Annotated in this window: 59 protein-coding genes, 1 tRNA gene and 1 riboswitch (1 of these 61 running past the window's edge); of the genes, 29 read left to right on the top strand and 31 right to left on the bottom strand. The window is 52.7% G+C overall.

Going from position 1 to position 54,923, the window contains the following annotated elements:
* The 3 genes from ACTG3Z_RS00300 to folE2 all read right to left on the bottom strand — a co-directional run.
* Positions 1–1,097, bottom strand: partial view of a TrkH family potassium uptake protein gene (locus tag ACTG3Z_RS00300; protein ID WP_439140670.1) — the 5' portion only. It extends 352 nt beyond the left edge of the window; the window shows 1,097 of its 1,449 coding nt (coding positions 1–1,097); its start codon is at positions 1,095–1,097; the stop codon falls past the left edge of the window.
* An 89-nt stretch (positions 1,098–1,186) separates the two neighbouring features.
* Positions 1,187–1,414 carry a DUF1127 domain-containing protein gene (locus ACTG3Z_RS00295; protein WP_439140669.1) on the bottom strand — a complete coding sequence of 76 codons (228 nt, stop codon included), beginning with the start codon at positions 1,412–1,414 and terminating at the stop codon, positions 1,187–1,189.
* Between the two features lie 124 nt (positions 1,415–1,538).
* Positions 1,539–2,630, bottom strand: a complete 1,092-nt coding sequence (gene folE2 / locus ACTG3Z_RS00290; protein WP_439140668.1) for a GTP cyclohydrolase FolE2 — start codon at positions 2,628–2,630, stop codon at positions 1,539–1,541.
* Between the two features lie 175 nt (positions 2,631–2,805).
* On the opposite strand from folE2, the gene ACTG3Z_RS00285 reads away from it, so the two are divergent.
* Positions 2,806–3,594, top strand: a complete 789-nt coding sequence (locus ACTG3Z_RS00285) for a HalD/BesD family halogenase (RefSeq protein WP_439140667.1) — start codon at positions 2,806–2,808, stop codon at positions 3,592–3,594.
* 44 nt (positions 3,595–3,638) lie between these two features.
* On the opposite strand, the gene metZ is transcribed toward ACTG3Z_RS00285, so the two are convergent.
* The 4 genes from metZ to ftsY form a co-directional block, all read right to left on the bottom strand.
* On the bottom strand, positions 3,639–4,820 hold the full coding sequence (gene metZ / locus ACTG3Z_RS00280; RefSeq protein WP_439140666.1) for an O-succinylhomoserine sulfhydrylase: 1,182 nt from the start codon (positions 4,818–4,820) through the stop codon (positions 3,639–3,641).
* Between the two features lie 62 nt (positions 4,821–4,882).
* Positions 4,883–4,959: riboswitch (SAM riboswitch) on the bottom strand.
* A gap of 21 nt (positions 4,960–4,980) precedes the next feature.
* The gene (locus tag ACTG3Z_RS00275; protein ID WP_439140665.1) at positions 4,981–5,589 is read right to left on the bottom strand and encodes an inner membrane-spanning protein YciB; all 609 of its coding nucleotides are present in this window, start codon (positions 5,587–5,589) and stop codon (positions 4,981–4,983) included.
* A gap of 21 nt (positions 5,590–5,610) precedes the next feature.
* Positions 5,611–6,519 carry an EamA family transporter gene (locus tag ACTG3Z_RS00270; RefSeq protein ID WP_439140664.1) on the bottom strand — a complete coding sequence of 303 codons (909 nt, stop codon included), beginning with the start codon at positions 6,517–6,519 and terminating at the stop codon, positions 5,611–5,613.
* 73 nt (positions 6,520–6,592) lie between these two features.
* Positions 6,593–7,792, bottom strand: coding sequence for a signal recognition particle-docking protein FtsY (gene ftsY / locus ACTG3Z_RS00265; RefSeq protein ID WP_439140663.1), 1,200 nt, complete (start codon positions 7,790–7,792; stop codon positions 6,593–6,595).
* 120 nt (positions 7,793–7,912) lie between these two features.
* Between ftsY and ACTG3Z_RS00260 the strand changes: the two genes are divergently transcribed.
* Positions 7,913–8,308, top strand: a complete 396-nt coding sequence (locus ACTG3Z_RS00260) for a hypothetical protein (RefSeq protein WP_439140662.1) — start codon at positions 7,913–7,915, stop codon at positions 8,306–8,308.
* A 325-nt stretch (positions 8,309–8,633) separates the two neighbouring features.
* Here ACTG3Z_RS00260 and xseA read toward each other — a convergent pair whose 3' ends face one another.
* Complete coding sequence (xseA, locus tag ACTG3Z_RS00255) at positions 8,634–10,184, bottom strand: exodeoxyribonuclease VII large subunit (RefSeq protein WP_439140661.1); 1,551 nt, start codon at positions 10,182–10,184, stop codon at positions 8,634–8,636.
* Between the two features lie 81 nt (positions 10,185–10,265).
* On the opposite strand from xseA, the gene purD reads away from it, so the two are divergent.
* Entirely contained in the window at positions 10,266–11,528 is a 1,263-nt protein-coding gene (gene purD, locus ACTG3Z_RS00250; RefSeq protein ID WP_439140660.1) for a phosphoribosylamine--glycine ligase, read from the top strand.
* Position 11,529: 1 nt separating this feature from the next.
* On the opposite strand, the gene ACTG3Z_RS00245 is transcribed toward purD, so the two are convergent.
* Positions 11,530–12,222 (bottom strand): FG-GAP repeat domain-containing protein, encoded by a 693-nt coding sequence (locus tag ACTG3Z_RS00245; RefSeq protein ID WP_439140659.1) that lies wholly within the window; start codon positions 12,220–12,222, stop codon positions 11,530–11,532.
* Positions 12,222–12,545, bottom strand: coding sequence for a 2Fe-2S iron-sulfur cluster-binding protein (locus ACTG3Z_RS00240; RefSeq protein WP_273510288.1), 324 nt, complete (start codon positions 12,543–12,545; stop codon positions 12,222–12,224). Before ACTG3Z_RS00240 ends, ACTG3Z_RS00245 begins: the two co-directional genes overlap by 1 nt.
* 196 nt (positions 12,546–12,741) lie before the next feature.
* On the opposite strand from ACTG3Z_RS00240, the gene ACTG3Z_RS00235 reads away from it, so the two are divergent.
* Positions 12,742–13,317, top strand: coding sequence for a peptidoglycan-binding domain-containing protein (locus tag ACTG3Z_RS00235; protein ID WP_439140658.1), 576 nt, complete (start codon positions 12,742–12,744; stop codon positions 13,315–13,317).
* 51 nt (positions 13,318–13,368) lie between these two features.
* On the opposite strand, the gene ACTG3Z_RS00230 is transcribed toward ACTG3Z_RS00235, so the two are convergent.
* From ACTG3Z_RS00230 to rpiA, 6 genes are all read right to left on the bottom strand, one after another.
* A complete protein-coding gene (locus tag ACTG3Z_RS00230; protein WP_439140657.1) occupies positions 13,369–14,856 on the bottom strand; it encodes a Do family serine endopeptidase in 1,488 nt (495 codons plus the stop codon).
* Between the two features lie 172 nt (positions 14,857–15,028).
* Positions 15,029–15,229 carry a DUF2065 domain-containing protein gene (locus ACTG3Z_RS00225; RefSeq protein ID WP_439140656.1) on the bottom strand — a complete coding sequence of 67 codons (201 nt, stop codon included), beginning with the start codon at positions 15,227–15,229 and terminating at the stop codon, positions 15,029–15,031.
* A gap of 4 nt (positions 15,230–15,233) precedes the next feature.
* Positions 15,234–16,106: a protease modulator HflC gene (gene hflC / locus ACTG3Z_RS00220; RefSeq protein ID WP_375266161.1), complete on the bottom strand. Its 873-nt coding sequence runs from the start codon at positions 16,104–16,106 to the stop codon at positions 15,234–15,236.
* Positions 16,106–17,254: an FtsH protease activity modulator HflK gene (hflK, locus tag ACTG3Z_RS00215; RefSeq protein ID WP_439140655.1), complete on the bottom strand. Its 1,149-nt coding sequence runs from the start codon at positions 17,252–17,254 to the stop codon at positions 16,106–16,108. Before hflK ends, hflC begins: the two co-directional genes overlap by 1 nt.
* Positions 17,255–17,326: 72 nt before the next feature.
* On the bottom strand, positions 17,327–18,685 hold the full coding sequence (gene gor / locus ACTG3Z_RS00210) for a glutathione-disulfide reductase (protein ID WP_439140654.1): 1,359 nt from the start codon (positions 18,683–18,685) through the stop codon (positions 17,327–17,329).
* A 31-nt stretch (positions 18,686–18,716) separates the two neighbouring features.
* On the bottom strand, positions 18,717–19,505 hold the full coding sequence (gene rpiA / locus ACTG3Z_RS00205; protein WP_439140653.1) for a ribose-5-phosphate isomerase RpiA: 789 nt from the start codon (positions 19,503–19,505) through the stop codon (positions 18,717–18,719).
* Between the two features lie 115 nt (positions 19,506–19,620).
* Here rpiA and ACTG3Z_RS00200 point away from each other — a divergent pair, with 115 nt between their 5' ends.
* From ACTG3Z_RS00200 to ACTG3Z_RS00190, 3 genes are all read left to right on the top strand, one after another.
* Entirely contained in the window at positions 19,621–20,325 is a 705-nt protein-coding gene (locus ACTG3Z_RS00200; RefSeq protein WP_439140652.1) for a glutathione S-transferase family protein, read from the top strand.
* Positions 20,325–21,698, top strand: a complete 1,374-nt coding sequence (locus ACTG3Z_RS00195; RefSeq protein ID WP_439140651.1) for an L-serine ammonia-lyase — start codon at positions 20,325–20,327, stop codon at positions 21,696–21,698. Before ACTG3Z_RS00200 ends, ACTG3Z_RS00195 begins: the two co-directional genes overlap by 1 nt.
* A gap of 66 nt (positions 21,699–21,764) precedes the next feature.
* The gene (locus ACTG3Z_RS00190; RefSeq protein WP_439140650.1) at positions 21,765–22,673 is read left to right on the top strand and encodes a DMT family transporter; all 909 of its coding nucleotides are present in this window, start codon (positions 21,765–21,767) and stop codon (positions 22,671–22,673) included.
* Here ACTG3Z_RS00190 and ACTG3Z_RS00185 read toward each other — a convergent pair.
* Positions 22,627–23,313, bottom strand: coding sequence for a thiamine diphosphokinase (locus ACTG3Z_RS00185; protein WP_439140649.1), 687 nt, complete (start codon positions 23,311–23,313; stop codon positions 22,627–22,629). The two genes, ACTG3Z_RS00190 and ACTG3Z_RS00185, sit on opposite strands and share 47 nt — an antisense overlap.
* 136 nt (positions 23,314–23,449) lie before the next feature.
* On the opposite strand from ACTG3Z_RS00185, the gene ACTG3Z_RS00180 reads away from it, so the two are divergent.
* A complete protein-coding gene (locus ACTG3Z_RS00180; RefSeq protein ID WP_439140648.1) occupies positions 23,450–25,807 on the top strand; it encodes a hypothetical protein in 2,358 nt (785 codons plus the stop codon).
* Between the two features lie 69 nt (positions 25,808–25,876).
* Here ACTG3Z_RS00180 and ACTG3Z_RS00175 read toward each other — a convergent pair whose 3' ends face one another.
* A complete protein-coding gene (locus ACTG3Z_RS00175; protein WP_439140647.1) occupies positions 25,877–26,116 on the bottom strand; it encodes a DUF2842 domain-containing protein in 240 nt (79 codons plus the stop codon).
* Positions 26,116–27,411 carry an adenylosuccinate synthase gene (locus tag ACTG3Z_RS00170; protein ID WP_439140646.1) on the bottom strand — a complete coding sequence of 432 codons (1,296 nt, stop codon included), beginning with the start codon at positions 27,409–27,411 and terminating at the stop codon, positions 26,116–26,118. The genes ACTG3Z_RS00175 and ACTG3Z_RS00170 overlap by 1 nt, the downstream gene beginning before the upstream one ends.
* Before the next feature lie 211 nt (positions 27,412–27,622).
* On the opposite strand from ACTG3Z_RS00170, the gene ACTG3Z_RS00165 reads away from it, so the two are divergent.
* The 10 genes from ACTG3Z_RS00165 (at position 27,623) to ACTG3Z_RS00120 (ending at position 34,425) form a co-directional block, all read left to right on the top strand.
* A complete protein-coding gene (locus tag ACTG3Z_RS00165) occupies positions 27,623–28,021 on the top strand; it encodes a DUF6524 family protein (protein ID WP_439140645.1) in 399 nt (132 codons plus the stop codon).
* Positions 28,014–28,496 carry an OsmC family protein gene (locus tag ACTG3Z_RS00160; protein WP_439140644.1) on the top strand — a complete coding sequence of 161 codons (483 nt, stop codon included), beginning with the start codon at positions 28,014–28,016 and terminating at the stop codon, positions 28,494–28,496. The genes ACTG3Z_RS00165 and ACTG3Z_RS00160 overlap by 8 nt, the downstream gene beginning before the upstream one ends.
* Before the next feature lie 63 nt (positions 28,497–28,559).
* Positions 28,560–28,931, top strand: coding sequence for a preprotein translocase subunit SecG (gene secG, locus ACTG3Z_RS00155; RefSeq protein ID WP_375266147.1), 372 nt, complete (start codon positions 28,560–28,562; stop codon positions 28,929–28,931).
* Positions 28,932–29,135: 204 nt separating this feature from the next.
* The gene (locus tag ACTG3Z_RS00150) at positions 29,136–30,779 is read left to right on the top strand and encodes a CTP synthase (protein WP_439140642.1); all 1,644 of its coding nucleotides are present in this window, start codon (positions 29,136–29,138) and stop codon (positions 30,777–30,779) included.
* A 153-nt stretch (positions 30,780–30,932) separates the two neighbouring features.
* Positions 30,933–31,511 (top strand): hypothetical protein, encoded by a 579-nt coding sequence (locus ACTG3Z_RS00145; protein WP_439140641.1) that lies wholly within the window; start codon positions 30,933–30,935, stop codon positions 31,509–31,511.
* Between the two features lie 29 nt (positions 31,512–31,540).
* Positions 31,541–31,837: a DUF1330 domain-containing protein gene (locus ACTG3Z_RS00140; RefSeq protein WP_439140640.1), complete on the top strand. Its 297-nt coding sequence runs from the start codon at positions 31,541–31,543 to the stop codon at positions 31,835–31,837.
* On the top strand, positions 31,834–32,319 hold the full coding sequence (locus ACTG3Z_RS00135; RefSeq protein ID WP_439140639.1) for a TerB family tellurite resistance protein: 486 nt from the start codon (positions 31,834–31,836) through the stop codon (positions 32,317–32,319). The genes ACTG3Z_RS00140 and ACTG3Z_RS00135 overlap by 4 nt, the downstream gene beginning before the upstream one ends.
* A 24-nt stretch (positions 32,320–32,343) precedes the next feature.
* A complete protein-coding gene (locus ACTG3Z_RS00130; RefSeq protein ID WP_439140638.1) occupies positions 32,344–32,787 on the top strand; it encodes a TerB family tellurite resistance protein in 444 nt (147 codons plus the stop codon).
* A 97-nt stretch (positions 32,788–32,884) separates the two neighbouring features.
* Positions 32,885–33,655 carry an ABC transporter ATP-binding protein gene (locus tag ACTG3Z_RS00125; RefSeq protein WP_439140637.1) on the top strand — a complete coding sequence of 257 codons (771 nt, stop codon included), beginning with the start codon at positions 32,885–32,887 and terminating at the stop codon, positions 33,653–33,655.
* 44 nt (positions 33,656–33,699) lie between these two features.
* Positions 33,700–34,425 carry a transporter substrate-binding domain-containing protein gene (locus tag ACTG3Z_RS00120; protein WP_439140636.1) on the top strand — a complete coding sequence of 242 codons (726 nt, stop codon included), beginning with the start codon at positions 33,700–33,702 and terminating at the stop codon, positions 34,423–34,425.
* 61 nt (positions 34,426–34,486) lie between these two features.
* Here ACTG3Z_RS00120 and ACTG3Z_RS00115 read toward each other — a convergent pair whose 3' ends face one another.
* Entirely contained in the window at positions 34,487–35,563 is a 1,077-nt protein-coding gene (locus tag ACTG3Z_RS00115; RefSeq protein WP_439140635.1) for an NAD(P)/FAD-dependent oxidoreductase, read from the bottom strand.
* A 106-nt stretch (positions 35,564–35,669) separates the two neighbouring features.
* Between ACTG3Z_RS00115 and ACTG3Z_RS00110 the strand changes: the two genes are divergently transcribed.
* The 7 genes from ACTG3Z_RS00110 to ACTG3Z_RS00080 all read left to right on the top strand — a co-directional run bounded on the left by ACTG3Z_RS00110 (position 35,670) and on the right by ACTG3Z_RS00080 (position 43,365).
* Complete coding sequence (locus tag ACTG3Z_RS00110) at positions 35,670–36,551, top strand: ABC transporter permease (RefSeq protein ID WP_439140634.1); 882 nt, start codon at positions 35,670–35,672, stop codon at positions 36,549–36,551.
* Positions 36,551–37,360: an ABC transporter permease gene (locus ACTG3Z_RS00105; protein WP_439140633.1), complete on the top strand. Its 810-nt coding sequence runs from the start codon at positions 36,551–36,553 to the stop codon at positions 37,358–37,360. The genes ACTG3Z_RS00110 and ACTG3Z_RS00105 overlap by 1 nt, the downstream gene beginning before the upstream one ends.
* Positions 37,361–37,371: 11 nt before the next feature.
* Complete coding sequence (locus ACTG3Z_RS00100) at positions 37,372–38,706, top strand: glutamine synthetase family protein (protein WP_439140632.1); 1,335 nt, start codon at positions 37,372–37,374, stop codon at positions 38,704–38,706.
* 26 nt (positions 38,707–38,732) lie between these two features.
* Positions 38,733–39,416, top strand: a complete 684-nt coding sequence (locus ACTG3Z_RS00095) for a type 1 glutamine amidotransferase (RefSeq protein ID WP_439140631.1) — start codon at positions 38,733–38,735, stop codon at positions 39,414–39,416.
* Positions 39,413–40,771 (top strand): glutamine synthetase family protein, encoded by a 1,359-nt coding sequence (locus tag ACTG3Z_RS00090; protein WP_375266589.1) that lies wholly within the window; start codon positions 39,413–39,415, stop codon positions 40,769–40,771. The genes ACTG3Z_RS00095 and ACTG3Z_RS00090 overlap by 4 nt, the downstream gene beginning before the upstream one ends.
* Positions 40,768–42,072 (top strand): NAD(P)/FAD-dependent oxidoreductase, encoded by a 1,305-nt coding sequence (locus ACTG3Z_RS00085; RefSeq protein WP_439140630.1) that lies wholly within the window; start codon positions 40,768–40,770, stop codon positions 42,070–42,072. The genes ACTG3Z_RS00090 and ACTG3Z_RS00085 overlap by 4 nt, the downstream gene beginning before the upstream one ends.
* Before the next feature lie 99 nt (positions 42,073–42,171).
* Complete coding sequence (locus ACTG3Z_RS00080) at positions 42,172–43,365, top strand: DegT/DnrJ/EryC1/StrS family aminotransferase (RefSeq protein ID WP_439140629.1); 1,194 nt, start codon at positions 42,172–42,174, stop codon at positions 43,363–43,365.
* Positions 43,366–43,372: 7 nt separating this feature from the next.
* Here the strand turns inward: ACTG3Z_RS00080 and phaR are convergent, their stop codons facing one another.
* The 3 genes from phaR to ACTG3Z_RS00065 form a co-directional block, all read right to left on the bottom strand.
* Positions 43,373–43,936 carry a polyhydroxyalkanoate synthesis repressor PhaR gene (gene phaR, locus ACTG3Z_RS00075; RefSeq protein WP_439140628.1) on the bottom strand — a complete coding sequence of 188 codons (564 nt, stop codon included), beginning with the start codon at positions 43,934–43,936 and terminating at the stop codon, positions 43,373–43,375.
* A 161-nt stretch (positions 43,937–44,097) separates the two neighbouring features.
* On the bottom strand, positions 44,098–44,541 hold the full coding sequence (locus tag ACTG3Z_RS00070; RefSeq protein WP_375266586.1) for a phasin, PhaP: 444 nt from the start codon (positions 44,539–44,541) through the stop codon (positions 44,098–44,100).
* 129 nt (positions 44,542–44,670) lie between these two features.
* Positions 44,671–46,464 carry a PHA/PHB synthase family protein gene (locus ACTG3Z_RS00065; protein ID WP_439140627.1) on the bottom strand — a complete coding sequence of 598 codons (1,794 nt, stop codon included), beginning with the start codon at positions 46,462–46,464 and terminating at the stop codon, positions 44,671–44,673.
* A gap of 130 nt (positions 46,465–46,594) precedes the next feature.
* Between ACTG3Z_RS00065 and phaZ the strand changes: the two genes are divergently transcribed.
* A complete protein-coding gene (phaZ, locus tag ACTG3Z_RS00060) occupies positions 46,595–47,878 on the top strand; it encodes a polyhydroxyalkanoate depolymerase (RefSeq protein ID WP_439140626.1) in 1,284 nt (427 codons plus the stop codon).
* A gap of 56 nt (positions 47,879–47,934) precedes the next feature.
* Here the strand turns inward: phaZ and ACTG3Z_RS00055 are convergent, their stop codons facing one another.
* The 3 genes from ACTG3Z_RS00055 to ACTG3Z_RS00045 all read right to left on the bottom strand — a co-directional run bounded on the left by ACTG3Z_RS00055 (position 47,935) and on the right by ACTG3Z_RS00045 (position 51,034).
* The gene (locus ACTG3Z_RS00055; RefSeq protein WP_439140625.1) at positions 47,935–48,891 is read right to left on the bottom strand and encodes a Gfo/Idh/MocA family protein; all 957 of its coding nucleotides are present in this window, start codon (positions 48,889–48,891) and stop codon (positions 47,935–47,937) included.
* 59 nt (positions 48,892–48,950) lie between these two features.
* Complete coding sequence (gene rpoH / locus ACTG3Z_RS00050) at positions 48,951–49,847, bottom strand: RNA polymerase sigma factor RpoH (RefSeq protein WP_439140624.1); 897 nt, start codon at positions 49,845–49,847, stop codon at positions 48,951–48,953.
* Positions 49,848–50,008: 161 nt separating this feature from the next.
* Positions 50,009–51,034 (bottom strand): RluA family pseudouridine synthase, encoded by a 1,026-nt coding sequence (locus tag ACTG3Z_RS00045; protein ID WP_439140623.1) that lies wholly within the window; start codon positions 51,032–51,034, stop codon positions 50,009–50,011.
* Between ACTG3Z_RS00045 and ACTG3Z_RS00040 the strand changes: the two genes are divergently transcribed.
* Positions 51,033–51,335: a DUF6476 family protein gene (locus ACTG3Z_RS00040; RefSeq protein ID WP_439140622.1), complete on the top strand. Its 303-nt coding sequence runs from the start codon at positions 51,033–51,035 to the stop codon at positions 51,333–51,335. The genes ACTG3Z_RS00045 and ACTG3Z_RS00040 overlap by 2 nt on opposite strands.
* Positions 51,336–51,484: 149 nt before the next feature.
* Positions 51,485–51,739 carry a hypothetical protein gene (locus ACTG3Z_RS00035; protein WP_439140621.1) on the top strand — a complete coding sequence of 85 codons (255 nt, stop codon included), beginning with the start codon at positions 51,485–51,487 and terminating at the stop codon, positions 51,737–51,739.
* Here the strand turns inward: ACTG3Z_RS00035 and ACTG3Z_RS00030 are convergent.
* The 3 genes from ACTG3Z_RS00030 to ACTG3Z_RS00020 all read right to left on the bottom strand — a co-directional run bounded on the left by ACTG3Z_RS00030 (position 51,736) and on the right by ACTG3Z_RS00020 (position 53,542).
* Positions 51,736–52,764 (bottom strand): LacI family DNA-binding transcriptional regulator, encoded by a 1,029-nt coding sequence (locus ACTG3Z_RS00030; protein WP_439140620.1) that lies wholly within the window; start codon positions 52,762–52,764, stop codon positions 51,736–51,738. The two genes, ACTG3Z_RS00035 and ACTG3Z_RS00030, sit on opposite strands and share 4 nt — an antisense overlap.
* Positions 52,765–52,844: 80 nt before the next feature.
* A tRNA-His gene (locus tag ACTG3Z_RS00025) sits at positions 52,845–52,921 on the bottom strand.
* Positions 52,922–52,975: 54 nt separating this feature from the next.
* Positions 52,976–53,542 (bottom strand): GNAT family N-acetyltransferase, encoded by a 567-nt coding sequence (locus tag ACTG3Z_RS00020; RefSeq protein ID WP_439140619.1) that lies wholly within the window; start codon positions 53,540–53,542, stop codon positions 52,976–52,978.
* Between ACTG3Z_RS00020 and ACTG3Z_RS00015 the strand changes: the two genes are divergently transcribed.
* Entirely contained in the window at positions 53,541–53,732 is a 192-nt protein-coding gene (locus ACTG3Z_RS00015; protein ID WP_375266576.1) for a DUF6324 family protein, read from the top strand. The two genes, ACTG3Z_RS00020 and ACTG3Z_RS00015, sit on opposite strands and share 2 nt — an antisense overlap.
* Positions 53,733–53,741: 9 nt before the next feature.
* Here ACTG3Z_RS00015 and ACTG3Z_RS00010 read toward each other — a convergent pair whose 3' ends face one another.
* Entirely contained in the window at positions 53,742–53,927 is a 186-nt protein-coding gene (locus ACTG3Z_RS00010; RefSeq protein ID WP_439140618.1) for a hypothetical protein, read from the bottom strand.
* A gap of 17 nt (positions 53,928–53,944) precedes the next feature.
* Positions 53,945–54,400: an MmcB family DNA repair protein gene (locus ACTG3Z_RS00005; protein WP_439140617.1), complete on the bottom strand. Its 456-nt coding sequence runs from the start codon at positions 54,398–54,400 to the stop codon at positions 53,945–53,947.
* Between the last annotated feature and the right edge of the window lie 523 nt (positions 54,401–54,923).

The following is a 54,923-nucleotide window of genomic DNA, read 5'->3' as shown; positions in this document are numbered from 1 at the left end:
ATTTGAGTGCTGATGGACGCGAACAAAAGCTGGTAGCGAAAGATCTTGACCGAGCAAGCAGTCGATCCGGCACACCCCCCGATAAGGCCGGCAAAGAAGAAAAGCGAGACAAGGAAAGAGCCCCACAGCATGTAATCCGCGCTCGCGTAGCCAGTGCCTGACACAATAGAAATGATGTTGAACAAGGCCCGCCGGAAAGCCGGTTCAAATGCACGATCTTGCGCCAAAGCGAGAACTGCCGCACAGATAATGACAAGCGCTGCAATCGTGATCAGAAACCCACGCACTTGGGCATCGCGAATGACTGCAAGATTATTGCCGTTCAACAGCTGCACGTAGCGTACAAATGGCAAAGCCGCGAGCACCATAAAAAAGGATGCGGCATATTCAATCGACCCCGAAAAAACGCCGAAAGACGCGTCATAATTTGCAAAACCGCCCGTGGCGACAGTCGTCATTGAATGTACTGTCGCATCAAATGCATTCATGCCAAGCAGCATGTAAGTCAGCGCACAAATCAACGTAATGCCAACATAGATATATGAAATCTGCGACGCGATAGCTGTCGCTCTTGGCAGGATTTTACCCATGGTATCAAAGCCTTCCGCGCGGAAGATCTGCATACCACCAACGCGCAACTCAGGCAAAAACACCATCGCGACAACAATGATACCCACGCCACCAATCCACTGCATAAGACCACGCCATAGCAAAAGGCCTTTGGGCAGTTCGTCTAATCCAGAAATGACGGTTGAACCAGTTGTCGTCAGCCCAGACATGGCCTCGAAAAACGCATCGACAAAGCGCAGCTCTGTGTCACCGAACATGAATGGCAACGCGCCAAAAAGCGGTAGCGCAAGCCAAACGCCTGTTGTCAGCAAAAAGGTCTGCTGGATGTTAAGACCTTCTTTGACGCCATTGGAGCAGGCCAAAGCCACCAAGCCGCCCACAAGAGAGGTGATCAATGCACTTTGTAAGAAAGCAGGCCAGTGCCCGCGTGCTTCGGCAAGGTCTACGAGCAATGGTAAGAGCATCGTCATACCAAGCATCATGACCAACAGGCCGATCACATATCCAACGGGGCGTAGGTCCAACATAGATCGCAGGCTTGGCCGAGGCCCCCTGCCCTGTCAAGCATCCGCGCGCGTATTCAGCGCGCAGACTGCTTTTGTGTGGTGTGGATGTATTAGATCATAATACCGCGGAAAACGTGACGCGGGATGTCTTCGCGGCGCAGGCCTTTGGCAGCCAGCTGCGCGTCGCTCATATCCATGTAGTATTGTAGCTCAGCCGTTCGTGCACGGGCGTGGCCCAACTCTACAAGAACATCCCAGATCGCAGTACCGATGCGCTTTAGGAAAGATGCGGAAGAAGAATTAGATGCGCTTGTTGCGCCGAAATCGAGAACTGCCATGTGAAACCTCACTACATGAATTACTGTTGTGAGTAATGTAGGCCCCTAGCTAAGTCATTGGTAGGGCAGTAACTTTGTTTATTCTGCATTGCAGCATTGCGCTGATTGCATTGCTCTCGCCACGTTAACCAACGTGATAAAGGGTGCTGAACAACTTGGGGTCGATGCTGGTCGCGGCAAAGCTTGGCCCTTCGGTCAGGATGCTGACAGCGTCATGACTGTGCAAGCTTTCTTGATGTGATGCGACCACACGGAAATCACCAATCCGCTCATCTTTGAGTAGTTGTTCACAGAAAAGACGCGCAGCATCCTCGACGAAGATGGGGTTAGCCGCGTTGAGTTCTGCAAAGGCTTGCTCATCCTCGCGCTTGACCATGACTTGTGTTTCAGTTGGCACAGCTTTGCGACAATGATCAATCAAATCCTCAAACCAGAGAATGGATTTACCGATCAATTCAACTGACACACGCGCCACAGAACGTTGCGAATGTGGCGTTGCCAACTGCCCACGGGTGCTGCGTGCGTGTTCGCTCAACTCTAAAGAGCAAGGACACGTTGAAGAATACACATAATCCACATGCATGAACTTCTGCCGCACCCCGTTCTTTTCCGTCATTTCCATCGAAATATCGTAGTATTGGTAGCCAGACAGCCCGGACCGCAGGCTCTCAATCTTCACAGGGAAGGAAAAGCGCATCTGCAGCCGTGCATCGAAGCTCTCAAGATCAGACTTGTAGTCATCCAGCGCCGCCTCAATCACGCCAAAGCTAAACGTTTCCTCTGCGCGTCGATAAAAGGTGCGCATGATGCGCGACATGTTGATCCCTTTTTTATCCGCTTCCAGACTGACCGTACCTGTTACAGAGGTCTCAAGTGTCAGATCACCGCCATGCTTGGTATGAAACCGGATGGGCAAGCGAAAATTCGAAATGCCCACATGCTGGATGAGCTGCTTTGACCCTCGAATAAGCGAGCTTGGTCCGTTCTGCAGATCTGGCAAGGTCGCCTTGTAAGCAGAATCAACGACGAAGTTTTCAGGATAGTCGTTAATAAGATCGGGATATTCGTTGCTGCCAATCAAGGTCCGTAATTTGGGATCTAGCGCATTGAGCTCTTGCGGGTTTGCGCCGCGCGCCCAGTTTATCAGGGCTGAAAACGCAGCTTGGGCCTCTTCGTGCGTGGCGATTTCATCTGCGACTGGCGTTTGAATATTCATTCCCGCCTCTCCCGAAAGCAATAACTCCGCCCATTATAATGGATTGTTTTCATAAGTTTCCATATTTTTCAGACACGCTTCGGTGCAAACGCGAAGTGAAGAGCGTCAAAAGTGACTTCCAAAGAATAAACAGGCTGTTACACAAAGGGGAATGTGCTTGTTAGAAAGAACCGTGATGAAGACGATACTTGATCTTGAGACATACCCGCTGGATCAGCCGGAAAGCCCTGAATATTCTGCCTTGGTCGCGCGGTGCCGCGACGAGCTGGCCCAAAACGGAATGTTCAATCTGGTCGGCTTTATGAAGACCGACGCGATTCAACAGACTTTGGATTATGCGTTGCCCAAGTTTGAAACAGAAGCTTTTCGTCACGAGCGCGCGCACAATATCTATTTCAAAAAGACGATCCCCGATGTCGCAGATAATTCCGCGCTGTATAACGAATTTTCCACGTCAAACCTGACACTTTGCGGCGATCAGGTCGAACCGACAGCAGTGACGAAGCTTTATGAGTGGCAACCATTTGTTAACTTCCTTGCTACGGTCATGGAACGCCCTGCTTTGTATCCGATGGATGACCCATTGGCGCGTTTGAACGTCATGGCCTATTTTGAAGGGCAAGGATTGAACTGGCACTTTGATCGCTCTGAATTCACCACGACATTGCTTTTGCAAGCACCCGAGACAGGAAGCACATTTCAATTTCGTACCGATTTGCGCAGCGCAGATGATCCCAATTACGAAGGCGTTGAGAAGCTTGTTCTTGGTCAGGACCCATTGGTGCAGTCGCTCGATGCGAGTGCGGGAACGCTCAATGTGTTTCGCGGTGTCAATACGCCACACTGTGTGACCCCTGCGCATGGACCGCGCCCCCGTGTTGTTACCGTGCTTACTTATTACGAAAACCCGGGCGCGCGGTTTAGCGACGAAGAAAAACTCGGCTTTTACGGGCGCACCGAATGATACCGCGCACCCGTTACCGCTGAGATATCACAAACCGATCCGGGTCAGGCGTGGGTGAGCGCCTGAAGTATGTCGTTGATCAAATCGTCAGGGTCTTCAATCCCAAGGCTCAGGCGCACAAGACCTGGCGTGATCCCCAGCATCTCTTTCTGATCCTGAGGAAGGCGCTGATGGGTCGTTGCAGCTGGGGGTGTCGCAATTGTTTTTGCATCTCCCAGATTGTTCGAAATCACAGCAATTTTCAGCGCATTCAACACACGAAACGCGGCCTCTTTGCCACCCTTCACATCAAACGCAAGCATTGTACCGCCATTGCCCATTTGTGACATGACCAACGCGTGTTGTGGATGGCTGTCGTGACCTGGGTAAATCAAGCGCTCCAGCTTTTCATGCCCTGCAAGCGCATCCGCCAATTTCGCTGCCGTGTCGCTTTGCGCGCGCACACGCAGGTCCATCGTTTCCAAGCCCTTTAGCATGATCCATGCCGTAAACGGGCTCATCGCGCCGCCTGTGTGCTTCATATAGGCTTCAACCTTGCCGCGGATCAGCTCCTGTGGACCAAGGATAATACCGCCAAGCGCACGACCCTGACCGTCGATATGTTTGGTCGCTGAATACACAACAATATCAACGCCCTGCTCTACCGCATTGGAATAAACCGGAGTGGCGAAAACATTATCTGCAATCACAAGCGCCCCAACAGCGTGGGCCATCTTGCTGACGGATTTAATATCGACAACTTCAAGCGCCGGATTTGAAATCGTTTCAAAGAACACGAGCTTTGTGTCTTCTCGAATTGCCGCGTTCCAAGCGTCAAGATCACGCCCATCGACCAACGTCACTTCAACGCCCATGCGCGGCAGGATTTCATCAAGGATATAGAGACAAGAGCCAAACAACGCCCGCGAACTGACGACGTGGTCGCCAGCGCTGAGGAACGCCATCAAAGCGCCGTTGACGGCCGCCATGCCAGATGCCGTTGCAAACCCAGCTTCACAGCCCTCGATAGCCGCCATGCGTTCTTCGAACATTGCGACCGTAGGGTTGCCGTAGCGCGCATAGATATATTCGTCAGGCTCTGCTTTGATGAAGCGTGCTTCGGCTTGTTCAGCGGTGTCGTAGACAAACCCTTGTGTCAGAAAGATTGCTTCGCTCACCTCATTCCATTGACTACGTTTGGTCCCGCTGTGCACCAGTTTCGTGCGCGTATTCCACTCTTCGCTCATGTCGTTCTCCTAGCGTGGAAGCATTGCTCCACGAAAAAACCCCGATGCGGTCAAGCAAACGGGGTTCCCGAGCATTGACCTTTTAGCGGCATATTTAACGTGGCCCACAATCCGGTATCAAATCGCCACATGGTTTATTTACGCCCGCCGCTGCGCAGCGTCAACGTGGATCGTTTTCGAGATCCATATATTTCTGCAAAGCAGCGAACTGCGCCCAAAGAAACCCGAACAAAAGGATCGGAAAACCAAAGGTCTCAATCTTGACCCACGCGTCTGTGGACATGGTCCGCCAAATGATCTCGTTACCGATGGCAATTGCGCCAAACATCATGGCCAAACGACGCGTCAGGATCATCCATCCTTCATGCGCCATGGGCAACGCGTCCGACAAGACAAAGGCCAGATAGCTTTTGCCTTGTATCAAACCAATCCCAAGGATCACCGCGAAGAAGCCATACACCAGCGTGGTTTTCATCTTGAAAAAGCGCTCGTCGTTGAAATACGCGGTGAGGCCACCAAAGAAGATCACCATGAAAGCTGTGAAAATCTGCATCCGGCTAAGCTTGCCCGTTAGGTACCAAAGGATCCCCATCGCGATCAGCAGCACAGGCACAAAAGCCACCGTCGCCATGATGAAGCCGGAGTATTCCGTGCCCGCAATCGTGTATGTGTTGTCGCGCATGCGCAAATACATCAGGAAAAACACCAACGTGGGGCCAAGTTCCAAAACCTGCTTCAAGATCGGATTGACGTCTTTTTCCTGTGCCATTCTGGCCCCCTTTTTCGGCGTTCAGCCTGCAAATTCCACGATCACCGCGCCAAGCGCAATAAGTGACATCAGCGCGATGCGCTTTGGGCCAACAGTTTCTTTTAAAACCAGCCAACCGATAAGCGCCGCGAAGACAGTAGATGTTTCGCGCAAAATGGCCGCTTCGCCCACCTTGTCAAGGCGCGTCGCCAGCATAATCGAGCCAAATGACGCAAATGCGATGAATGCTCCCGCTATTCCGCGTAACGCAAGTGGCGGCAATGCGGGTGGGTTTACCATTCGCCGGTAACGCAAGTAGGCGATTGGAGGGATTGCGATGCCATCGATAAAGAAGAACCATGAAAGGAAGGTAAAGGGATCTTGCGTCGCGCGAATGCCATAGGCGTCGTAAGTCGTATAAAGCGCCACGAAAAGCCCCGTCGCAAACGCAAGCCAAAGCGCGGGCAGAAGTGTCGCGCGGTCTTTGATGAGATACATATAGTTGTAAAACGCGAGGCCGAAGATCCCGCCGAGTAAGATGAATACGCCAAACCACTGCCCGAGCGTAAAGGTTTCGCCGAAAATAAGATACGCGCCGAACACCGTAAACAACGGTCCAGTTCCGCGTACGACGGGATAAACAACTGTGTAGGCACCTTTGGTATAGGCAAAAGCTTGCAGCAATTTATACCCAAGGTGGATCAGAAAAGCGCCCGCAAAGATTGGCCACATATGTGCTTCCGGCCAAGGCACAACAAAGAGTGCGAAGGGCATCGCGATAAGCCCGTAACTGGCGTCAATTGCACCTCGCGAGAGCCAAGGATCATGGCGGCCTTTTTGCAGAGCACCAAACACGGCATGCAGGAACGCAGCCATAATCGCGAGAATTAGAGCGACATCATGGCCTTGTGGCGTACCTTCGAGCGAAATCAGCCAGTCTGAGAGGGTCATGAAAAGGACGGTGGGGGCCAGCCCCCGACACGCTGCGCGCGTCCCCCCCGGAGTTTATCAAGAAAAATGAAGCTCAAAGAGTGCGGCCCGTGAGGGCGTTGGCAAAGTCCTCTGGATCAAACGCATCAAGGTCGTCAATTTGCTCACCCACCCCGATGGCATGGATTGGCAGGCCAAATTTATCAGCGAGCGCGACCAGAACACCGCCTTTGGCCGTGCCATCAAGCTTGGTCATCACGAGGCCAGAGACATCCGCCAATTTTTGGAAAGTTTCCACTTGGTTCAGCGCGTTTTGTCCCGTTGTCGCATCGAGAACCAGTAATGTGTTGTGCGGCGCGCTTGGGTCTTTTTTGCGGATCACGCGCACAATTTTGGAAAGTTCTTCCATCAGATCCGCGCGGTTTTGCAGACGTCCGGCAGTGTCGATCATCAACAAATCTGCGCCATCTGCTTCGGCCTGCGTCATTGCGTCAAACGCGAGGCTTGCAGGGTCTGACCCTTCCGGAGCCGTCAAAACCGGCACGCCTGCGCGTTGACCCCAGACTTGCAATTGTTCCACCGCCGCTGCACGGAAAGTATCGCCCGCAGCGATGACCACAGATTTGCCAGCCGCTTTGAACTGGCTCGCGAGTTTACCAATGGTTGTTGTTTTCCCTGATCCGTTGACACCAACCACCAACACAACTTGTGGCTTTTTGGGATAGATTGGCAGCGGCTTGGCCACAGGCTCCATAATGCGTGCAATTTCTGCAGCAAGGAGGTCTTTAATCTCAGCTGTGGAAAGTTTGCGCCCCATGCGCCCTTCGGCCATGTTCGCCGCGACACGAAGCGCCGTATCTACGCCCATGTCAGAACTGATGAGCAACTCTTCAAGCTGCTCAAGCATATCATCATCCAGCACACGCCGTGTCACCGTCTTGGGCGCGGAACGCCCCATAAGCCGACCAAGTAATCCTGGTTTGGCAGTTTCTGGCGCTTGAGCCTTCTGGGGGGCAGCTTCTTCAGTAATTATTTTTGCTGGCTCTGGCTCTGGCTCTGGCTCTGGCTCTGGCTCTGGCTCTGGCTCTGGCTCTGGCTCTGGCTCTGGCTCTGGCTCTGGCTCTGGCTCTGGGGAAATGCTTTGCGACTCAATTGCAAGCTCATTTTCGGGCCTAACTTCGCGCTCACCCGCGGCCTCTTCTTCCCCACCATCCTCGACAATCGCGTCTAATCCTTCCTCAATTTTTGAGGATGATTTGAACAACTTATCTTTTAGCTTTTTGAAAAAGGCCATTGGCAGAACTCCGCTAGTCCCCTTTCACCTAAAGGCGAATGACCACTTTTGAAAGAGCTTGCGGATTGAAACCTTACAACAAAAGACGCAACATCAGCGGCGCAAGCCGGAGGATTTGTTATGCATCGTCTTTTTCTGTCGTTCGCGCTCATTTTGAGCGCACTTGCGTCTCATGCTGCGCCATTGTCTGGTTCAAATTTCGAAAAATACACCACAGGCAAGACACTTTATTTTAGAGAGAACGGCCAGGTTTACGGAGCCGAACGTTATTTGCCCGGGCGACGCGTTGAATGGTCTTTTTTAGACGGACAGTGCAAGCAAGGCGAGTGGTACGAACAAAACGGAGCAATTTGCTTTGTCTATGAAGATCGCCCCGAACCGCAATGTTGGGAATTTGAAAAAACTTCGACCGGTTTGCGCGCTACATTTTTAGGCGGATCACAAAGTACCGAACTATACGAAGCCGAACAAATCGATGAGCCGCTCCATTGTGTCGGCCCGCAAATCGGTGTATGAAAATTTTGTTTTATCGAGTTTATTTTTCAAAATTTGTTTCAGTGTATCCCACGCAAAATAATCGTTCTGCGTGATTAGTTTTTTGTTTTCTCAAAAATATCATTTAATTATGTAATTTACACGCAATGCGAATTTACTCCTGTACAGATTGCAATCACAAATTGCGACTAGGTGCCAAGAACTGCGGCAGATGTCATCATCCGACGCCGGTTTTTAACCGCAAATTTGTTTACTTCTCGGCGTTGATTTTAGTCGGCTTGGGTATCGTTGCAGTATTTTGATTCGTAATTAAGCCTAGAAAAGTAAACGGTCGGTTAACAACTGCCTAAAAAAGGCTGCCTTGCTCCGAACTGTTAGATGATTTTTGCTCCTTCACAGAACGTTTCGCGCCTAGATCCAGAGTACCGTCTGCAAATTCAATTGCAAATAAAGCATGGTTTTTAGCTTCTTTTTGACGGGTGATGACACTGCCATCTGGTGCGCGCACTACAGCGTATCCACGCTCCAAGGTCGCCTTGTACCCTAGGGTTAATCGCAAACGATCTAGCGCTTCCAATTTATTTCGCTGCTGCATCTGCTGAACTTTCCCCGCATGAGAAAAGCGCGCTAGAAGAGCTGCCAAATCGCTTTTACGACGTTCGATTTGCGGCGAAAGCGTTATATTCTCAAAGCGCGTGGCTGTTTTGGCAAGATCATCAACAGCAGTGCGTGTGCGACGCTGCAACAGGGGCAAAAGACGCTCTGCACGATCATCAAGTCGTATTTTATGCCCTTGCAAACTACGCGCCAGAAGCGACGGGCGCAAAGCACCAGACGCGTGACTAAGCGAACTACGACACAAATTGACACGTGCCGTGAGGGCACTTGGCAAACGTGCTGAGGCGAGATCAAGCCGCTGTTGTGACTGGCCTAGAAGAGCATCTTTGCGCGGCAACGCTCGCGAAAGATCGCGCAGTTTTTCACCACGGTAGTTTAGCGCTGCGCGCATAGCATTGATGCGACGGCTTTCTGTTTCCTCCGACCGTGCAAGCAATTCAGCGCGTACAGGAACCGCGCGTTCCGCAGCCGCTGTCGGTGTCGGAGCGCGATGATCCGAAGCAAAATCGATGAGTGTGGTATCCGTCTCGTGCCCGACTGCAGATATCAACGGAATTTGGGAAGCCGCCGCCGCGCGTGCAACACTCTCTTCGTTAAAGCCCCAAAGGTCTTCGATTGAACCACCGCCGCGAGCCACGATAATCAGATCAGGTCGCGGCAACGCACCGCCCAAGGTAAAGGCGTTAAAACCTTCAATCGCGCGCGACACTTCAGGCGCACATCGCTCTCCTTGCACAGCGACTGGCCAAATCAGAACTTTGCGCGGAAATCGGTCACGCAAACGGTGCAAGATATCACGGATAACAGCGCCTGTCGGCGAGGTCACAACACCAATGACCTCAGGCAAAAATGGTATCTCTTGTTTGCGATCGAGATCGAACAATCCTTCCGCCGCAAGCTTTTTCTTGCGCTTATCGAGCATCGCCATCAATGCGCCCTCGCCCGCGACGGCGACATCTTGCACATTCATTTGGTACTTGGACTGACCAGGGAACGTCGTCAGGCGTCCGGTCGCGATGATCTCCATGCCCTCTTCCGGCATCACTGTCAGACGCGCCACCTGTCCTTTCCAAGCCGTGCACCCCAAAACAGAACGGTCATCTTTGATATCAAAATACAAATGCCCCGAACGCGCGTGAACCACGCGACCCACTTCGCCGCGAATGCGCACATGATCAAACGTGCCCTCTATCGTGCGTTTCACCGCTGATGAGATCTCGGAAACTGTAAATTCTGGTTCATTCGCCCCCTCACGGGGATCATCTAACAAATCGGACATCGTGCCTCGCTTGTGCATCGGATGCGTGCAGACTAGAACGCCCCAAGCGGAAGGCCAAGGTGCCGAAGACAGGAGTTTGCAATGAATATTCTCATTCTCGGTGGTGGTGGGCGCGAACATGCGCTCGCTTGGGCGGTCATGCAGAATCCCAAATGCGATAAGTTAATCGTTGCCCCCGGAAATGCAGGCATTGCACAGATCGCGACTTGCGCCTTTTTCAATATTGAAAACAGTGCAGAGGTCATCACATTTGCTGAATCCGAAGCAATCGATTTCGTAATCATTGGCCCAGAAGCGCCACTTGCCGCAGGCGTGTCAGACGATTTACGCGACGCTGGATTTCTGGTGTTCGGCCCCTCAAAGGCAGCGGCGCAATTGGAAGCTTCCAAAGCTTTCACGAAAGAAATTTGCATGGCGGCAAACGCACCTACCGCTGCCTATGCACATTTCACGGATGCTGCCGAAGCAAAGGCCTACATCACCGCGCAAGGCGCACCAATCGTTGTAAAAGCGGATGGTCTTGCAGCGGGCAAAGGCGTTGTTGTCGCGATGGCGCTTCAAGACGCGCTTGATGCTGTGGATGACATGTTTGGCGGCGCATTCGGCGGCGCGGGCGCGGAAGTGGTTATTGAAGAATTTATGGACGGTGAAGAAGCCTCGTTTTTCGTGCTTTGCGACGGCGAAAACGTTTTGCCCATCGGAACAGCGCAAGATCACAAACGCGTTGGCGAGGGCGACACAGGTCCGAACACAGGTGGCATGGGAGCTTATTCGCCCGCTCCTGTTTTGACGGATAACATCGCAACGCAAGCGTTGGAGCAAATCGTCAAACCCTGCATGGCCGAAATGGCCAGACGCGGCAGCCCTTATCAGGGCGTGCTTTATGCAGGGTTAATGATCAAAGACGGCGCACCACGTTTGGTCGAATATAATGCGCGATTTGGCGACCCTGAGTGTCAGGTTCTAATGATGCGCCTTGGCGGTCAGATTTTGGACCTTTTACAGGCCAGTGCAGAGGCGCGCTTAGACAAAGCACAAGTAAACTGGGCAGATGATCACTCCATCACTGTCGTTATGGCCGCGAATGGCTATCCTGGCGCATATGAAAAAGGATCTGTCATCAAAGGCTTAGATGCATTGGCCGATGACAGTCACAACGTGACCTTCCATGCTGGGACCGCTGAAAAAAACGGCGACATCATCGCGACGGGTGGACGCGTTTTAAACGTGACAGCACGCGGCGCGTCCTTGGTCGAAGCACATAAACGCGCCTATGACATGGTGGATACAATTGAATGGCCTGAAGGTTTCTTTCGCCGTGATATCGGCTGGCGTGCGCTCTAGATCAGGGGCACGTTGTTGAACGCGCTTGTAGCTTGGCTTTGCTAAATGAACCGGCATCGCGCGAGCTGATCTTCCCGTTTCGAAACTCCGAGATCATGATACGCGACCAATTCGCATCAGCGCTTACGATCTGAGCAACGCCATCGCACGTCAGAACGCCGCCAGAAATAAAATCTTCGCCGATACGGTGATTGGTCAGCCCAGTTTGATCTGCCACATGACGAAGCGCACCGTTCTCAAAACGCCAAATCCGAAGGGTTTTCGCAAGATGCGGACGGTCGATATAAGCAAGCTCTATTGCGCCATCCCCATCCAGATCTGCAGCGCCAAGAGGGGCAAGCCATCTGTTTGTTTGCCCGATATAAGGCGTCGCAGAAACGAGGCCGCTTTCATCGTAAATCGCCAAACGCGCACCCTGAGATATGCTGCTTTCAATCACGACAATCTCAGCGTCGCCATCAAAATCTACATCCACAAGTCGTGGCTCAAGGTCTTCGAAAACACGGGTTTCAGGCAAACGCAGTGTAATTGATTTGCCCGCATCGGTCACGATTTCGAGCGCGCCAAATTCAATGGCGTCGCCCAATATACCGTGCGCATAGCGTGTTGTTGGCTCTGAATAGCGCGCTTCTTTAACACCCGCAAACACAGGCGAAGCACATATCAGCGCCAAACAAAACGCACCGATCCGCATTAGATTTGCTTTTCAGGCATCTGAACAACCAAACCATCAAGTGCGTCTGTGACCTTGACCTGACATGTCAAACGCGAACGCGTTTCATCTGGCTCAAATGCGAAATCAAGCATGTCGACTTCCATGTCATCCTTGGCTGGTAGCTTTTCAACCCAAGCTGCGTCGACGTAAACGTGGCAGGTTGAGCATGCGCAAGCACCGCCGCAATCAGCTTCGATACCTGGAATATTATTGTCACGTGCGCCTTCCATGACCGTCATTCCGTTTGCAACGTCAACAACATGCTCTTTGCCGCCGTGCTCGATATAAGTAATTTTAGCCATTTTATCTGTCCTTAACTGATGTCTTACGCTTGTCTAAACACACAGGCGCAGGCGTTCCAGTCCCATTTGCGTCATTGTCCGCATCTTTAAAGCCGCACTGGCTCTACTCGTTCATCTATTCGCTAGGCCTGCGGTAAAAAAAGCGTTATGAAAATCACAGATCGTCACAAAGACGGCAAGCAGTGAGACAGGCGCGATGCACTACATCCCCTACGCATTCCCGCGCTTTGCGGTGATACGACGCGCCAGCGGCGTGGCTGCGCTGTGTCTTCTCGCGAGTTGTTCAGCACCTTTAGAAACCGTGACCAAAGCCGCGTTTAACGATGAGCCAGATCTGGTTTATACGCGCTCAACCCCTCCTCCGGGTGCCAAAGAAGGCAGCTGCTGGGGCAAGCACGTGACACCTGCTGAGCTAGAAACAGTGACCCACCAGATCCAGCTGCAACCCCCAGAGATTCGAACGGACGGCACTGTAAGCGCACCGGCGGTCTATAAAACGGAAACCTCGCAACGCATTGTCAAAGAACGCCGAGAGCTCTGGTTTGAAACGCCTTGCGCGCCAGTATTGACTGTCGAATTTGTTGAAACGCTTCAGCGCGCGCTAAAAGCACGTGGCCATTACCGTGGGAGCGTGTCTGGATACATCGATACGCGCACCCGTGGCGCGATCCGCAAGTATCAAGCGCCTCAAGGACTTGATAGCTCGATCCTTTCGCTCGCTGCGGCGCGTAAGCTTGGATTGATCGCCTACGATTTAGATCTCGAGGGTTAAACAAAAAAGGCCCCGCAAGTGCGAGGCCTTTTCAATGTTTTGAAATTGGATTTAGCTTTCAGACAGGCTAAGCGCCACGAAGCGTGGATCACCGGAACGGCGTACGAGAAGGAGCAAGGATTTACGCCCTGCTTCACGTGCCGCGTCGATTTGCTTGTTTAAATCATCGATGCTTTCCAGCTTCTGCTGACCCGCCTCAGTGATCAGATCACCAGCGCGCAGTCCTTTTTCGAAGGCCTTGCTTGTCTCATCAACGTCCTGAACGACAAGACCGCTCGCGCCGGATGCCAGTTCTAACTGCTCACGCAACTCGTCCGTGATTTCTGACACTGTCAAACCAAGGATATCAGACTGAACAGGTTCTTCAGGTTCAGCAGGCTGAGATGCAGGGACTGCGTTTTCAGCTTCTTCGCGGCGACCCAAAGTTACTTTGAGCGTTTCTGTCTTGCCATCTCGGAATACGATGACGCGCACCGCTTTACCAACCTGCGTATTGCCAACAGTTTTCACCAAAGAACGTGTGTCTTCTACGTCTTTACCATCAAAACTCATGATGACATCACCGGCTTTGATACCTGCCTCTGCCGACGGACCCTCTGGCACGTCAGTAACCAAAGCACCGGCTGCTTTTTCCAAGCCAATCGCTTCTGCAACATCATCGGTTACGTCTTGGATACGCACACCAAGCCAGCCGCGACGCGTTTCACCGAACTCTTTTAGTTGATCGACAACACGCACCACCACATTGGATGCCATGGAAAAACCGATACCAATGGAACCGCCGTTCGGGGAAAGGATTGCAGTGTTCACACCGATTACATCACCGTCCATGTTGAACAAAGGACCACCAGAGTTGCCACGGTTAATCGCAGCGTCGGTCTGGATGTAGTCATCGTAAGATCCGCTCAAAGCGCGGTTGCGCGCGGAAACGATACCCGCAGAAACGGAGAAACCCTGACCAAGTGGGTTGCCCATGGCCATGACCCAGTCCCCTACGCGCGATACGTCACTGTCGCCAAAGCTCACGAAAGACAGCGGCGTTTCTGCCTCCACCTTCAATAGGGCGATATCTGTGTTGGGATCAGTGCCGATAACCGTTGCTGGCAATTCCATGCCTTCAAAAAATTCGATCAGGATTTCATCAGCGCCTTCAATGACGTGATTGTTGGTGACAACAAAACCGTCTTCCGAAATCACGAAACCAGAGCCAAGCGCTGAGGAACGACGCGGACGATCACCGCCGTTGCCGCCGCGATTACGATCTTGAAACTCGCGAAAGAAATCTTCGAATGGGGATCCTTCCGGGACAACGCCACGCGGCGCAGTGTTGCGAGCGACGGTTGTGGATGTCGTGATATTCACCACCGCCGGACTGATCTTTTCAGCCAAATCAGCAAAGCTTTCGGGAGCGCCACGCGCGGCAGCGCTGAGTGTTTGTAATAAGAGCAACGCAACGCTAAGCCCCATCGCCAGCGCCCATGAAAGCGCTTTGCGGTTTTCGCGTTGTGTGTCCTGTGAGAGGGCAATTGCCTGAGACATTTTAGAAAGACCTCCTTATTTGGTCCGAGCCTGTGCCAGATCAGTCGGTGACGCTGGCTTTTGTACTCACCATCTATCTAGGTAGCTTTCTGTGCAACGCAAATCTCGTTTCAGTGTTTCAAGCGTATGTGAAGATTAAGTGAACGATTCAGGCGAAAACGACAAAAATGTTTCAGACCGCCCCGATTGCGCGCGCGGCAAGCAAAAAGCACACACCAAGGACAAGCACTAAAAAACCAAAAGTGCGGCGCATCTCCAGCGAGAGATTTTTCAAGGCTTCAAGGAGATCTTCGACAAGCGAAGGGGCCAGTGTGTACACCAGCCCCTCAATGATCAAGACCAAACCGATTGCCAATAAGATGTTGGCAAACATATGTTTATTCCGATTTCTGGTCAGACTTCAGGTAGTTGAAGAAGTCGCTATCTGGCGACAGAACCATCGTCGAGTTGTTGCCTTGCAGCGCGCCGCGATAAGCCTCAAGCGAGCGGTAGAATTCAAAGAACTCTTGATCCGCACCATACGCGTTCGCAAAAATTGCGTTACGCTCGGCATCCGCTTCACCTCGTGTGATTTCGCTGTCGCGACGTGCATCAGAAACGATCTCTACCTGAGTACGATCCGCCAAAGCACGCACACGCTGTGCAGCCTCGTTACCACGCGCGATTTCGTCCGCCGCTTCCCGCTCTCGCTCTGCTCGCATGCGTGCGAATGTGGATTCAAGGTTCTCCGAAGGAAGGTCCGTCCGCTTCAAACGCACGTCGATCACTTCAAGGCCAAGTCCACGCGCTTCTGCAATCGCACCATTACGGATACGTAACATAAGCGCAGCACGGTCTGTGCTCAGAATATCGTTGGACGTAACAGAACCCAGAATTTCACGAGTTTGTGCACGCAAAATACTATCGAGACGATTCTCAGCGACAGGAATGCCGCCCACACCAACAGCTTGACGGAACTGATTTACGTCCGCAATCCGGTAGCGTGCAAAAGCGTCAACGACCAAACGACGATCATCGAGCGGCGTCACTTCGAGCGGGTCGATATCACGGCTCAAGATACGGTCATCGTAGCGCACAACCTCTTGAAGCAGTGGGATTTTAAACGCCAATCCCGGCTCTTCCTTAATGTCCACAACACGACCAAATTGAAGCACGAGGGCTTTTTCACGTTCGTCCACGATAAAGATCGAAGACAACAAACCTGCGATCGCAATCACGACAATCGGCAGCAAATAAGTAGTTTTACGCATTAGTTGCTCCCCGCTGTGTTTTTACGCAGCTCGTTGAGCGGCAGATACGGCACGACACCTTGGCCGCCATCACCGTTTTCGTCCAAGATAATCTTGTCCACGCGACCCAGAACCTCTTCCATCGTTTCAAGATAGAGACGCTTACGCGTAACTTCTGGCGCTTTTTCATACTCAGCAAGAACCGCCGTGAAACGTGACGCCTCACCCGTTGCTTCGTTCACAACGCGAGCGCGGTAGCCTTCGGCCTCTTCCAAGACCTGAGCGGCTTCACCACGTGCCTCGGCGACAATACGGTTTGCATACGCATCCGCTTGCTTTTCAAGGCGGTCGCGTTCCTGCTCAGCTGCTTGAACGGAACGGAACGAGTCGATGACCTGTTGGGGTGGGTCGGCTTTGTCGAAGTTTACACGCACGACGTTCATACCAGAGTCGTAGCTATCAAGCGTGCTCTGGATCAAATCATCCAAGCGTTCCGAAATGCTCGCACGGTCTCTGTTGAGGATCGGCGCAAGCTCGGATTGAGCGATGATCTCACGCATCGCGGATTCGGATACAGCCCGGATAGTCATTTGTGGATCGCGCAGGTTGAACAAGAATTTCGCTGGGTCATTGATGTTCCAAACAACTTGGAAATCGATGTCCACGATGTTTTCGTCGCCTGTCAGCATCAAACCAGCTTCAGAGCCACGTGCACCCACACCGATGTCTTCCGTCTGCTCTCGTGTCACTGGAATGACTTCAGCAGTGACCAGAGGCCAAGGCGCGAAGTTCAGACCAGGATTACCAATCGCGGAGAATTCACCAAGGAACAGTTCAACGGACTGTTCTTCTGGCTTGACCGTATAAAAGCTGGCCATGCCCCAAAGCACAACCGCCGCAACGACACCAAGTCCAACAGTTCCACGGGTAAACGCGGGTCCACCAGAGTCGCCGCCACCAGAGCCGTTCACGCCATTGCCGCCACCGCGACCGCCCATTAGGACGCGCAATTGCTCTTGGCCTTTTTTCATCAGCTCGTCGATTTCGGGAATCTGTGGTCCGTCCCCTTCGGGACGACGTCCGCCACCATTATTGCCGGAACCGCGATTGTCATCGCCTGATCCGTTATTTCCACCGCCACCCCATGGGCCGCCGTTGTTACCAGCCATTTAAGCTTTTCCCCTTAGTTAAGTCTGTTGGGCCTACCTATGCCAAGTAAAGTGGTCAGGTTTGCCAAATTTTCAACCCGTACGGGTTGGTGTTTTCATCGTTACCAATTCTTCTGACATTGTCGGGTGCACTGCGACAGTGCGGTCAAAGTCTTCTTTTGTTGCGCCCATCTTCACTGCGATACCTGCAAGCTGGATCAATTCACCTGCGCCAGGCGCGACAATGTGACAGCCCAAAACCTTTCGATTTTCGCTCGATACGATCAACTTCATCAGCACTTTTTCCGCGCGCCCTGCAAAACTCTGCTGCATCGGTTTGAACGACGCTGAATACACCTCAATCGGGCCCAACGCTTTTGCCTCTTCTTCCGAGAGGCCGACAGTGCCCATTTCAGGCTGCGTAAAGATAGCTGTTGGGATCAATTCGTGATCAGGCTTCGTAGGGTTGCCTTTGAAAACCGTTTCGACAAACGCCATACCTTCGCGAATTGCGACAGGCGTTAGGTTTGCACGATCCGTGACGTCCCCTACCGCGTAGATCGAAGGAACACCCGTCTGACTGTAATCGTCGACGACAATTTCGCCCTTGCGGCCCAGCGCAACGCCCACGTCCTCTAGACCGAGGTCATCCGAATTAGGAGCGCGGCCCGTCGCAAACATCACTTGACCGAAGGTGCGCTCGATCCCGTTGGTATCTTTGACCCAAAACCCGGCATCCTCACGGCGCATTTCAGCGACATTTGTGTTCAGCTCAAGCTTCACACCTTTTTCCACCATCTCTTCGGCTACGACTGTGCGCGCTTCATTGTCAAAACCGCGCAAAATCTGATCACCACGATAGAATTGCGTCGTTTCAACACCCATTCCGTTCATAACACCTGCAAATTCAGAAGCGATATATCCACCGCCGACGATCAACATGGACTTGGGCAGCTCTTCGAGGTGGAAAATTTCGTTCGACGTGATCGCGTGTTCAGCGCCATCAATCGCGGGCTTTACTGGACGACCGCCGACAGCAATCAAGATATGCTTAGCCGTCTTGCGGGTGCCATCTGCCAACTCGATCGTATGTGGATCTGCGATGCGCGCACGAGAATCAAACGTCTCCACACCCGCGTTCTTCAGCAAATTACGGTAAATCCCCTCAAGACGATCCAGCTCCGCGTGCATCTTTGTCTGAAAGGCTTTCCAGTCAAAACCATTGTTGCTGACGTCCCAGCCATAGGCCTGCGCTTCATCTGCAAGCCCTGCATAGCCCGATGCAAACACCATAAGTTTCTTTGGGACGCATCCGCGAATAACGCATGTCCCGCCGTAGCGATCCTCCTCAGCGAGAGCGACTTTCGCCCCTGTGTCTTGCGCCGCGACACGCGCAGCGCGCACGCCGCCGGAGCCGCCACCAATCACGAATAAATCGTAGTCAAATGCCATTACTCAGTCCTTCATTCACGCTGACGCGCGTTTAATCCGCAAGATCTTTGAAAAGATTGTCACTTTCCACAAAATCAAGACGATCATGTTCAACCGTCCCCGTATTTATGTCGCGCACCTCAACCTTGCCATCCCCATGACCGATCACAACTGCGTCACAGATATCAATGAAAAGACCGTTCTCGACAACGCCCGGCATTTGATTGATCACCATCGCCAATTGCCGTGGATTTCCAATCCGTTTGAGATTGAGATCAAGGATATGATTGCCCTCATCCGTGATAAACGGAGCATCTCCATTCATGCGTAGGCTAATGTCGCGGCCAAGCACGTCCATGGAGACAAGCGTTTCTTCCACCAACGCACGCGTCGTTTGCCACCCGAATGGAATGACCTCAATCGGCAAAGGAAACGCACCAAGCGTTTCAACCTCTTTACTGGCGTCCGTGATGACGATCATCTGATCTGAAGCTGTGGCTACTATCTTTTCTTGCAGGTGCGCGCCGCCGCCGCCTTTGATCAAGTTCAAATCGCCGTCGAATTCGTCCGCGCCATCAATCGTAATATCCAGCCAACGCGCTTCGTCCAAGGAGATAACTTCAATCCCGACTTCCCGCGCCAAAACGGCTGTGCGCGTTGACGTAGGGACGCCGCGAATGCGTAAACCATCGTCACGCACCATTTCACCAAGGCATCGTACAAGCCAAGCAGCGGTCGAACCAGTGCCAAGACCAACTCGCATACCATCCTCGACGAACGCAGCAGCACGTTTGGCCGCGACAAATTTCGCCTTATCAATCGGGGATAATTCTCCACTCATGTTTTCATCACTCCTTGGCAGCTTAGGACCTTATACGCATAGCTTGGGCGGGGCGCGAGAGCGGAATGTCGCTTTTCAACGTCGCAAGCACACTAAGATCGCGTAAAAGAAAGGTATGAAGGAAAACTATAAACTCCACTACGCGCCCGATAACGCTTCTATGATCGTCCGCATTGCGCTTGAGATGATCGGCGCGCCCTATGATCTGGAGTTGGTTGATCGCCGTCAATCACAACAGCGCTCTCCAAAATATCTCTCGCTCAACCCTTTGGGTATGATTCCAGCGCTGCAAACCCATGATGGGGTGCTCTTTGAAACTGGCGCAATCCTGCTTTGGCTTGCGGATCGACACGGCGGTGTTTTTCCAGCGCAAAACGATGTAGCGCGGGCTGATGGGCTAAAATGGCTTTTCTTTCTATCAAACTCACTCCACGCGAATTTGCGGCAAATGTTCTATCCTGAAAAATTTATCGCACCTGAACATGCGGACGCGCTTCGCAGCGGGCTTGCCCAGCGCATTCGCCACGACTTTGCACAGCTTGAATGCTTGGTTCCCGACACAAGCTGCGTCGTTTTCGATGACTCCGCCCCAAGCATACTGGATATATATGTGCGTGCTTGTCTGCGTTGGGCACAGCTTTATCCCAGCGCGTATTCTAAGGACTGGGTCGAGGTTCAACATTATCCCAACCTGTTAATTTTGGCGAAACGCTTGCAAGCTCACCCTGCAGTAAAAGTCGTGCAGCGCGAAGAGGGGCTTGGCCCAACACCTTTTACGCAACCCACTTATGCAAATCCAATGATAGGCAGTGCCACATAATGTTCCTTTCCGTCTTCGACATGTTCAAAGTGGGCATCGGCCCGTCTTCTTCACACACTATGGGACCGATGGTTGCAGCCGCTCGCTTCCTTGATGCTTTGCGCGCCTCTCCTTTTGAATTTCACGGATTGCGCGCATCACTGCACGGCTCTTTGGCCTTCACGGGTGTCGGCCATGCCACAGACCGCGCCACGGTGTTAGGGCTCGCAGGATTTATGCCCGAAACCTACGACGCAGCAAAAGCCGATGAAGCAATGGCGCAGATTGTGAAAACCAAAACAGTGACCCCCGAGGGGCTTGGCACTCTGGTCTTTGATCCGTCAAATGATCTGAAATTCGACTTTGGACCTAATTTGCCCGGCCATGCAAATGGCATGATTTTGATGGCAACCGACGCACAGGGCGACATTACGTTTCAGGAAACCTATTACTCCATCGGTGGCGGTTTTGTGATGACGGCCGATGAATTGGCGCAAGGTAAGGACACCGATGAAGGTGCTCCAGTCCCCTACCCGTTCAAATCTGCAGCAGAAATGCTGGAAATGGCCAACATAGCCGGCAAGAGCATTGCCCAGATGAAACGCGCTAACGAAATTTCACGTGGAGGAACGGAAAACCTGCGCGCTGGCACGGCGCGAATATGGCAAGTGATGAATGATTGCATTGATCGCGGCATGACACACGAAGGTATTCTACCCGGTGGATTAAACGTGCGCCGTCGCGCGAAAGGCATTCATGACGCCCTTATGGCAGAACGCGGGATGAACCTGACTGCGCCGCATACGATCAACGACTGGATGAGCCTTTATGCCATGGCCGTCAACGAAGAGAACGCGGCAGGTGGCCAAGTTGTGACTGCTCCGACAAATGGCGCCGCGGGCGTCGTACCTGCCACCATTCGCTACTACCTTGACCATGTGCCCGGCGCATCTGAAAGCAAAGTTGAAGAATTTTTGCTAACGGCGGCTGCGATCGGTGGTTTGGTAAAGTTCAACGCCTCGATCTCTGGTGCGGAAGCTGGATGCCAAGCGGAAGTCGGCAGCGCCGCTGCGATGGCGGCTGCGGGCCTCTGTGCAGTCTTGGGCGGAACTGTCGAACAAGTGGAAAACGCCGCCGAAATCGCGTTAGAGCATCACTTGGGAATGACATGTGATCCGGTCAAAGGATTGGTGCAAGTGCCTTGTATCGAGCGCAATGGCCTTGGCGCAATCAAAGCGGTGAGCGCGGCATCCTTGGCGCTGCGTGGTGATGGACAACATTTGGTACCACTTGACGCATGCATTGAAACCATGCGCCAAACGGGTGTGGATATGAGCGAAAAGTACAAAGAAACCTCTCTCGGGGGCTTGGCCGTCAATATTCCAAACTGTTGAGCAATAGTTTCACTAAAGTTTACCGCGACAATTGCTATCCCTTGATACGCGGCTTAGCCTTATCACATGACAGCTGATCGTCCCCTTCTGGGCATCTTCTTGATGCTTGGTTTTTGCCTAATGGCCCCTTTGGGCGATGCACTGGCAAAGATCATTGGTCAGACCGTTCCGCTTGGTATCCTCTTGCTGGCGCGCTTTGCGATGCAAGCCCTGCTGCTTTTTCCGCTTATTGCGCTAACCAATCGCGCATTTCGATTTAAAGGGCGTATTTTGCGGCTCGCTTGGCTGCGCACGGTTCTGCATATCATCGGGATCGCCGCAATGTTTACGGCGCTGCGCTACCTGCCGCTGGCTGACGCGGTGGCAATTGCGTTTGTTATGCCTTTCTTGATGCTTATCCTTGGCCACTACGTGCTTGGCGAGGAAATCGGCGCACGACGGATCATCGCTTGCGCGGTCGGCTTTATTGGCACCTTGCTGGTGATCCAGCCTGCCTTTGAAAACGTGGGATGGCCTGCCCTGCTCCCGCTGATCGTGGCCGTTGTCTTTTCACTTTTTATGCTCGTAACGCGGCAGATCGCCAAAGAAACCGATCCTATTAGTCTGCAAGGGGTAAATGGTGTCATGGCGGTCGTCCTACTTTTGCCGATCCTGTTGATCTTTAGCCAAACTGACATTGCGATCTTTGAACTCAAAGCGCCCCAGCCAAGTGAGGTCGCGATGCTCCTTGCAATCGGTGTGATCGGCACATTGGCTCACCTCCTCATGACTTGGTCACTGCGATACGCACCCTCTGCAACCCTCGCGCCGATGCAATATCTGGAAATACCGTTTGCAACCTTTATTGGCTGGCTCGTATTTGCCGAACTACCCAATACGCTCGCATCTTTAGGAATCGCGATCACAATTTCCGCAGGGCTTTACATTGTCATCCGCGAGCGGGCCACGAGCCGGGTTGCGCCACAAGTGCCTTAACGACCGTTTCAAAGCACTCCGCTGGTAAAATGCACAACAACGCTGGCGCATTTGTTTTCAATGATATCGCGCCATCCGCCACGTTTGACGTGCCAATCTTTTCACCCGGAGCGAAATCAAGACTGTTGAATGACCACTGTAGACCAGACGCTTGGACATTTACTGGCCCGAGCGGAAACAGTGACACGGGCGTTCCCGCGCTTAAATTCAGCTCGAGCTGTGGCGGACATAAAAACACCACCTCCTGCGAGCCAAGCAAAACACAACGCTGATCCGCAAACTGCATAAGTCCGTGGAATGCCGCCAGTTGATGATCCAAACGGCCACCCAGAAATCCAAGCCCAACGATCAAAGGGCTTTCAATGCGCAACAGGCATTTCTCGAAATCGGTGCTGTCTTGTTCTTCGATCTGATGAATAACAGTTTTTGGTAAAATCGCCTTCAAATTGCCAGAAAGCGAATCCATATCACCGATGACGGCGTCGGGCACCTTGCCTGCGTGCATAATATGCGCAGCGCCACCATCCGCTGCGACCAAAGTCGGAGCTTCAACAATTGCGCGTTCCAACTGCTGACTTTCAACAGCAGCGCCGCCCACAAGTGTAATAGGTTCCAATTTGCAGACAATTTTAGCAATCACGTCAGATTATCACCTCAGAACGAAACAGATCACATTTGGAACACGAAATGATACGCTTAGAAACACAGATTCGGGCCGCTTTGGTCGCCACCGCGTAGTTATTAGTCACCCTGACACGAAGTAAAGCGAGTAGATCATGGTAAATTCGAGCAAAGTACTCACGGTTTCCTACGGCACATTCTCCTGCACCTTGGAGGGGTTTGACGATTCGTTCGATACGATGAAAGCCATCGCCGAGTATTTCAGAGACCTTGCCGCGGATGATAGATATTTCGGCGCAGAGCCTCCCACCCCTGATGCTGACATGCTCGCTCGGATTGCGGAGCGCGAAGTTTCACGCCGCGTAGAAGCGCACAGAGACGGTGACAAATTCGTCCTGCGCACGGCTGCACCATTCGCTCAGTTAGAAACACCAGAAAACGCTGACGCAATCACTTCGTCTGAAGACGCAGAGAAACAGGCAAAAGCCGCTGCTGAATTAGAGCAGTCACGTCTTGCCGAAGTCGCTGAGCAAGAGGCGCGCGCGCAGGAAGAACAACTCGCGAAGGAAGCCGAAGAGCGGACACAAGCCCGTGCGGCACGCCGTGCACGCATTGCTGAAGCAAAGGCCAAAGCAGAAGCTGAGGCGAAAGAGGAAGCCGAGGCTCAGCAAAAAGCTGAAGAAGAGAAGAAAGCCGCCGCGCAAAAGCAAAGCGACGAAGAAGCGGCTGCCAAAGCGGCGCAAGTTGCACAAAAGGAAAAAGCCGAAGCAGAACGCCATGCAGAAGCAAAGCGTTTGGCTGATTCGGAAGCGGAGCGTGTTGCAGCGGAACGCAAAGCTAAAATTGAAGCTGATCGCTTAGAAGCAGAACGCAAAGCAAAGATCGAAGCAGAGCGCGCAGAAGCGGAACGCAAAGCAAAGAACGAAGCAGAGCGTATCGCGCAAGCTGAACGAGACGCCGCGGCAGAACGCGAAGATCAGGCAGAAGCCGAGCGCGCGCAGAAAGCCGCAAAAGAAGCGGCTATGCTGGCAGAGCAATCAAAGCATGATCAAGCAGAGCCCGACTCAGTTGCAGCAAAGCTAGCGCGTATCCGTGCGGTCGTTGGCCAGCCAGCAACACCGCCTGCCGCGCCAGCCTATTCGGAGGACGAGCACGCAGATGACATCATGCAGGGCCAACCTGGTGATACAGATCTTGAAGATATTCTTGATCTTGAAGATGCACCTGATGATCAAAGCGCTAACGACAGGATCGTTGATGATGCGCCGCAATCTGACGCAAACGTCGCTATTTCCAATGTGATGTCCAAGCTCAACACAGAAACGTCTAGTGCCACTCTTCCCGACTTCGATGCGGATCTGGATGAAGATCTAGATGCTGAATTGGATGCCGACCCAGAGGAAAGCAAAAGCACACCAGTAGCTGAAACAACTGTCGCAGATACGCCCAAAGCACCAATCCGCGCTCGCGTTATCAAGATGAAGCGCGAAGAGTTTGAAGCAGCGATTGCAAGCGGCGATATCGAGGAAGAGCTCGACGACCTCGACACAGAGCAGGCGCAAACCGACGTGCCTGTGCAAGACAGCAGCTTGTCACGCGATGATGAAGACGAACTCGCCCGTGAACTCGCCGCAGTTGAGGCGGAGCTCGCCGGCGCAGCAGTGGTTGCAGAGCCAGCGCAGCAAGACATCGCAACAGAGCAATTAGAACCGCTTGAACTTACAAACGCGATCGAAACACCTGTTGCGCCCACTTCAAGCGTCAATATTCGTGGCGTTGATGATCTTGTCGCAGAACCGGATGCTGAGATGGACCGCCTCATGGATCAAACCAGCTCTGAGCTGAATGAACCTGATGGCAAAAAACGTCGCAATGCGCTCGGTCACCTGCGCGCGGCTGTCGCTTCTGCTCGTGCAGACAAACGCTCCAGCCCGCAAGCTAGCTCTGTCGATGAAACGCAAAGCTACCGCGATGATTTGCAAAGTGCGGTGCAGCCGCGTAGACCTGTGCGTCGCCTAGGCGGTGATGATACTGCTGCCTCGGCAGCGCGCCCACCATTGAAATTGGTAGAAGAGCAACGCGTTGACACAGCGCAAGCCGACCCTGTCGCTGCGTCAACAGAAGCGTCTGTTCAAGTCGCACGGCCTGTACGCCCACGTCGTATCAAAGCGGGCGAAACCCAAGCTGCTGCACCGCAGGATATCGCCTCCGAAGTTGCCCCAGAAGGCGGTACCTTTAACGAGTTCGCAGAAGAGTTGGGTGCAACAGAGCTTCCTGACTTGCTCGAAGCCGCAGCCGCATATCTCGCTTATGTTGAAGGCCTCGATCAATTCTCGCGCCCGCAGCTGATGACAAAAGTACGCATGGTTCAGGAAGATAATTTCTCGCGTGAAGACGGACTGCGTTCCTTCGGACAGCTCCTGCGCCAAGGCAAAATCGAAAAAATTGCAGGCGGTCGCTTCACAGTTTCTGATCGTATCAGCTTTAAACCAGACACGCGCGCCGTCAGTTAATCCTGACGCAAAGCGTATTTAGACGGCGGCCTTCTGCTTGGGGCCGCCGTTTTTTATGGTAGTTCGATCTCAGTCTTGCTCTGGCGCGTCAGGATCGGCTTGACCAACACCCATAAAGACCTTCTTGAATGGAAAAATCCAAATCACGCCCAAGACCACATATATCCCAAACTCGATCCAGATTGGCGGACGCCCTGTAAATTGAAACAACAGAGCCACGCCCGCAATCGCGAACAAGATATAGAGCGGCATGCCAATCAGCAAGATTACAAGGGCCCAGCGCCTGCGAGCTTTATATGAAAGTGCCATTAGTCCTCAAACGGGTCAGTGACGAGGATCGTGTCCTCTCGTTCCGGTGAGGTAGAAACTAGGGCTGCCGGGCAATCAATCAACTCTTCAATGCGGCGCACGTATTTGATCGCATTCGCAGGCAGATCCGCCCAAGAGCGCGCGCCCTCTGTGCTCTCGGACCAACCCGGCATCTCTTCGTAGATTGGCGTGCAGCGCGCTTGGTGATCTGCCGCAGTGGGTAAATAATCAATCTGTTCACCGTCTAGCATATAGCCCGTGCAGATTTTCAAAGTCTCGAACCCGTCCAAAACATCGAGCTTGGTCAAAGAAATCCCGGTCACGCCTGATGTGGCACAAGTTTGGCGCACCAATGCCGCGTCAAACCAACCGCAGCGACGCTTGCGTCCGGTGGTCGTGCCAAATTCATGACCGCGTTCGCCCAATCGCTGGCCATCTGCATCCTCTAGCTCTGTCGGGAACGGCCCCTCGCCCACACGGGTCGTGTAGGCTTTTACAATTCCGAGCACATAATCAATAGAGCCAGGCCCAACACCAACACCTGTTGCCGCTTGTCCCGCAATCACATTGGACGAGGTCACAAAGGGATAGGTCCCAAAATCAATATCCAAAAGCGCGCCCTGCGCCCCTTCAAACAAAATCCGCTGACCCTTTTTCTTGCGCTCATTCAGAACTTTCCAAACAGGCGCTGCATACTCCAAAATCTTCGGCGCAATCTCTTTGAGCATTGCAATCAATGCATCACGATCAACCGCCTCAATCCCCAGACCTTTGCGAAGCGGATCATGGTGCTGCAAGGCGCGGTCAACGCGTGCTTCCAATGTTGCCTCATCGGCCAAATCAGCCACGCGCACAGAACGGCGACCGACTTTATCCTCATAGGCCGGCCCAATGCCGCGCCCTGTGGTGCCGATCTTCGTCCCTTTTGAAGATGCCTCTTCACGCGCGCGATCTAACTCACCATGGATCGGCAGGATCAGCGGCGTGTTCTCAGCGATCATCAGAGTTTCTGGCGTAATGCTCACGCCTTGGGCACGGATGGTCTCGATCTCTTTCAGCAAGTGCCAGGGGTCCAGAACCACGCCATTGCCAATCACAGAGAGCTTACCGCCACGTACAACACCTGACGGAAGCGCGTGCAATTTGTACACCTCGCCATCAACGACCAGCGTATGCCCCGCATTATGCCCCCCTTGGAAACGTGCGACGATGTCGGCGCGCTCGCTCAACCAATCGACAATCTTGCCTTTTCCTTCGTCGCCCCATTGAGCGCCAACAACAACCACGTTCGCCATGCTTTTAGACCTTTTTCATTACGTCAAACCCGCGCCCGTATAGAGCGGGCATCTGATAAGCGAAACACCTATTTCACGGCATCACCTCCGAAATGCACCACAGCACCGCTTCATTTTTCCAAATAAACTCATCTGAAACCTCAAAGCGTACAAACACTGGACTTAAAGCGCTCCATCGGCAAAAACCTAAATGTAGTTAGGAGCGCCCCTTATGATCCGCATCGCCATTCGCTGGCTCATCGCCTTCATCTTGCTTGCTGCGACCTATAATCCGACACCCTTCAATTGGGTCCGTTGGTCGCTTAGCAACTACTCCGAGCAACTCCCACTGATTGTTCTAAGCGGTCTGATTCTGCTCATTGGCTACATAATCTTCCTGCGCGCCACGCTACGCTCCATTGGCGCTTTCGGCATGGCATTGGTCCTTGCACTCGTCGCAGCCCTTCTTTGGGTGCTTTACGATTTTGGCTGGCTCAGCTTGGAAAACCAAGCCGCCAACCTCTGGCTTGGCCTCATTGGTCTCAGCCTCGTACTCGGTGTTGGGCTAAGTTGGTCTCACATTCGTCGTGCGATTTCGGGGCAAACGGATATGGATGACGTTGATGAGTAAGCAACATGATTTCACCGCCACTTTGAAATGGACGGGCAATCAAGGTAGCGGAACCTCAAACTATCGCGCCTATACACGTGATTGGACGCTGCAAAGCCACGGCAAGCCAGCAATCGCCTGCTCCAATGATCCGCTTCTGGGCGGCAACGCTGCGCTTTATAACCCTGAGGATATGCTCATTGCTGCGCTTAGCTCTTGCCATATGCTTTGGTTTTTACACTTGGCATCAGACGCGGGCATCATCGTCCAATCTTATGAAGACACACCCGTCGGAACCGGTGAGAGCCTGCCCGATGGGACAGGCCGATTTATTCGCGTAGAGCTGCATCCAAAAATTGGCCTCGCACCAAACAGTGACCGCGCTTTGGCGGATGAAGTTCACGCGCGCATTCACAATCACTGCTTCATTGCCCGATCAGTCAATTTTCCAGTCTCTGTCACAGCAACATACTTTGATGTGACTTCGCCTGATTGACGGGTTGCACGGGCGGCTATGATTGCCTAGATAGCACGCTGTACCACTAACGCGCAGGCACCCATGGAAAACGTCGTTCTGATCATTCACCTCCTTTTGGCTTTGGCTTTGATCGGCGTCGTTTTGATGCAACGCTCCGAAGGGGGCGGCCTTGGCATGGGCGGCGGTGGCGGCGGTGGCGGGGCAATGTCTGGCCGTGCAGCTGCGACAGCGCTTGGCAAAGTCACATGGATCTTGGCGATTGCGTTCATCTGTACGTCAATCACCCTGACAATCATTGCTGCGCAGAAATCTGCGGGAAGCTCGGTTCTGGATCGTTTAGGCGATGCGCCTGCTCCGGCCAGCGAAACGGCACCTGCGGGCCTTGGCGAGGGCGACAGCCTTCTCCCCCCAAGCGTAGATGACAACGCGCCGCTGGTTCCGCGCGCAGACTAACGCACTCAGCACATACCTTACTATGGTTTGATACTGCACAGCTTGCCGCAACATCATGTAGCGGTTGGCTTGCGAATCTCATTCGAATCCTTTATCGCTCAAATCCCGTGAGTATCGGTATTTTTGGGATATTGATCACTTGGAAATTGACCATTCTCGCAGCCTGAACGGCGCAGTTTGGTCCTCACGGGAGGCGCGAGCCAGATGGCCAGATTTATTTTCATCACAGGCGGTGTCGTCTCTTCCCTTGGTAAAGGTCTCGCCTCTGCGGCGCTTGGCTCTTTATTGCAAGCGCGTGGCTATTCTGTACGCCTGCGCAAGCTTGACCCCTACCTTAATGTTGATCCCGGCACGATGAGCCCGTTTGAACACGGCGAAGTGTTCGTCACCGACGATGGCGCGGAAACAGATCTCGACCTTGGTCACTACGAACGCTTCACCGGCGTTCCCGCACGCAAAACCGATTCCATTTCTTCGGGTCGCATTTATACAAACGTGCTCAACAAAGAGCGTCGCGGCGATTATCTTGGCAAAACCATCCAAGTCATTCCTCACGTAACAAACGAAATCAAGGATTTCATCGCGATTGGTGAGGACGAAGTCGATTTCATGCTGTGCGAAATTGGCGGAACCGTAGGTGATATCGAGGGCCTACCATTCTTCGAGGCTATTCGCCAATTCAGCCACGATCGTCCGCGCGGACAGTGCATTTACATGCACCTCACATTGCTTCCTTATCTTGCCGCTTCGGGCGAGCTGAAGACAAAACCGACGCAACACTCTGTCAAAGAAATGCAAAGCATCGGCCTCGCGCCAGATATCCTTGTGTGTCGTTCTGAACATCCGATCCCCGAAAAAGAACGTGAGAAAATCGCACTCTTTTGTAACGTGCGCAAAGAAAGCGTCGTCGCAGCATATGATCTCAAATCTATCTATGAAGCGCCCCTCGCCTATCATGCCCAAGGGCTTGACCAAGCGGTTCTGGACGCTTTTGACATTAGTCCGGCCCCGCGACCTGATCTGTCGGTTTGGGAAGACGTTGCAGACCGTATTCACAACACAGACGGCGAAGTGAATGTCGCAATCGTTGGCAAATACACACAGCTAGAAGACGCTTATAAATCCATCAAAGAAGCTCTGACGCATGGTGGTATGGCCAACCGCGTCAAAGTGAATGTGTCTTGGGTCGATGCGGAAGTCTTCGATTCGACAGATGCCTCGCCTTATCTCGAGGGTTTCCATGCGATCCTAGTCCCCGGTGGTTTTGGTGAGCGCGGAACAGAAGGCAAAATCAAAGCGGCACAATATGCACGCGAAAACAATATTCCCTACTTAGGCATTTGTCTTGGCATGCAAATGGCCGTCATCGAAGCCGCGCGCAATGTCGCGGGTGTTTCGAGCGCTGGTTCCGAAGAATTTGATCACGAAGCTGGCAAAAAACGTTTTGAACCAGTTGTTTACCATCTCAAAGAATGGATCCAAGGCAATGCCAAAGTCAGCCGCAAAGCGGATGACGAAAAGGGCGGCACAATGCGTCTTGGTGCCTATGACGCCACCCTGAATGCCGGGTCCAAAGTCGCTGAAGTATACGGATCCACTGCAATTGAAGAGCGTCATCGCCACCGCTACGAGGTTGATATCGCTTACAAAGACAAGCTCGAAGCAGCTGGTTTGACCTTTTCTGGCATGTCCCCTGACGGCCGCTTGCCCGAGATTGTCGAATGGTCGGATCACCCTTGGTTCATCGGCGTGCAGTTCCACCCAGAACTAAAATCGAAACCCTTCGATCCGCACCCCTTGTTCAAAGACTTCGTGCGTGCAGCCAAAGAAAACTCCCGCCTCGTTTAAGCGTTTGCTGCGGGGCCTCTCGCAGCTTACTCCGCTCTTTGGCGAATTGCGTTTTCATGTTACACTCAAGAGATGCGCAGTTTCTTATCAACCCTCGCATTGCTGAGCATTGCCCCTTTCGCAGCCCACGCTGCCTGCGATCGCGAGGTGTGCTTGACTGATCCTGAAAGCCTGGTGTTTTCCAAACTCATCGACTTTGACGATGTCCTTGCGTCACTTGGTTTGGGATCGCGCCTAGACGAAATTCTCGTCCGAGACGGCGCAACCTTCGGCGAACGTTTTGCTGGCCAATCACGCCTGGCGGACGGTGACTTTGATGTGATCACTGGCAAACCTCAACTGCCCCTCACAGTGCTTGATGGCGGCGAAGGCCAAACGCTCGGTGCAATGCATGTGCGTGGTTCTATCGTCATTCACGGCCACGGCCCCCGCGTTTATCCAAAAGTAGAGGCGGTCGGCGAAGGCGCAATCGCTGTGCTTTTTGAGCGCGATCAACCCGCACTTGCCTTTGATATCGCCGGTGGAGAACAAGGGTATGCCAAGATCCAGTTCATTCGCCGCGATGGCGCTGACATCGACACTGTAACCTTTGGCCCGTTGGCAGAGCAAAGCTACGCCTTTACGCGCAAGTTGATGCAGCCTGACATCGCAGGCTTTATTTTGCTCAACACTGACCCCCAAGGCATCGCAGTCGACAATTTGCGCTTTGAAGGCTTCGATCTGATGGGGTAACCTGCCCCGAATAACAGGGAGCACTACGCATGCCAAAAGGCTATTGGATCGGCCACGTCACGATTGATGACGTCGAAACTTACAAACTTTACCAACAAGTAAACGCTGCCCCATTCAAGGAGTACGGGGCAAAGTTTTTGGTGCGTGGCGGGGCACAAGAAGTCCGTGAAGGTACGATGCGCCCCCGCAGCGTCGTTTTAGAATTCCCAAGCATAGAGGCGGCATACGCCTGTTATGAAAGCGACGCCTATCAAGGTGCTAAGGCCATTCGTGATGCCGTCAGCGCTGGCGATCTTGTCATAGTCGAAGGGTATGATCCCGCATGAGCGTCCTTGATCGCCTGACCGCACTGTTCACGAGCCCTGTTCAGGTTGAGGCAAAACCACTTCCTGCGACAGATGTGCCCCATGCGCTTGGCGCGCTTCTGGTCCGGGTTGCCCTGTCAGACAAGCAATATGCGGTGCAAGAAATTGGCCAAATTGATCGCGTACTTGCCAAATTTCAGGATATTGGCCCAATCGAGGCGGCCAAATTGCGCGCTGAATGTGAACGTCTCGAAGCTTTTGCGCCAGACACGCCTGATTTTGCTTTTCTACTGTGTAGAAGTGTCGATTACGATGATCGCCTGTCCATCGTTAAGGCGCTTTGGCAGGTGGTTTACGCTGATGGCGCATTGCGCGAAGTGGAAGCAGACGTGATGGATGTTACGCAATCCCAGCTTGGCATTCGCCCCGAAGATTGCGCGGCCGCGCAGGCAGAGGCGCAAACCCAAGCCGCAATTGTGAACAGTTCAAACCTTTCCTCTTAGTATCAAGGCCCCTATATCCCTCCTATGTTTGCTGAATTTCTCAAAAGGCTGACCCAGCCTGAGCCCGATCCCCTTGATGACGGCGATGCCCGTCTTGCTCTGACTGCTCTTTTGGTGCGTGTTGCGCGTTCTGATGGCGATTATGCACAATCTGAACGTCATCAAATCGAAAGCGTCGCGACCACGCGCTATGCCCTTGATAAAGCAGGCGTTATTGCGTTGATGAAAGACGCTGAAGAGCTGGAACAACAAGCCCCTGACACCGTGCGGTTTACCCGTGCGATCAAAGACGCCGTTCCGTATGAAGAACGTCTTGGCGTGATTGAAGCACTTTGGTCAATCGTTCTTGCAGACGGCGTACGTGAACAAGAAGAGGACGCGCTGCTTCGTCTTATCGCCAATCTTCTTGGTGTAAATGATGTGGACAGTGCCCAAGCACGCCAACGCGTCGCAGCGGCTAAAAGTTAGGCTTACCTTTCGTAAAGGCACTTAATTTAAGCATTGGGAATTGCAAACAAGCCTCTTTGCGCTCAGATGTAGGGGGTTCACAGATTAAGGATACCCATTGAGCGCGTCAGATACAGTCATTGAGTTGCGAGACCTTCACAAAGCTTACGGCGATCTTGAGGTTATTAAAGGCGTGTCCATTGCAGCAAAACGTGGCGATGTCGTCTCGCTTATTGGCTCATCAGGCTCTGGCAAATCGACATTATTGCGATGCGCGAACCTTCTTGAGGACAGCCAACAAGGCGACGTTGAGTTCAAAGGCGAGCCTGTCAAATGGGCAGGCAGCGGTCACAATCGTCGCCCAAGCGATGGTGCGCAAGTGATCCGCATCCGCACGAATCTCTCGATGGTGTTCCAACAGTTTAACCTATGGTCACACATGACGATCTTGCAAAATGTGATGGAAGCGCCTGTCACAGTGCTAGGCCGCGACAAAGCCGATGTTGAAAAAGCCGCACGCGGCTACCTCGAAAAGGTTGGTATTGGCGATAAATGTGACGTCTTTCCAGCGCAGTTGTCTGGTGGTCAACAACAACGTGCAGCGATCGCGCGAGCGCTCTGTATGGAGCCAGAAGCGCTCTTGTTTGACGAACCCACCTCTGCGCTCGATCCCGAGCTGGAACAGGAAGTGATTAAAGTCATCAAAGACCTCGCTGCAGAGGGGCGCACGATGCTTATCGTCACACATGATATGAAATTGGCCGCAGATGTTTCGGATCACGTCGTGTTCCTGCACCAAGGCCTGATCGAAGAAGAAGGCGCGCCAGACACACTCTTTGGCGCACCCAAATCAACCCGCCTACAGCAGTTCTTATCCAGCACCGCTTAGGCGTTCACCACCGCTAACACACTCACTTAATGGGAGACTACACAATGAAAAACCTTATCCTCACAACTACAGCGCTTACCCTGGTTGCAGGCTTCGCCTTCGCAGACGGCCACGCCAAAACTGTCCGCCTTGGCACAGAGGGCGCATACCCTCCTTACAACTTCCTTAACGATGACGGCGAAGTAGACGGTTTTGAGCGCGAGCTTGGCGACGAACTATGCGTGCGCGCAGAGCTGACATGTGAATGGGTCACAAACGAGTGGGACAGCATCATCCCGAACCTCGTATCCGGTAACTACGATGTCATCATCGCAGGCATGTCCATCACAGCCGAGCGCGATGAAGTCATTGATTTCACTCAAAACTACACTCAGCCTGACCCATCTGGCTACATCGCACTCAGCATGGATGTTGACCTTGCAGGCGGCGTAATTGCAGCACAAACAGGCACGATCCAAGCGTCTCACATCGCCTCCACGGGTGCGACACTGGTTGAATTCGCAACACCAGAAGAAACAGTCGCAGCCGTTCGCAACGGCGAAGCGGATGCAGTTTTGGCCGACAAAACCTACCTCAAGCCGATCGCGGATGAAGATGCCAGCCTGATGCTGATCGAGCAAGAAGAGCTGCTTGGTGGCGGCATTGGTCTTGGCCTGCGCGAAAGCGACGGTGAGCTGAAAGAGAAGCTAGATGCAGCAATCGGCGCAATGAAAGCAGACGGTTCTTTGAACGCTTTGATCGAAAAGTGGGAAATCGGCAAAACGTTCTAAGCTGATCTAAAGACACGATTTATGCGGCGGCACTTGAACCCAAGTGCCGCCGTTTTCGTGTTCAACTGAAGCGCGATGGCCGATAAGGGGCGAGCCAACGCCCCGTTTCATTGCTGACACCGTTCAAAACCTCCTGCCCGATCAGCTCGCCCATCAACGCGCCTAGTGTAATCCCCGAATGCAGGCTCGCCGCATAAAGACCCGGTGCCACTTCTCCAACCCCGGGAAAACCATCCTTGGGCACTGGCCGATGTGCCATTTGCATCGTCGCCAATTCCAAGCCCGCATTGGGAAATAGCGCGCGCAAACGTGACATGGACCGCTGTGCCGCCGCTTCGGGATGAGCCTCTAGATCACTTGCTTGATCGCCTTGGTGTCCAATCGCAGCTGGCGTCATCAACGCACCGTTGGGCAACTGGCGTACTTCGCCAAAATCTGTTGCGAGCACATGATTAAGCCGCCATTCAACTGGCCTGCTTGTCAAAACCAACGCAGGACGATCGAGCATCGGCAAAGCAATATCCAGCGTTTTCAACAAAGCTTGCGTTCCTGTCCCTGCCGCCACAACGATATGATCAGCCTTAAAAATACCCTGCTCCGTTTTCACACCGCAAATGCGCCCTGCGCGTTCCGCAAACCCTTGCACACGAAAGCCACGCGCAACCTTGGCGCCATGCGCAATTGCGGCGTCCAAAAAGCGTTGCGCAATCAATGTCGGTTCTGCGACACCTTCCGCTGCAAAGCGAATGGCGCGCTCAGGAACCAGACCCAAAGCAGGTTCTAACCCGGCAATCGCCGCTTGATCCAAAATTTCACACGGATATCCCTGAGCTTTCAGCGCTTCAAATTGCGCTGTGAACGCTTCATCCGAATGCTCCCAACACAAACCAGCCGACCACCTGACGGGCACTTCCAAGCGTTTTTGCAAACGGTGATATGCGGCGATCCCTTCAATCCGCAGGGCATGATATTCGGGGTTTTCGAAGTAAGACGCGTTGATCCAGCCGAAACTTGCATCCGTTGCGCGCGGCAATCCTGCGTCAAGCACCAGCACATCAGCGCCTTGTGACGCCAGCTCGAATGCGATTGCCGCGCCGACAATACCAGCGCCGATCACGATCACCCTCAATTTGCCCACTTAACCCGCCTTTCCCATCACATATTTTGTCGTGCTAGATGCGTTTCCGACTTGGCCTCTCACGCTTCTTCAGCCATCCTAGACCCACCTTGCAAGAGAAAGCCAGATGTTCAATTTTTGCAGCGACCCTTCCCAATTGGACGGCTTTTATTGGCTTTCGTGTTACCTTACGACAGGCAAGCACATGGGCTTTTACGCGTCGTTTGGCACCGTCTTGCTCCTTCTTGCGATCACAGCACCAACCGCTCTTGCCTTTGGATTTTTCGGAGCATCAGCCGCACGTTCAAAGGTCACGCCATTACGTTGGTTTGGCAAAGGGTACATATCTGTTGTGCGCGGCGTGCCTGACATTGCCTTTTTCTTGTTTTTTATCATCGCACTAGACCAAGGCATCGAGTATCTGCGCCACAAGGTAAAGTGTAGCGATTGGGACCAACCCATTCGCCAAGGAAACGACTTCATCGTGTGCGACGCGGCCAAAATGCCGCTTGGGTCTGCTCCACAATGGATCCATGAAAGCTATGGTTTCACCCTTGCAGTGCTTACCTTCGCCATCGTTTTCGGTGCTTTCGCAGCCAACGTCTTGTTTGGGGCCATGCGCGCTGTTCCGCGTGCACAGATCGAAACCGCAGAAGCGTATGGCATGACCCGCAAACAAAGTTTCTGGCGTATTCTGGTTCCGCAAATGTGGGTCTATGCTTTGCCCGGTCTCAGCAACCTTTGGATGGTTTTGATAAAAGCGACCCCTTTGCTCTTTTTGCTAGGGATTGAAGACATCGTTTATTGGGCGCGCGAACTCGGCGGTACAAAAACATCGCGTTTCACGGACTACCCCCACGGTGATTGGCGTGTTTGGTACTTCTTATTCCTTTTGGTTTTCTACCTTGCCTTCACCAAGGTTTCCGAAATCTTCCTAGAGCGCCTGATGATACGCCTCACTCATGGCCAAGCCACAACAGGCGGCGAAGCGCAAAGGAAGGCTGCATAATGGAAGAGTGCCTTCAAACCATCGCAGACTACGGCCTGCGCTCGATAGGAATTGGCCAAAGGCTTCTTCCAAAAGAAGATTTCACCCTGTGTCAGCAAATCACACTAATCGGCTCTGGCATGATCTGGAATATCTATTTTGGTATTCTCGCACTGCTCTTCGGGTTCTTCTTCGCAACCGGTCTTGCAGTTGCCAAAGCCGCTCAAAGCCTTTGGCTTCGCAAACCCGCAGAATGGTTCATCTTTCTGTTTCGCGGCTCACCGCTGTTTATCCAGTTCTTTTTTGCTTATTTCCTTTTCCTATCGCTCAAAGGGGTCAGTCCGATCTTCAACCCCTTTACCGCCGCATGGCTTGGTGCGTTGATCGTATTGTTTTGCAACACCGCCGCCTACACAGGCGAAATCTTTTACGGCGCGCTCCGCTCCATCCCCAAGGGCGATGTAGAGGCCGCAGATGCCTATGGGCTCACAGGTTGGCCACGCTTCAAGCGCATCATTTGGCCGACGATGCTACGTCTGGCGTGGCCCGCCTATACGAATGAAGCGATCTTCTTGTTTCACGCCACAACCCTTGTCTTCTTCACCGGATTTCCCGCATGGCAACAACGTGGTGATGCGCTTTATTACGCAAACTACTTCGCGGATAAGACGTTTAATCCATTTGTTCCCTATCCGATTCTTGCTGGCTATTTCATCATCCTCACATTGATAGTCATCAGCGGTTTCGGTTTCGTTAATCGGCGCTTGAACCGCCACCTTCCCCAAGAAACCCGCAGCAAGCTCAAACTGCGCGCCAACATCATCCGCTAAAAGAGGCATCCATGGACACGTGGTTATCCCAACATCCCGACATCCGTTCCATCCGCGTCGCGGGCTGTGATCTGAACGGCCAAGCGCGCGGCAAACGCATCCCGACACGCTTTGCGGGCAAGATTATCGAAGACGGCAGCCGTTTCCCGTTTTCTGTGCTCAATCTCGACATTTGGGGCGAAGATATCGAAGACAGCCCTTTGGTCTTTGACAGCGGCGATGCTGATGGAGTTTTACTCCCTACGGAGCGGGGATACCTTCCGATGCCTTGGCTGGGTACGCCAACTGCATTGCTCCCTGTCTGGATGTTTCATGAAGATGGCAGACCTTTTGACGGGGACCCACGTCAAGCGCTTGCGCGGATAAAAGATCGATATACACAACAAGGGCTTACTGCCGTCGTTGCCACAGAAATGGAATTCTACCTGATCGATGACACAGGCCGTATGCCGCGCACGGTCCCATCGCCGCACAACGGAAAACGGCGTACCGGATCTGAAACGCTCGGCTTGCGGGCGCTCGATGCGTTTGATGAATTCTTTACCGACCTCTATGACGCCTGCGAAGCCATGGATATCCCTGCTGACGCCGCAATTTCAGAAGCAGGTCTAGGCCAGTTCGAGATCAATTTGATGCACGTTGATGACATGCTCAAGGCGGCGGATGACGCGTGGCTTTTCAAACTACTCGTGCGTGGGCTCGCGCGCAAACACGGGTTTGCAGCCAGTTTCATGGCCAAACCCTACGCGGATTATTCAGGCAATGGCATGCACATGCATTTCTCGGTGCTCGACACTGAAGGCAATAACATCTTTGATGATGGTGGTGTCAAAGGCTCTGAACGTTTGCAAAACGCGATCGCTGGATGCCTCAACGCGATGCCTGGCTCTATGCTTATCCTCGCACCGCACGCCAACAGCTATGACCGTCTTGTGCCCGGTGCCCATGCGCCCACAAAACTATGTTGGGGCTATGAGAACCGCACAGTTGCGATCCGCGTGCCAGGCGGCAATCCCAAAGCGCGCCGCATTGAACACCGTGTCGCGGGTGGCGATGTGAACCCTTACCTGTTGCTGAGCGCAGTGCTTGGCGCGGCCCTTGACGGGATCGAACAAAAGCAAACACCACCTGCCCCAGTGACAGGTAACGCCTACGCACTGGATGCGCCCGAACTGCCCACCACATGGCAGGATGCGTTGGATGTGTTCCAAACCGATCCAGCTGTCGCGCGGATCTTTCCCAAAGCGCTGATCAACAATATGGCAATGACCAAGCGCCAAGAAATTAGCGAAGTCGCGACACTGTCAGAAGAAGAGCGGATTGCGCTCTATCTTGAGTTCCTCTAGCGTTTTTAAAATACCAAAGGTGATCCATGAAAATCGGTATTCTCCAAGCCGGACACGCCCCGCCCGCCATGATCGAGGCGCGTGGCGATTACACGCAAATGTATTCTGAAATGCTAGGCCAAGACACGTTCAACTATCAAACGTGGAGCGTGGTCGATATGGAATTTCCAAGCGGCCCGGACGATGCCGATGGCTGGGTCATTTCAGGTTCAAAGCACGGCGCTTATGAAGATCACCCCTTCATCCCACCGCTTGAACAGTTGATCCGCGATATCACTGCAGCAAACCGTCCGCTTGTTGGCGTGTGTTTTGGTCATCAGATCATCGCACAAGCGCTTGGGGGCACTGTTGAAAAATTCGATGGTGGCTGGTCCATTGGACAACAGACCTACGACATTGACGGTGAAGAGATGCAATTGAACGCATGGCATCAAGATCAGGTGACTGCACTCCCTACAGGTGCGAAACGCATCGGCAGCAGTGACTTTTGCGAAAATGCCATGCTCTATTACGAAGGCAAGGCGCTCACCATCCAACCGCATCCCGAATTTGATGCGCGCTCAATTGATGCATTGCTCACAACCAAGGCCAAAGGCGTCGTTCCCGATGATCTTCAAACGGTCGCGCGTGATCGCCTCAACCTGCCCGATCACAATGCAATTATGGGTGCGCGCCTTGCGCATTTCCTCAAAACAAAGAGCCTCTCATGAGCGACTGGACCAAAAAGCTACCTGCGACCGCTGCCGCTTATATCGAAGGGCGCAAATTGGACGAGGTCGAATGCATCATTTCTGACCTGCCAGGCATCGCACGCGGAAAAGCGGTTCCAGCCAGTAAGTTCGCCAAACAGGACCAATTCTTCCTGCCTGACTCCATCTTTTATCAAACAATCACAGGCGATTGGGGTGAAGCGGCTGGCGACGAGGGTTTCATCGAAAAAGACATGATCCTCAAACCTGACATGGACACAGCGACCGCCGCGCCGTGGACAGGTGATTGGACACTGCAAGTGATCCACGACGCCTATGATCGCAAAGAACAGCCCGTCATGTTCTCCCCTCGCAACGTGTTGAAACATGTGGTGCAGCAATATCGTGACCGTGGCCTTGAGCCTGTTGTCGCGCCTGAAATGGAGTTCTTTCTCGTTGCGCGCAACATTGATCCGGCCAAAGCGATTGAACCGATGATGGGCCGTTCAGGCCGTCCTGCTGCTGCACGCCAAGCCTATTCGATGACGGCTGTCGACGAATTCGGCCCAGTGATCGATGACATTTATGATTTTGCCGAAGCCCAAGGGTTCGAGATTGATGGCATCACCCAAGAAGGCGGCGCAGGCCAGCTCGAAATTAACCTCCAGCACGGCGATCCAGTCAAACTTGCGGACGAGGTCTTCTTCTTCAAACGTCTCATCCGCGAGGCCGCCTTGCGCCATGATTGCTTTGCCACGTTCATGGCTAAACCGATCGAGCAAGAGCCGGGCAGCGCCATGCACATCCATCATTCTGTGCTCGATATCGAGACGGGCCAGAACATCTTTTCCGGTCCTCAAGGTGGTGAAACAGATGCGTTTTTCCATTATATCGCGGGTCTTCAAAACCACCTGCCCTCTGCCATCGCAGTGCTTGCCCCTTACGTGAATAGCTATCGTCGCTACGTCAAAGATCACGCCGCACCTATCAATCTCGAATGGGCGCGCGACAATCGCACAACAGGCATTCGCATTCCTTTATCTGGTCCAGAGGCGCGCCGCGTTGAGAACCGTCTCGCAGGGATGGACTGTAACCCCTACCTTGGGATCGCGGCCTCACTGGCCTGCGGTTTGCTCGGTTTGATCGAAGAAGAACGCCCCGACAAGCAGTTCAAGGGCGATGCTTATGATGGTGAAGAAGATATTCCACGCACCCTTGGCGAAGCTCTGAATATTTTCGAAGAAGCCACCGATCTACACAATATCTTGCACCCCGAATTTGCGCGCGTTTACGCAATTGTAAAGCGCGCGGAATATGATGAGTTTCTTCAGGTTATTTCGCCATGGGAACGTGAACACCTGCTACTCAACGTATGAACCTTCTGTTTTCCAACGATAAACGTGGCGAGTATCCCGAGAGCTGGTATGCAGCTGATGCAACGCCATTGGCCCCTTTCGACAGCTTTCGCGGCGAAACCTCCGCGGATGTGTGCATTGTTGGTGGTGGCTACACGGGCCTCTCTGCAGCCCTTCATCTCGCAGAGCTGGGGTATGATGTCGTTGTACTAGAAGCACATCGCGTTGGCTTTGGCGCCTCTGGTCGCAACGGCGGACAGCTTGGCTCTGGTCAACGCATGGATCAGGACGGGCTTGAAGATTTGATGGGCCAAGATACCGCACACAAATTTTGGACCTTAGCTGAAGATGCCAAGAAACTCGTTAAAGATCTGATTGCAAAGCACAATATTGATTGCCACCTCAAACCCGGCGTCGCCGATCTGGGTTTTGGCAAACGCGACGTTAGCGAACTGCAAGACTATGCCAAAAAGCTGCAAGATGACTATGACTATGCCGACGTAAGCCCACTGAACAAAGAGGAAAGCCAAGCCCTTTGCCCGTCCCCAGCATATGGGGGTGGCAAGATGGATTGGGGTGCGGCGCATTTGCAACCATTGTCTTTCGCGCTTGGTCTTGCCAAAGCAGCCTCAAACGCGGGCGCACGGATCCTTGAGAACGCCCATGTGCATCACATAAAAGACGGCGCGAAAGTTACTGTGCAAACCGATCAGGGTCGCGTCAAAGCGGATCATGTTATTCTTGCGGGCAACGGATACCTTGGTAACCTGAACCGTAAAGTCGCAGCGCGCGTCATGCCAATCAACAACTTCATCGTTGCAACCGAACCTTTGGGCGATGACGCAGCAAAGGTCCTTACCAAGGACATCGCAGTCGCAGATACCAAATTTGTCGTGAATTATTTCAGGCTCAGCCACGACAGCCGGCTCTTATTCGGCGGTGGTGAAAGCTACGGCTATCGTTTTCCCAACGATATCACTGCGAAGGTACGCAAACCAATGTGCGAGATTTTTCCGCATTTGCGTGATGTGAAGATCGATTACGCGTGGGGTGGAACCCTTGGGATCACGATGAAACGTATGCCCTACCTCGCCCGTGTTGCGCCAAATATCCTAAGCGCGTCGGGCTATTCCGGGCATGGCGTCGGCAATGCGGTGCAAGCTGGTAAACTTATGGCCCAAGCAATTCATGGGCAAGATAGCGGTTTCAATACAATGGCCAGCATCCCGACGCCTAGCTTCCCGGGTGCAGGTGCCTTGCGCACGCCGCTCTTGACCCTCGCAATGAGCTGGTATGCGCTGCGTGATCGCATCGGCGTTTAAGCGCCGTCACTGTCATTAAATAATCACTCAGGCAAATATCTGTTTCAAATCCGTTACATCTAAGGGGTATAGAGCGTGCAACAAAAGGAGCACGACCCTATGACGGCCCCCAATGTCTATGATGCTGAACCAATTCCAGATGCCGCTCGCGCAGAGATCGAGCGTTTGCTCAAGACCGGTGATTTGTTTCGATATACCGCCGCTCAGGATGCTCCGGTCACTTTGCTTGAAACTGAATTCGCAGAGTTCTTAGGCAGCACATATGCACTTGCGGTGTCGAGCTGCTCCGCTGCCTTGTTCCTTTCACTCAAGGCGCTTGACCTTCCGCGCGATGCAAAGGTCTTGATCCCAGCGTTTACATTTGCCGCTGTGCCCTCCTCCGTCGTGCATGCAGATTGCGTGCCTGTGTTGTGCGAAGTCGGTGAGAATTATCGTATCGATCTTTCGGATTTTGAGCGCAAACTAGACGCGAGCATCAGCGCGGTGATCATCAGCCATATGCGCGGTCATACGTCTGATATGGATGCCATTCTTGAGCTCTGTGATACGAAGAAAATTCCTGTAATCGAGGACGCCGCGCATTCGCTTGGCACCACGTGGCACGGTAAGAACATCGGTACATTTGGTAAGATTGGCTGCTTTTCGTTCCAATCCTACAAGCTTCTCAACGGTGGTGAAGGCGGTATTTTAGTTACCGATGACCCCGACCTTGTCGCACGCGCGGTGATCATGTCTGGCGCGTACGAGCATAACTGGAACAAGCACGCTATTCTGAAAGAGCCTTTCGCTAAATGGCAAAACAAGCTGCCGCTTTATAACTTGCGTATGAGCAATCTCGCTGCCGCAGTCGTACGTCCACAATTGGCAGAAATCGAGCGCCGTGTTGTCGATGGACGCCGCAACCACGACTACGTAGCAGGCCGTCTAAACACTCATTTTGCTTTTGATGTACCCGAGAAGCTTGGCCCAGAAAAACGCGCGCCGGATTCTTTGCAATTCAATCTCGTTGATCTGAGTGATCAACAAATCGTAGCATTCTCAGAGGCAAGTGCGCGCGATGGCGTGAAGGTTCAGATCTTTGGCCGCTCGTCAGACAACGCACGCGCGTTTTGGAATTGGCAGTTTCTAGACGACACTCCAGAGCTACCTAAAACACGCGCAATGTTGATGAAAGCTTGCGATGTGCGATTGCCTGCGCGTCTCAGCATGAGCGAACTTGATCAAATCTCAGACATTTTACTGGCCGCAGCAGACAGCGCGCTTGTCGAAGAGCCTATTGCTGCTCAGGCTTAGGTCCGCGCTATTTGCCCAGTTTGGAAAGCTTGTCCTGTAGATCGGCAAGCTGTGTTTTGATCGCATCTAAATCTTCTTTAGATTCAGTTGCTTCGACCACTGGCTCGTCTGGCTGAGCGGCTCCTGGTGGTGTCCACTGTCCACCTGTCATCGCCTTAAAAAACGCTTCTTGCTGGGCGCGAAATGCGTCCATTCCGGGCATTTGGGCGATCGGGTTGGCTTTGGCCATATTGTCTACGACTTTGCTTTGGCTGTCGCGAAGCATATCAAAAGACATCGCCAAGAATTGCGGCACGACGCTGCTGGCTTGGCTGGTGTAGCTGCGCACAAGGTCGGTCAAAACGGCAACTGGCAAAACGCTTTCACCTTTGCTCTCACGCTCTGCAACAATCTGCAGAAGATATTGACGCGTAAGATCGTCACCAGACTTTAGATCAACGATCTTCACATCACGCCCATCACTGATGAAACCAGAGATGTCTTCAAGCGTAACGTAGTCGCTGGTCTCTGTATTATAGAGCCTGCGGCTCGCGTAGCGTTTGATCAACAATGGGGTCTTGGCGTCGGTCACTTTAGGCTCCCTCCCAAAATGCAGCAGTGCAGCAAAGCCTATGCGAGTGCAGCGCGAAAGGGAACAGAAAAAGAAAAGGGCCGATCTTTCGATCAGCCCCGTCATTCGGCATCAGTGTGGGAGGACACGTATCCAAATGTTCTTAACTTTTAAAGCCAAGCTTACTTTGCAGCAGCTTTCTTAACAGCAGCAGTTGCTTCTGTTGTCGCTTTTTTAACAGCCGCTGTTGTTTCCTCGGAAACGTTCTTGCCTGCTGCCATCATCAATTCAACTGTTTCGAGCTGAACTTTTTTCGCGATCTCTGCAAAAGAAGCAACGTGCTCTGCTGCGGACTCAGCGGATGCGGACGCCATGTCTGTCATCGCTTTTGCGTAGTCTGCTGGCTCTGCCTTAACTTTTGCGAAGTCAGCGAATTTCGCCAATGTGTCTTTTGCCCAAGCTGTGGAGAGCTCTGCAGACTTTTCAGCTGCGTCTACGGAAACTGCGGAGAGCTTCTCGTTAAGCGTCGCAGTTGTTTTGAACGCGTCGTCCATTGCTTTTGTGTCTACTGGGAATGCGCCCATCATGTCTTTCATGATTGCGGAGAAATCTTGTGTCTTAGCCATGATATAAATCCTTTTGCCTATCTCGCGGGACGATCCTGCTGTGTTCGACTAAGAAACATATACGTGCTGCGCTGCAGCATTGCAAGTATTATTCTGCACTGCAGCAAAAGTGACTTTCCGCGAGGGAAATCAGCGTCTTGCGCTAAGTTTCACGTAGGTTCCAGGCGCATCGCACAGTGCTGGATGATCAGAATCACCTGGCTGCAGCGCAGCAATTTGCTTGCCAGAGCGCTGCTTTAACCATGATTCCCAACGTGGCCACCAAGATCCTTCGCTAAACTCTGCCTGTTCAAACCATTCATTTGGTGCAAGTTTCATATCTTCATTGGTGTAGTGACCATATTTGTTACGGCTCGGCGGATTAACGATGCCCGCAATATGACCTGACTGAGTAACAATGAACGTTTTTGAACGACTGCCCATTTGTTGCACACCACGATAACAGCTTTTCCAAGCGGCGATGTGGTCTGTCTCACAAGCGATAGCGCAGATCGGCACATCCACATCTTTGAGACTGAGCGTTTCACCCATCAATGTGTAGCCATCTTCAGCAAAATCGTTGGATTGGCACAAGCCGCGCAAATACTGCACGGCCATCTTACCTGGCAAGTTCGCGCCATCGCCGTTCCAATAGAGAAGGTCAAAGGCGGGCGGTGCCTCACCCATCATGTAGCTTTTGATCGCAGGTGTGTAGACAAGGTCATTAGAGCGCAAAAAGCTGAACGTTCGGCCCATAATATGTGATCGCAGGTAGCCCTTTTCATTCACCTCTTCTTCGATGCCATCGATGAAATCGTTTTGCAGGAACGGCGTGAACTCACCTTGATCGGAGAAATCTGTCAGCGCGGTAAAGAGCGTTGCCGACTTGATGCTCTTGTCACCGCGTTTTTTCAACAGCGATAGCGTAAGGCTCAGGGTGGTTCCGGCGATGCAATACCCAATGCAATTCACCTGTTTTTGACCTGTAATTGCCTTCACCTCACGCAGCGCCGTGAGATAACCGTCCTCAATGTAGTCCTCTAGACCGACCTCTGCGTAACTGTCATCGGGGTTTATCCAAGAGATTACGAACAAGGTATATCCCTGCTCTGTAATCCATTTGATCAGGCTATTTTGCTTCTTGAGGTCGAGAATATAGAATTTATTGATCCACGGCGGGAACATAATGATTGGCGTTTCATGCACCGTCTCTGTGACCGGAGCGTATTGAATGAGTTCCATCATCTTGTTCCGGTAAATCACTTTGCCCGGCGTCGTTGCGATATTTTCGCCAAGTTGGAAGGCCTTTTCATCAGCAAGCTTGACGATCAGCTCGCCATCATTCGCCTCAAGATCGCTCACGAGGTTTTCCAGCCCATCCAAAAGGCTACGCCCTTCTGTAGCGACCGCCTTTTCCAATGCATCCGGGTTGGTACCTAGAAAATTTGTTGGCGCCATCATATCGACGATCTGCTGTGCGAAATAGGTCAGGCGCTGCTTTTCTTTTGGATCGAGATCTTTGGTATCCTCAACCGCTTGGGCAATCGCTTCTGCATTGATCAGATATTGCTGTTTCACAAAGTTGAAATAGGGATGCGTATTCCACAAAGGATTGGCAAAGCGGCGATCGCCCTCAAATGCATCGCTGGGCGCTTCGAATTTGCCCTTCGCAAGAGTCTGTTGCGCTTCGACATAATGTTTAACCGACTTACCCCAGTATGCGGCCTGATGCTCAAACACCTTGGCAGGGTTATCCATGACCTCTTTCATGTAGGCGGTCATCGCGTCGGAAAATAGCTCTTGATTCGGACCACTGAGCGCGGGATTCGATTTTGATTTTGATGAAACCGCTTTGATGAGCCGCTCTGACAACGCTTCGATTTTCTCTAAGTTCGCTGCCATTTCAGGTGAATTTGGTCCTGTGGGAGTCTCATTTGTTGTCATCTTAACTTTTCCAACCTATTCTCGCTGCTGTGCAGCATAATGGTGGCAAGTGTACCCCCGCAGTGACCTTAGGGCAAAGCGGCGAATTGGACAGCCCCCAGAATTGGCCCTTTGCAGGCAAGGATAGAATATGAAGTATATGGCGACTTACGACATGATGGAAACCATGCGGAACACCAACCAGTGGCTGGGAGCAACTGCGCGATCCATGGCCGCCTATCCGATGTTTTCGATGGTTCCGAATCCCGCACTGCAATGGCTTGGCGCTTGGGGTGAAGTGACAGAGCGGTCGTTCGAACGCATGGTCGTCAAACCTGACTGGGGCCTTGATACTTTTACGTGCGACGATGGGCGCGATCATTTGATTGAGGTTAGGCCGATCGTCGAGCGTGCATTTGGTGATTTGATCCATTTTGAAGTCACCGGTCGCGAGACTATGAAGCGCAAGATCCTGCTGGTTGCTCCGATGTCTGGCCACTACGCAACGCTGCTACGTTCTACTGTCAAATCGCTGATCCGCGACGCAGAAGTCTATGTCACCGATTGGCACAATGCGCGCGACATTCCGGTGTCTGCTGGTAAGTTTGATGTTGAAGATTATACACTCTATCTTGTTGATTTTATGCGTGAACTTGGACCTGATACGCATGTCATTGCGGTCTGCCAACCCGCACCACTAACGCTTGCGGCCACTGCTTATCTGGCGGAGCAGGATCCCAAAGCGCAGCCGCGCTCTTTGACACTTATTGGGGGACCGATTGACCCGAATGCGAACGCCACAGATGTCACCGATTTCGGCCATCGCATTACGATGGGACAGTTGCAAGAAACGGCAATCCAACGTGTTGGTTTCAAGCACAAAGGCGTGGGTCGGCTCGTATATCCGGGTCTGTTGCAGCTCACATCTTTCATGTCAATGAACAGCGAAAAGCACTCAAAAGCGTTCAACGATCAAGTGATGCGCACCGCGCAAGGTGAAGCGTCAGAGCATGACAAACACAACAAGTTTTACGATGAATATCTAGCCGTCATGGACATGCCCGCGGAGTTCTATTTGAGCACGGTCGAGCGGATCTTCAAGAACGGTGAAATCGCCAGCAACGAGTTTGTTGTCGACGGTCACAAGATCGATATCGGCAATATTACGACTGTTGCAGTGAAGACAGTTGAGGGTGCCGAGGACGACATTTCCGCCCCTGGTCAGTGCATTGCAGCACTTGATCTATGCACAGGTTTGCCTGATTCGAAAAAGGCGAGCCATGTTGAGCCAGGTGCTGGTCACTACGGTATATTCGCAGGTCGCAGCTGGCGCGATAACATCCGTCCACTGGTTTTGGAGTTCATTGACGCCAACAGTGTTGCAGATAAGCCCAAGGCCAAGAAAGCTCCGAAAAAGAAGGCCGCAGCGAAATAAGCTGCGACTTCGCGTGATTTAAGAAGGCGGCTCTCTATTATGAGAGCCGCCCTTTTTTATGCTAAAATCTCGTCGAGCATGGCTTGCGTGCCGCGTGAGAATTCCAGAGGGCAGCCATAACTCTCGCCCTGCATGGCGCGTTGAAATGCTTCGACTTGAAGCACATAGTGATTGGCGCTTGGCCAGCGAAAGACCTCGCTAGAGCCGTCTTTTTTGAGCACTTCAAGACGCGCCTCACCATAAACCAATGGGTTATAAGGTACGCTCAAGCGTGCAATCGCGTCTTCGCCGTGAAATTCCGCACATTGGTAGGGCGTCATACGCATCGACGTGGTGCTATCATAGGTAAAGTCGTCGAATTCAGCCGTGACAAGCGCATGTACATCAACACCGTGTTCAAGCGTGAGTTGCTTGGAAATGATCCGCTTTGGTTCCTGCCCCGTAACAAAGCGCGCACCGCCCAAAGTATACACTCCGATATCGCGCAAACCACCGCCACCACGCGCAGCGGAATGACGAATATTGCTTTCATCAGCGCGATTGTCATAGCTAAATGTGCTCGACACACGGCGCAATCTACCAAGCGCACCACTTTGCACAAGCTCGCGCATTTTTTGCCATTGGGGATGATGCACGATCATATAGGCTTCCGCAGCAAGCAGGCCGGATGCATCACGCGCGGCGATCAATTCATCAATCTCAGCCACGTTCATCCCAATGGGCTTTTCAACCAGCACAGCCTTTCCAGCAGCAAGAGCCTTCAGCGCCCAAGGTTGATGCAAATCGTTAGGCAGCGGAATATAGACCGCATCAACGTTGGGATCTGCGAGCAAAGCGTCATAGTCAGTATGCACTTTCAGGTTTGGTGCAAACTTCTGAAAAGGAACGGCTTTTAGCGCATCACTTGTCGCAAGCGCCACAAGTTCACCACCCTGCGCAGCCGCGATCGCGGGCCCCATATGTTCGCGTGCAAATTTCGCAGCGCCTAAAATTCCCCAACGTGTCGTGCCCATGAAAAAGCCCCCTCTCAAATTTGAGAGGAGGCTATCATTCACATCGATACTTTCAAAGCTCAGGCGTCGACAAGCATGCCTTTTTCTTCAGCCAAAGCACGCATGCGGTCCTGAAGCTTTTCAAACGCGCGCACTTCGATTTGGCGAATGCGTTCACGACTGACGTCATACTGACCGCTCAAATCTTCCAGTGTCACAGGCTTGTCAGACAAACGGCGCTGCACAAGAATATCCTTTTCACGGTCATTCAGCACGTCCATCGCATCTGCAAGCATCTCGCGACGAGCTTCAAGTTCATCGCGCGCTTCATAGTCGCCCGCTTGATCGGCATCTTCATCCTCAAGCCAATCCTGCCATTGCATGGTGCCTTTACCCTCGGAGCCGACTTGGGCATTCAAGGACGCATCGCCACCCGACATACGACGATTCATTGAAATCACTTCAGTTTCCGTCACACCCAAATCATGGGCGATCCGTGCAACGTTTTCGGGACGCATGTCGCCCTCTTCCAACGCACCAATGCGGTTTTTCGCTTTGCGCAGGTTGAAGAATAGCTTTTTCTGCGCCGATGTTGTGCCAAGCTTGACCAAGGACCAGCTGCGCAGGATGTATTCCTGAATAGCCGCGCGGATCCACCACATCGCATATGTGCTCAGGCGAAACCCCTTCTCAGGGTCAAAGCGTTTCACCGCTTGCATCAAACCGACATTCGCCTCCGACACGACTTCGGCCTGTGGCAGGCCATATCCGCGGTAGCCCATGGCAATCTTCGCCGCGAGACGCAGGTGAGATGTCACCATCTTATGGGCCGCTGCCGTGTCTTGCTTTTCGACCCAGCGTTTGGCGAGCATGTATTCCTCTTCCGGCTCCAACAATGGGAATTTCCGGATTTCCTGCATGTAGCGGTTTAAGCCACCTTCAGGCGTTGGTGCGGGTAGATTTGCGTAATTGGCCATGTCCCTGCCCTTTATGTATATCGCGTTAACATTCAGTTAATAACGCTATCATCGTGTTTCAAGACCCCGCAGGTTCGCGGTGTTGATTTAAAAGTGGGCCTATCGACGCGCATTTTCCAGATATGTGTCCGCGCGCTCACGCGCATGTGCTGTGCAGGGGCTTAAGAACGTAAATTTTGTAACAATTGGGCCATATCTTCAGGCAATTCCGCCTCAAACCGCAACAATTCACCACTTATTGGATGCTCAAACCCGAGCAAAGCCGCGTGTAGGGCTTGACGATTGAAGGTCTTAGCTGCCTCCAACCCGACTTCACTAAGCGCTTTTGCAGGCAATTTGCGACGCCCGCCATATGTTGGATCACCCAGCAAGCCGTGACCAACATGCGCCATATGAACGCGAATTTGATGTGTGCGCCCTGTTTCGAGACGACATTCCACAAGTGCAAGACAGTGCGGATTTCCAAAACGCTCGATCGCGCGCGCGCGCGTTACGGCGTGTCGGCCATTCTCAAAAAGGACCGCTTGGCGTTGGCGGTCATGTTTGTGGCGTGCGAGTTGAGTTGTAATCTTCAGCACGCCCCCTGTTTCAAAGCTCACCCCGCGCACACCGCGTATACGTGGATCGGACGCTTCGGGCGCCCCTTGTGTTACCGCGAGATACGCGCGTTCAGCGGTGTGCGCTGCGAACTGAGCGGCAAGGCCATGATGTGCTGCATCGGATTTGGCAACGACCAGCAAGCCACTGGTTTCTTTGTCAATTCGATGAACAACACCCGGGCGTTTTGAGCCACCAACGCCAGAAAGCTTACCCGCGAAATGGTGCAAAAGCGCGTTCACAAGTGTGCCAGAGGGCGTCCCAGGTGCAGGGTGAACAACCATTCCGGCGGGCTTGTTCACCACGATCAGATCGTCATCCTCAAAGATAATGTCGAGGGCGATATCCTCAGGTTCAATGTGGCTATCCACCGCCTCTTCGACGGTGATTTCGACCTGCGCGCCTTCAGCAATCTTGCCTTTCGGATCGGTTTGGACGGTGCCGTTGATCGTGATTGCCCCTGCTTCAAGCAACTTCGCGATGCGCGTGCGTGAAAGCGATGCGCTCTCTGGCACATCACGCGAAAGCGCTTTATCAAGACGCGTCGGCGGATCTTCCTGAACCGCGAAGGTAATTTTGGACGAGCCCATGCTGCCCCCTGAGCAAGAGATTGAAGAACCCGCGCAATTGCGATTCCTGCGCCGTCTGGTGACTGTGTTGACGGCGGTGATGATTGGCGGCGTTGTATTGATAATCGCGCTGCTTGTCATCCGCTTGAATGACAAACCTGCGATGTTGCCTGAAAACGTAGTTTTGCCTGAGGGGGTCGAGGCAAAAGCCGTGACCTTAGGCGAAAGCTGGTATGGGATTGTGACGCAAACCGATGAGATTTTGATCTTTGATCGTCTGACTGGGAAATTGCGTCAACGCCTGCAAATTACATCCAAATAGAATCCGGAAAATGGCACGTTAACCATTTGTTTACTTGATGATTGACCAAGTGCTGTGCGTGCGCGTAGGTTAACACATCCTTAATGGCCTGCGGCAGAAGTCGCATCCTCTCACTGCCTCTTAAATCCTTCTCAAGATTGGAGACGTACGTGAGTCGTTCGATACTTCTGTGTAGTTTTCTCGCTTTGAGCGGCTGCGCTAATGATAAAACCTTGCACTTTGTCGCTGGCGCCGCCGCGTCAAAATACACAGCATCAAAAACGCAAAACGCCCTAAGCGGATGTGCCGCCGCGATTAGCGCGGGAATCGCCAAAGAGCTGTACGACAGTCGTTTTGGTGGCGTGGTGGATGCTGCAGACGCCGTGGCAACAGGTGCCGGCTGCATGTATACGCTCCGCTTTTAAAGGTTGGGCTTGGGGGCACTCAAAGATCCACGGATCTTTAGATGGCTTTTCAGCTCCAACGACTTACCTAAGCTGGTTTTTTCAACCAATGCGGTGAGCTCGATCGCGGCTTGCCGGCCCATTTTACGGTGTGGCACATGAACTGTGGTCAGCAACGGTGATACAATCTGTGCGAGTTCAATGTCGTCAAAACCAGTGATGGAAAGGTCGTCGGGCACTTTTAAGCCCAACTGTTTAGCGCGCAACAACGCGCCCACCGCAAGGACATCGTTGCCACACATGATGACGCTCAGATCCGAGGATAGCGCGAGCAGTTGTTCCAACGCGTTTCCCCCGTTTTCAATATCATAGGTGGTTTCAATGATGGGCATCGCATCCGGGTCAAGTCCGGCTTCACGCAACGCGTCTTTAACGCCTTCTAGTCGCCGTGTTGCGCGATCATTCCCTTGACACACGCCTGAAATGACGCCGATTTTTCGATGGCCTTTCGCAATCACCGCGTGCGCAAGCGCATGCATGGAGGCGCGATTGTCAAAACCAATTGCAGGTCGCGGGTTGGCATCGGAATAGGCCCAAGCGATCAACGCGGGCACTTGCTGACGTTCCAGATACTCGTAAACAGACGCGTCCCTGTCATAGCCGATGAGCAGTAACCCATCAGCCCCGCGCGCAATTAGTGCACGGATTTGCTCTTCTTCAACCTTTGGCTGATATGCGGAACTGGACACCAAAAGCGTATAGCCGCGCGCGTGCAACTCTTCTTGAAACGCCTGTAAACCTCGGGCGAATATAGCGTTGTCCATCGTTGGGATGATCGCACCAATGGTAAATGTGCGTTTGGCGGCCATAACACGCGCACCGAAATTAGGCGTATAGCCCAACTCCTCCACCGCAGCCATCACACGCTTGCGCGTGCGTTCTACAACCCGGTCTGGCGTGTTCAAACACCGCGACACTGTGGCCGTGGATACGCCTGCGGCTTTCGCCACATCGTCAAGAGTTGGAATTGATCGCGCGCTGTCCATCACATATTTTGCTTCTGATTGCCCATCTTGGTCAACACCACTTTAGTTCGCGGCACTAGAAGTGAAAAGTGTGGGGGTGATGGTACCGCCTCCCCGGCTTGAACGGGGGACCCCTGGTTCCACAAACCAGTGCTCTAACCAACTGAGCTAAGGCGGCACACACAGGCGATGTAGCTTTAGCAAAGTTTGATTGCAAGACCCTTTTCGACGTCTACAGAGTGATTTCCCATTGTTGCTCAATCAAAGGAACACCGAAAGACAAAACAGGCTTAGACGAAGCACAAGACCAACCGGTTGCCACATAAAGCGCACAAGCGGCCAAATGGCTTTCATGCGTCCAAAGCGTCATTTTTTTATATCCGGCTTGTTTTGCGAAACTCATACAATGGTTCAAAAGAAATCGGCCAAGCCCCCTGCCACGTGCCTCCGAAACAGTGAGAAACAGACGCAGCTTTGCAGTTTCTTCATCAGTTCTAACACAAAAGATGCTTCCAAGCCGTTGGCTATCCTGCCGTGCGATCCAACCTGCTTCAGATGAGGGGTCCGCATTGCTTTCAAAATCTGTGAGGATCTGATCAACCAAAGGCCCGAAGCTGTCATCAAACCCGTCGCTTTGTTGATAAAGCTTTTGATGTTGCGCGACCAACCACGCATGATCAGATCGGGTGTATGGGCTCAATTGGACATCGTTCATCGCACAATTCAAAGACAGATCACCTTGCAGAGCAAGGGGTTTTTCAGTAGCCGAGTAGAGCAAAGATAAAGGATATAAGCCCATGGGAATTAACACTGAACGCGATATTGAAGCGAACATGCAGATTGGCCCAACAGATGCTGGGATGGTGCGTATCTTTATCGAAGGCGACGGAATTGAAATTCCGATGGATTTTGATCCAGAAGAAGCCGAAGAAATCGCCGAAGAAATTCGTGCCGCCGCGTCGCGTGCGCGCAACATGGGCAGCAAGTAAGACCAGTCCTTAGCGGTGTCGCTCACCGGGTCCAATGAGTTCGAATTCGGTGATCTCAAACTCGTAATACCCACTCATATCGCTCTTTTCTGCGCGCGCGATCAATTTGCCCTCAGGATCATGGTAGATCGCATGAACAGTTTGCATGCCGCGGTAGCACCAATCGCCATCTGGGTAGTAAAATTTCACCATCATTTTTGCGTTTCCGATCTTCAAACACGCGCCATTGGATCGCGCAGCGACTGTAGGCGACGTGCCGCGATAGCAGCGAATTTTTGAATGATCACTTTGCGCCTTGCCGCGGCAAGTTTCGCTTCCGGTGCCATTCGGATAACTTCGGCATCATAAGCATCACCAATCAATAATCCTGTGCCTTCGGGCAAAAGGTCGAGTGGGAAGTCGCTGTCTACAGCCCAGAAATAGCGATCACACCATTCTAAGTACCCTTCCCACTTTTTATCTGACTGAAAGTCAGCCTTGCTGGATTTACACTCGATCACCCAAAGCTCGCCCTTAGGGCCCATTGCCAAAACATCCACACGCAAGCCTTTAGCGGGAACGAATTCCTCAAGGCAGGCAAAGCCCATGCTTCCCATATGACGACATACCCCCCGCGCAAGAAGTTGGCCCGGCATCATATCAACGGTTTCTTTGACAATCTTGTTCATAGGGGCAACATATGAACAAAGTAAGAACAAAATCAAGCGCCGCGTAAACGCCCTGCCCCTTGCCGAAGAGCCCCGCAGCCCCTAAATAGAACAGCGGCGGTTTCTGCCCTTCTTGTTTTACGGTAGCATTCCAGTGGCCTTAAGCATTTCCTTGGGAGCTGGCTCTGTTTGGACCCTGGTCCACTTACCTGGCGCCCACCTGTACATACAGGTCCTCGGGAATCAAAACCAGAACGGTTGCGTGCGGTTCCGCCACTTTAAACCAACTTAAAATGCGCGAAGCGCTTTTTGTTGCGCAGTCACCGACTTTTGAGCATCGCTTTAGATACATTGACGGCTCCGCCAATATTAAGACACCATCCCTGCGTAAGAGTGCACAGTCTGTATATTGAGGCTTGCACTTCGTATTAACGAATTGGAATGGCAATGAAAAATATACTCTCAACGGCTTTGTTGCACAAATCGGTCTGAGGCCGATCTCCCCCTTACCCCAGACGGATTTAGCCTACAGCCACGGTACTTG

Origin of the sequence: Planktotalea sp. (genome assembly GCF_965659345.1) — a bacterium.
Taxonomy (GTDB): domain Bacteria; phylum Pseudomonadota; class Alphaproteobacteria; order Rhodobacterales; family Rhodobacteraceae; genus Planktotalea.
Note: the sequence above shows the minus strand (reverse complement) of the source record. Positions and strands in the feature narration are given on the sequence as shown.

Excerpts from the sequence above, each read along its gene's own strand:
- ACTG3Z_RS00295 (WP_439140669.1), bottom strand. The coding sequence starts at position 1,414 with ATGGCAGTTCTCGATTTCGGCGCAACAAGCGCATCTAATTCTTCTTCC.
- folE2 (WP_439140668.1), bottom strand. The coding sequence starts at position 2,630 with ATGAATATTCAAACGCCAGTCGCAGATGAAATCGCCACGCACGAAGAG.
- ACTG3Z_RS00285 (WP_439140667.1), top strand. The coding sequence starts at position 2,806 with ATGAAGACGATACTTGATCTTGAGACATACCCGCTGGATCAGCCGGAA.
- metZ (WP_439140666.1), bottom strand. The coding sequence starts at position 4,820 with ATGAGCGAAGAGTGGAATACGCGCACGAAACTGGTGCACAGCGGGACC.
- ACTG3Z_RS00275 (WP_439140665.1), bottom strand. The coding sequence starts at position 5,589 with ATGGCACAGGAAAAAGACGTCAATCCGATCTTGAAGCAGGTTTTGGAA.
- ACTG3Z_RS00270 (WP_439140664.1), bottom strand. The coding sequence starts at position 6,519 with ATGACCCTCTCAGACTGGCTGATTTCGCTCGAAGGTACGCCACAAGGC.
- ftsY (WP_439140663.1), bottom strand. The coding sequence starts at position 7,792 with ATGGCCTTTTTCAAAAAGCTAAAAGATAAGTTGTTCAAATCATCCTCA.
- ACTG3Z_RS00260 (WP_439140662.1), top strand. The coding sequence starts at position 7,913 with ATGCATCGTCTTTTTCTGTCGTTCGCGCTCATTTTGAGCGCACTTGCG.
- xseA (WP_439140661.1), bottom strand. The coding sequence starts at position 10,184 with ATGTCCGATTTGTTAGATGATCCCCGTGAGGGGGCGAATGAACCAGAA.
- purD (WP_439140660.1), top strand. The coding sequence starts at position 10,266 with ATGAATATTCTCATTCTCGGTGGTGGTGGGCGCGAACATGCGCTCGCT.
- ACTG3Z_RS00245 (WP_439140659.1), bottom strand. The coding sequence starts at position 12,222 with ATGCGGATCGGTGCGTTTTGTTTGGCGCTGATATGTGCTTCGCCTGTG.
- ACTG3Z_RS00240 (WP_273510288.1), bottom strand. The coding sequence starts at position 12,545 with ATGGCTAAAATTACTTATATCGAGCACGGCGGCAAAGAGCATGTTGTT.
- ACTG3Z_RS00235 (WP_439140658.1), top strand. The coding sequence starts at position 12,742 with ATGCACTACATCCCCTACGCATTCCCGCGCTTTGCGGTGATACGACGC.
- ACTG3Z_RS00230 (WP_439140657.1), bottom strand. The coding sequence starts at position 14,856 with ATGTCTCAGGCAATTGCCCTCTCACAGGACACACAACGCGAAAACCGC.
- ACTG3Z_RS00225 (WP_439140656.1), bottom strand. The coding sequence starts at position 15,229 with ATGTTTGCCAACATCTTATTGGCAATCGGTTTGGTCTTGATCATTGAG.
- hflC (WP_375266161.1), bottom strand. The coding sequence starts at position 16,106 with ATGCGTAAAACTACTTATTTGCTGCCGATTGTCGTGATTGCGATCGCA.
- hflK (WP_439140655.1), bottom strand. The coding sequence starts at position 17,254 with ATGGCTGGTAACAACGGCGGCCCATGGGGTGGCGGTGGAAATAACGGA.
- gor (WP_439140654.1), bottom strand. The coding sequence starts at position 18,685 with ATGGCATTTGACTACGATTTATTCGTGATTGGTGGCGGCTCCGGCGGC.
- rpiA (WP_439140653.1), bottom strand. The coding sequence starts at position 19,505 with ATGAGTGGAGAATTATCCCCGATTGATAAGGCGAAATTTGTCGCGGCC.
- ACTG3Z_RS00200 (WP_439140652.1), top strand. The coding sequence starts at position 19,621 with ATGAAGGAAAACTATAAACTCCACTACGCGCCCGATAACGCTTCTATG.
- ACTG3Z_RS00195 (WP_439140651.1), top strand. The coding sequence starts at position 20,325 with ATGTTCCTTTCCGTCTTCGACATGTTCAAAGTGGGCATCGGCCCGTCT.
- ACTG3Z_RS00190 (WP_439140650.1), top strand. The coding sequence starts at position 21,765 with ATGACAGCTGATCGTCCCCTTCTGGGCATCTTCTTGATGCTTGGTTTT.
- ACTG3Z_RS00180 (WP_439140648.1), top strand. The coding sequence starts at position 23,450 with ATGGTAAATTCGAGCAAAGTACTCACGGTTTCCTACGGCACATTCTCC.
- ACTG3Z_RS00175 (WP_439140647.1), bottom strand. The coding sequence starts at position 26,116 with ATGGCACTTTCATATAAAGCTCGCAGGCGCTGGGCCCTTGTAATCTTG.
- ACTG3Z_RS00170 (WP_439140646.1), bottom strand. The coding sequence starts at position 27,411 with ATGGCGAACGTGGTTGTTGTTGGCGCTCAATGGGGCGACGAAGGAAAA.
- ACTG3Z_RS00165 (WP_439140645.1), top strand. The coding sequence starts at position 27,623 with ATGATCCGCATCGCCATTCGCTGGCTCATCGCCTTCATCTTGCTTGCT.
- ACTG3Z_RS00160 (WP_439140644.1), top strand. The coding sequence starts at position 28,014 with ATGAGTAAGCAACATGATTTCACCGCCACTTTGAAATGGACGGGCAAT.
- secG (WP_375266147.1), top strand. The coding sequence starts at position 28,560 with ATGGAAAACGTCGTTCTGATCATTCACCTCCTTTTGGCTTTGGCTTTG.
- ACTG3Z_RS00150 (WP_439140642.1), top strand. The coding sequence starts at position 29,136 with ATGGCCAGATTTATTTTCATCACAGGCGGTGTCGTCTCTTCCCTTGGT.
- ACTG3Z_RS00140 (WP_439140640.1), top strand. The coding sequence starts at position 31,541 with ATGCCAAAAGGCTATTGGATCGGCCACGTCACGATTGATGACGTCGAA.
- ACTG3Z_RS00135 (WP_439140639.1), top strand. The coding sequence starts at position 31,834 with ATGAGCGTCCTTGATCGCCTGACCGCACTGTTCACGAGCCCTGTTCAG.
- ACTG3Z_RS00130 (WP_439140638.1), top strand. The coding sequence starts at position 32,344 with ATGTTTGCTGAATTTCTCAAAAGGCTGACCCAGCCTGAGCCCGATCCC.
- ACTG3Z_RS00120 (WP_439140636.1), top strand. The coding sequence starts at position 33,700 with ATGAAAAACCTTATCCTCACAACTACAGCGCTTACCCTGGTTGCAGGC.
- ACTG3Z_RS00110 (WP_439140634.1), top strand. The coding sequence starts at position 35,670 with ATGTTCAATTTTTGCAGCGACCCTTCCCAATTGGACGGCTTTTATTGG.
- ACTG3Z_RS00105 (WP_439140633.1), top strand. The coding sequence starts at position 36,551 with ATGGAAGAGTGCCTTCAAACCATCGCAGACTACGGCCTGCGCTCGATA.
- ACTG3Z_RS00100 (WP_439140632.1), top strand. The coding sequence starts at position 37,372 with ATGGACACGTGGTTATCCCAACATCCCGACATCCGTTCCATCCGCGTC.
- ACTG3Z_RS00095 (WP_439140631.1), top strand. The coding sequence starts at position 38,733 with ATGAAAATCGGTATTCTCCAAGCCGGACACGCCCCGCCCGCCATGATC.
- ACTG3Z_RS00090 (WP_375266589.1), top strand. The coding sequence starts at position 39,413 with ATGAGCGACTGGACCAAAAAGCTACCTGCGACCGCTGCCGCTTATATC.
- ACTG3Z_RS00085 (WP_439140630.1), top strand. The coding sequence starts at position 40,768 with ATGAACCTTCTGTTTTCCAACGATAAACGTGGCGAGTATCCCGAGAGC.
- ACTG3Z_RS00080 (WP_439140629.1), top strand. The coding sequence starts at position 42,172 with ATGACGGCCCCCAATGTCTATGATGCTGAACCAATTCCAGATGCCGCT.
- ACTG3Z_RS00070 (WP_375266586.1), bottom strand. The coding sequence starts at position 44,541 with ATGGCTAAGACACAAGATTTCTCCGCAATCATGAAAGACATGATGGGC.
- ACTG3Z_RS00065 (WP_439140627.1), bottom strand. The coding sequence starts at position 46,464 with ATGACAACAAATGAGACTCCCACAGGACCAAATTCACCTGAAATGGCA.
- phaZ (WP_439140626.1), top strand. The coding sequence starts at position 46,595 with ATGAAGTATATGGCGACTTACGACATGATGGAAACCATGCGGAACACC.
- ACTG3Z_RS00055 (WP_439140625.1), bottom strand. The coding sequence starts at position 48,891 with ATGGGCACGACACGTTGGGGAATTTTAGGCGCTGCGAAATTTGCACGC.
- rpoH (WP_439140624.1), bottom strand. The coding sequence starts at position 49,847 with ATGGCCAATTACGCAAATCTACCCGCACCAACGCCTGAAGGTGGCTTA.
- ACTG3Z_RS00040 (WP_439140622.1), top strand. The coding sequence starts at position 51,033 with ATGCTGCCCCCTGAGCAAGAGATTGAAGAACCCGCGCAATTGCGATTC.
- ACTG3Z_RS00045 (WP_439140623.1), bottom strand. The coding sequence starts at position 51,034 with ATGGGCTCGTCCAAAATTACCTTCGCGGTTCAGGAAGATCCGCCGACG.
- ACTG3Z_RS00030 (WP_439140620.1), bottom strand. The coding sequence starts at position 52,764 with ATGGACAGCGCGCGATCAATTCCAACTCTTGACGATGTGGCGAAAGCC.
- ACTG3Z_RS00015 (WP_375266576.1), top strand. The coding sequence starts at position 53,541 with ATGGGAATTAACACTGAACGCGATATTGAAGCGAACATGCAGATTGGC.
- ACTG3Z_RS00020 (WP_439140619.1), bottom strand. The coding sequence starts at position 53,542 with ATGGGCTTATATCCTTTATCTTTGCTCTACTCGGCTACTGAAAAACCC.
- ACTG3Z_RS00010 (WP_439140618.1), bottom strand. The coding sequence starts at position 53,927 with ATGATGGTGAAATTTTACTACCCAGATGGCGATTGGTGCTACCGCGGC.
- ACTG3Z_RS00005 (WP_439140617.1), bottom strand. The coding sequence starts at position 54,400 with ATGAACAAGATTGTCAAAGAAACCGTTGATATGATGCCGGGCCAACTT.